The organism is Bombilactobacillus folatiphilus (assembly GCF_023380265.1).
GTDB classification, from domain to species: Bacteria; Bacillota; Bacilli; order Lactobacillales; family Lactobacillaceae; genus Bombilactobacillus; species Bombilactobacillus folatiphilus.
Window position 1 is genome coordinate 1,211,104 of record NZ_CP093366.1, and the last position, 57,671, is coordinate 1,268,774.

The window sequence follows — 57,671 nt, forward strand, 5'->3', positions numbered from 1 at the left end:
TTCACCGGCAGTTTTAAATTATCATTGTCAGATGTTGGAACAGCCATGATCGCCATCGGTGCAGGTAATTTAATTGGCTCATTAACAAGTAGCAAACTGGTGAATAAATTTGGATTAGAACATACATTTTTAGCAGAATTAATTATTCTCATCATTTTATATTTAATTACACCATTTGCCAACAACTTTTGGTCAGCAGAAATTCTTTTAACATTAGTATTTTTAATTAATGGATTTATTTTTCCATTATTTATGACAACCTTACAAAACACCGTACAAAATGCCCGTAGTACAATCTCCTCTTTGTCGAATGCCGCCATGTATCTAGGTGAAACAATTGCGGGAATTGTTGGTGGGATTTTATTCAAAAAGTTCACTGGGTACATTGGCATTGGACCATTTGCAGCTTTCATGATTTTACTGGCGTTATTACTTTACGCACTCAATGGCATGTTTCAAAAACATAATCACGAGGTGACATCATATTCAAGTTAAAAGGTGAAGCTAAATTTTTTAAAGCTGGAAATTCATTTGGCCTTCGTTTAACCAAAAGTGATAAAGAAATTCTGCAAGCCAATCCTAGTGATGAATTCGAAAAAACAATCTCCCCAGATGGTCAGACGATTACCTTCCATAAAAAACAACAAGTAAGTCGTGAAACTAAAAATATGATTGAGCAGCTTTTTAATGAAAATAAAGAATTAGAGGACGAAATGGTCAAAATATCAGCGCTTCTAAAGCTACACAGTCACAAAAAAACGTCATGTAATTGAAAACATGGCGTTTTGTCTTTACTTTACATCTTTTACCAAATACTTTGCATGGGCTGTAACTGTAAATTATTAATCTGAGCAGTACCACCGTTGACAAAGGCACTGATTCCGGTCGTTGTCTGTTGATTAATCAAATCGGGTTGGAAATAAAAGTTCTGTGTAATGGCAGCCGCACCATCATTCACAAAGACTTCCGCCATCGTTTCATCAATATACGACGTAATTTTGACTTGACCATCATCTGCCTTCACTACCGCGTTCATTTGATCACGTGGCGCCCCCATCTGAGGTTCACCCGTGTGGAAACGTTGGACATAAACCTTATTTTGACTAACATCATAACCAATCGTGAACCAATATTTCTGATCAGGCGTTTGCCGCACATTAAAACCGACACTTTGCGGCTTTTTATTCGGGTTCCATTTCAAAGTTGCTGTCAATTTATAGTGTTTGCCAGAAAACGGCAATGTTTGTTGCGTATTCGTTAACTGCAAATTTTGTTGATCTTTGGTCAAAGAATTGGGTTGTGTGATTGTTTGCGTCTGCGCAATAACATTATTTTGAACCTCATAACCATCAGTTGCTTGCGCATTTTGAACCAACTGCAAATTGCGTGGAAAAGTCATATTGCCATTCCACTTGGTCGTTGGACTTTCAGCATTATACGACCAATTATTGGCCCACGCCAGCATAATCGTTTGATCATTGGGTAAATTAGAAAATGGAATCCCGGCATAAAAATCTTCACCATAATCTAAAGTGTGCGGTTGTTGCAAAGTTTGCTCACTGTCCGGATGCCATTGACCCTTAGCATCTAAATCACCAATAAAGTATTGCATGCCTGAACCAGTTGCGTGTGCGCCTTGTTGGACACTCATGAACAAAACCCATTTAGTCGTCGCAGTGCCCTTAACTTTCATCGGTACTAACGATGAACATTCCCAAACACCTAAGCCCACATCATTTTGCCGCTTAATTGTTGAAGCGTAATTCCAATGCAACAAATCCTGACTCCGATAAATCAAAGCCTGCTGTCCTGAAACCACCGTCATGAGATATTGTTGATGCTGCTGGTCGTACACCACATTGGGATCACGGAAATTAGCCGCGTCACCTGCTGGATTGACCGTGATTGGAATAATTGGTTGTGGTTGAGCAGAATTACCATCCGGTGAATACTGCTTAAACGTTTTACCGTGATCCAGACTATAAGCCAGATGCTGCTCTTGAATATCTGACAAGCCAACCCAAGTTCCCCAGCCATTATCCAAATGATCATCAATCCGTTCAGGCAATTGATAACTACTGGTGTAAAAAGCCAACACAGCATTTTTGCCCAAACCGCTCACATTGTTGTGATCGACAATAATCGAACCGCTAAAAATCGCCTTGCTATCAGGCGTGTTGCCCCAATCCGCGGTGGGACTACCAACATAACGCACACGTTGATTAGCCTGCGCCCCAGTTTGATTAGTATAAGTAAAGTCTTCCCAAGCTTGATTTTTCAACATCGGAATCGCCATAGCTTGCTCTTGCCAATGAATCAAATCTTTACTGGTAGCATGTCCCCATGACATATTGCCCCACTGGCTCGCCTTGGGATTATATTGATAGTACATATTATATTCTTGCGTTTGATCATCATAGTACAAACCATTAGGATCATTAATCCAATTTTTCAACGGCGAATAATGAAATTGATTACGATACGGTTCCTGATAATTGCTTGCCGCTTGCAATTGCACACTTGGCGCCATGAACCAAAATAACGCCATGCCCAACATAACGATCATCATCGTTTTTAATTGACTTTTTCTCTCCAACATCGTTACCCATCCTCCAAAATATTGTTAGCGTTTACACAAAACATATTGTAAAGGATTTCGTAAATTAAATAAAAAATAATGGCCTATAAATTTTCTTATTGTAACCAATGCCACGGATCATCGCGCCATCGCTGTAAGGATTCAACCTCATTCTTAGATATATCACCTAATTGTTGGGCTTGCTGCACCAATTGATGATAACTAGTCAACGTTTTTAATGGCATCTGCGCGGCAGCAAAATTTTGCCGACTATCTGGCAATTCATAACTAAAAATAGCCGCCACTCCCAGAACTGTGGCACCTGTTTGCTGGACTGCTTTCACCGCTTTTAAGACACTGCCGCCTGTTGAAATCAAATCATCAATTAACACAACTTGATCGCTGGAATTAATCTGCCCCTCAATTTGTTGGCCTGTACCGTGATCTTTGGGCTTAGAACGCACATAACTCATCGGCAAATTCAAACGATCTGCTGCCAAAGCCGCATGCGCAATCCCGGCTGTGGCTACGCCTGCAATCACTGTCGCTTGAGGAAAATTCTGCTGAATCAAACTAGCCAAACCTTGAGCAATATGTTCACGAACCTTTGGATACGCAATCGTTTTACGATTATCAGTATAAATCGGTGCCTGCATGTCACTGGCCCAAGTAAATGGATGTTGGGGACTAAAAGTCACTGCTTGAATCTTTAATAAATCTTGAGCAATTTGGATCGCCATTTCAGTCATTTTACCGCTTCCCATTCTTGTAAAATTTGGTGATACGCTGCCACGGGCGCATCTGCTTGAGTAATCGAACGTCCCACCACTATAGCCTGACTACCTAATTGACGCGCTTTTTTTGGTGTAGCGACTCGCTTTTGGTCATCAATTACCTCATTACTCAAGCGGATTCCCGGATTAACACACCAAAAATCAGCGCTCGTTGCTACATGAATGGCGGGATCTTCCCACGCAGAAGCAATCACACCATCTGCCCCACTTTTTTGCGCTAATTTGGCTAAATGCGTGACGGACGCTGGCAAACTCACTGCTATTTGTTGTTCTGTTTGCATTTGAGCTTGTGACGTTGAAGTCAACTGCGTCACTGCTAGCAATTTAGTCGGTGCTTGACGGACCTCTTGATTGCCACGTTGCAGACCGCGTTTGGCACTTTGAATCATTGCTTGACCACCTTGCGCGTGCACTGTCACCATCTCAACGCCTTGACGCCCTAACTGATACATCGCCTGTTCCACTGTGTGTGGGATATCATATAGTTTCAAATCCAAAAAAATTTTAATCTTACGGCGCTGTAATTCTTGGATAATCCGCGGTCCCTCAAAATAAAATAATTCCATGCCCACTTTGACAAACAAATTGGGCTCTTGAATAAATTGATCCAAAAATGTCAAAGTCGTTTGTGCATTCGCAAAATCTAGCGCAATAATGACCGGACTCATCTTCCACCTCCAACAAAAAAAGCCGCTTAGCAGTCTGCTAAACGGCGCAATGATTTCGTTTTTCCATTACTTTTTAGTTTCGCAGAACTAAATTAAAGTTGTTGGAAGTAAGGCTACTCTTAAATTAAACTGGTGTCAAATTAGATTAGGGGTTGCTATTAATTGGCATTTGTGCCAGAATGGCAAGCAATGTAACAGAACCCTTAATAAATAAAGAATGCCCGTGAGCATTCATTTTGGAGGAATTATTTATGCAACAACCAGTATCACACCAACCGTTAACGACGAACCAAAAGTGGACAATTGCTTCTACTTCCGCAGGCTTTGCTTTGGAGAATATGGACGTCATGTTTTTATCATTTGCCCTCTCTTCAATTATTGCGCAACTGCATATCAATGGTTCCCAAGCCGGCTTAATTTCGTCAATTACCAATTTAGGTATGTTAGCAGGTGGTGCTTTTTTCGGCTTAATTGCGGACAAATTTGGTCGTGTGCGAACTTTTTCCTACACTATTTTTATTTTTGCCTTAGCAACCGCGGGCATGTATTTCGTTCAGAATCTAACGTGGATCTATATTTTGCGCTTTATTACCGGCATTGGTGCTGGTGGTGAATATGGTGTGGGAATTACCTTAATTGCGGAAAATTTTGCCCATCGTAAAATTGGCAAAATGACTTCTATTGCCGCTATTGGTGGGCAAATCGGTTCCATTTTAGCTGCCATTGGGGCCTCGCTGATTATTCCTGCTTGGGGTTGGCGCACTTTATTCATCTGTGGTGTCATTCCGGTGCTTTTGACTTACTTTATTCGGCGCCATTTGCACGAAAGTGCTGAATTTTTGGCAGCCCAACACAATCAAGCCGCTGTTCAAAAGCAAGGTCATATCAGTGAACTCTTTAAAACGCCGCGTCTCACCTACCAAACCCTAGCGTTGGCCTTTATGGTGGTCGTCCAAATTGCTGGTTACTTCGGTTTGATGAACTGGTTGCCCTCTATTATGCAAAGAAAACTTGGACTTAGTGTATCAGGTTCTTCGGTGTGGATGATTGCTACGATTATTGGCATGAGTATTGGGATGCTGACTTTTGGCAGTATTTTAGATTACTTTGGACCGCGCAAAGCTTTCGGCATGTTTTTAATCGCTAGTGCTATTTCGGTTTTTGGTATCACTTTAGCGTTCAATGAAGCCACTTTACTAATCGCGGGCGCCATTTTGGGCTTCTTTTCTAACGGAATGTTCGGCGGTTACGGCGCCATCATTAGCCGCTTGTACCCGACCGAAATCCGCTCTACGGCCAACAATGTGATTGTCAACGTCGGACGAGCAATCGGTGGTTTTTCTTCTGTCGTCATTGGTTTTTTGATGGATCACTACACTTTGATTGTTGTCATGACTTTTCTGGCCATTTTATACCTACTAAGTTTTCTAGTCATGCTAACAATTCCAGCCTTAAAACACTTGGGAATCGTGAATGGTGATCGTTAATTTTACGGCGCATTTTTGATCGTATATTTCAACGTGGCCGTATATTGCGTCGGTTTAATCGTATTCAAGGAAGACGGCACGGGCACCAACATTTTAATCAAGGAATTTCCGGCGCTATCATCAAAATTAAAAGTTTTACTGGTATAACTATCGACCGGCTGTTGATACAAAATTGTATCTTGGCCCGGTTGCAACTGGATTGGCGTGGCAGAATCGCGTTCTCGTAAATCTAGTTGTGCTTGTTGCAAACCCACAGCGTTTTGCCCATCTTGAAAAACACTCAACCCCATCAAAATTTGATACGGTACATAATAATCATTGAATTCCGGATGCGCACTGCGCTGATCGTCGACTACGACTTGGTTATCACCGCTTTGATTGGTCAACGTTTTGCTTTCTGGAAAAATCAAATTGATTCGCCCAAAATTGAGATTCGGCAAATGGTCAAAACGCAAATAGTTATACTGGCTATCCAAACCCAGATTTTTTTGGAGCGTGCCATTGGCGGCTACTTTAAAAGTATCGGTCAAACAATAATCCACACCATCGACGGTTTCTTCTTGATTCAATAACAGCGCCGAATCCAAGCCAGCACCGTTTTTTGTCGGCATTTTACCTTTAATCGCTGATTTGGCAATTGCCACCGTGTAGGTTCCCGGCAACAAATTCTTAAATGCATATTTGCCGTCGGCATCAGTTTTTGCGGACGTGACATATAACTTCTTACCATTAATATCCGACACCAATCCACACGACAAAGAATTGTTGGTGGCGTCGCGCTACACCACGATGCAAATTGCTACCTTAATTGCCACTTTGATCGCTGGCGGACTGATTTCACTTTTTCAAGCTCATAATACAATTTACATCGTCTTAATCGTGATTTCTAGTTTATTGATGTTCAGTTTAATCGTCAATCATTCAATTCCGCAAGGTCGAATTCAGCCAAAAAAGAATCATTTATTTAATGCATTGCCCCAAAATAAACTGCTGGGCATTAGTTTATTTATTATTGTTCTTATTTTGGGCTTAACGAATGCGTTAATTGATCCCATTTTGCCTGCCATTTTGCGCGCCAATGGTTTGCCTGTTGGTCAAACCAGTTTTTGGACGACATTTTTTAGCCTCTTAACCGTCATGGGCTCACTCATTTTTCAACAGGTGCCTCTCCACAATTCTGCGGCTAAATTCTTTTTGAGCAACGAGTTAATTGTCGGGCTATTGATGGTTTTGGTCAGTTGGACTGGTCATTCTCAGATTGGGCTGTTATTATTCTCCTTTGCCATCATGTCCATTGGCATTGCTGGATTCTTTATTTTTAAGGAAATTATGGAATATGACATGTTTCCTAAAAATGAAAGCTTTATCTATCTGGGGATTGAGCAATCTGGTTTTTTAGTCGGCGATGCACTCGGAGCTCCGTTAGGAACCACGCTGTTTCAGCACGGTGGCACGCAAATTTTATTATTATTGTTCGGCATCTTATCCTTTATTTGTGGTTTATCCTACTATCTGCTTTATAAAAAAATGCAAACAAAGATTGTTAACAGCTAATCCTTATTTGCATTTTGCACTAATCAAGCTTTTGCTTGCTGTTGTGCGAATAAAATTTGATCATATTTTTTGATAAAAGGCCAATAAACGACTGCTGACAATAAAATAATGACCAATTGCCAAAGAGCTGTCCGCCACCCGCCAATCAAAAAGCCGGAGACAATCGGCGGCGTCGTCCACGGTACCATCACGCCCGAAAATAACGGCAAAATCCCGACTTGCATCAGCAAATAACTCGCAATCCCCACAAACATTGGAAAAATCAGGAACGGCACTAATAAATAGAGATTCATCACAATGGGTGTCCCAAAAATAATTGGTTCATTAATATTGAAGATATTTGGCAACAAGGACAATTTGCCTAATTCTTTGAGTGAAGTTGATTTCGCAAAAAAAGTCATATAAATTACTAAGCCAAAGACAATCCCCGCACCGGTCATACAAAGATAATTATCCCAAAACTGTTGCGTAAAAATATGTCCGCCGTTATTAACCGTTAATTTTTTACCAGCATCCAATAACGCTTGATTGGCTGACATATTCGATTGCAAAATCGGGGTCAAAATAGCGCCACAGATGGCACCACCATGCACACCACACCACCACAACAAAGACATTACCAAGGACATAATAATTACGCCGCCTAACGAGTCCGTGACGTGTTGCAATGGAGTTTGAATTGCGGCATAAATGAGTTCGGCAAAACTGGTTCGTGCTAAAAATTTAAAGATGGCATAAATCACACCTGCACTAACAATCACGGCCCCACTAGGAATCAATGACATAAATGAATTGGCAACTGCGGGTGGCACACCTTCGGGTAATTTAATCCGCCAATCTTTTTTGACACAAAAACTGTAAATAAAACCACCTGCTAAACCAATAATAATGGCACAAATCATCCCTTGACCCGCGGTCCAAGTTTTAGAAATAATATTGGGGATTTGTTCACCACTTTTAGCCTTAACACTGGATGGAAGCAACATAATAAACGCGCCTAACGACGCTAAACTACCCGAAAAAGCTGAAGTTATTTGTTCATTTTTGATATACGTATATGCAATGCCCACCACGGCAAAGATGGCCATTAATGAAAACGAAGATTGATAAATCTGATTAAACACATCACTCCAACCGCTGTGCGTAATCCACTTTGCGATCACCGGAACGGGCAAATTAGCTAACAGCAAGAACAACGACCCAATAATTAAAAACGGTAACACAAACATCATGCCATCTTTTAATGCACGAATAACTTTCGTATTTGTGAATTTCATGACGTTAGGAACTAATTTTTGATTAACAAACGTTTTCATCTTTCTACCTCACTTTGTCTGCTAAACATTCCCCATTGGTTGCGATCACCTTTTGGTACCATGCAAAAGATTTTTTACGATAAATGCCCGCTTTTCCTTGTTGAACTTCTGGTAAATTCACATAAATAAGGCCATAACGCTTTGCCATTTCTCCGGTAGACGCACTCACAATATCAATTGCTGCCCAAGGCGTATATCCGAGAACTTGCACACCATCCAACTCAATTGCTTTGAGCATTTGCACTACATGTGCTTGCAAATATTGAATTCGATAATCATCATTCACTTGATTATTTTCTAACTTGTCATAAGCTCCTAAACCATTTTCCACAATAAATAACGGTTTTTGATAACGCTCATATGCAACATTCAAAATATAGCGTAATCCTACCGGATCAATGGCCCAACCCCAATCACTTTTGGAAACATGAGGATTTGGTTTTTCCTTAAAATCAGTTTTCGAATCAAACTCAGCAACAGAAGATTTGTAGTAACTAAAACCGATATAATCAACGCAACCCCGGTGCAAAGTTGCCAAATCATCGGCAGTAATATCTAATTGTAAATGATGACGTTTCCATAATTGTTTAACATAATCCGGATAAGCTCCTCGAACTTGGACATCACTAAAGAAAAAACGCCGATCCATCGCCTTAACACTGGCCATCTGATCTAATGGTTGACTACTAGCTGGATAAATCGGACCAAAATGTAACATACAACCAACTTGATTATCTGCAGAAATTTTTTTGGCCGCCTGTACCGCCAATGCACTAGCGACAAACTGATAATGACTAATCTGATACATCGTTTGCTCAACATTTTCGTCTTCTTGATACAAAACCCCTGCCCCTGTCCAAGCATTAAACGGGTCATCGGTATCAATCAGATTATTGATTTCATTAAAAGTCATCCAATATTTAACCTTGCTCTGATATCTTTGAAAACACGTTGTGGCAAATTTTAGAAAAAAATCAATCATTTTTCGATTACGCCAACCACCATAATGTTTGGCCAAATAAAACGGCATTTCAAAGTGTGACAAAGTCACGACCGGTTCCATTTGATATTTCCAGCACTCCGCAAATACTCGATCATAAAAAGCCAAGCCTGCTTCATTAGGTTTATCCTCATCACCATGCGGAAAAATCCGCGACCAGGCAATACTTAAGCGAAAACATTTGAAGCCCATTTCAGCCATCAATTTAATTTCTTCTTGATAATGATGATAAAAATCAATTCCCAAATGATTCGGATATTCTTGATGATGCAGCACATCATCCGTAATTTGACGTGGTTGATTGACACTGCCTTTAGTCATCACATCAGCCACACTGATACCTTTGCCATCAACATTCCAAGCACCTTCATATTGATTAGCGGCAACCGCACCACCCCATAAAAAATTTTTATCTAACATTTTCTAATCACTCTTTTCTTGATCAACAGTTTGAGAAATTTTCATAATTTGTTGGTAATTGTCCACCATTTTTAATGACATCAAGACATCAAATAAATATTGGAGTGAAGAAACATACACAATATTACTTAATTTAATAGTATTTTTAGTTGTCATAATCACAATTGTTTCATCACATAAACGACAGATATCACGTTTGACAGAATCACAAACTACTACCAATTTATAATTTTCTTGTGCTAGTTGCTCACCAATATGATACATATGCACATTATTACCTGTATGCGTCAAAATAAACGCCAGTGGTTGATTTGATTGGTGCGCAAAAGTCTTGGCATGCATTAAGTTCAAGGCGTCGTAAGCTTGAGCATCAACACCAATTTCTTGAAAATTTAAACAAAATATTTGTGCCAAAGGGTAATTCAAGCCATCACCATAGATTTCAACACGTTGTGCCTCATTAATTAATCGTGCCACACGCTCCAAGGTTTCCGGATTAAATAATTGCTTCGTATAATTCAAGGATTGTCGATGAAAATTTTCTACATGATTTAAAATCGTTCTTGGTGTTTCATCTCCTCGAAATGGTTGAATATTCAAATCCTGGTCCAGTTCCAACATGGTAGGTAATTCCATCGCCAACTTATATTTAAATTCCGTGTAACCACTGACGCCAGCTTTTTGACATAGTCGGACAATAGTTGAAGGACTGACAAAACTGGCTTTGGCCAATTCCTTTACTGTCATTCCCAGCACTCTTTGAGGATTGTTGTGGATAAATTGCAGGACTGCTTGTTCTTGACCTGTCAATGTAACATTTTCCAATAATTTATTGATAATCATAATCTTTCCTTTCGGCCGTCAGGATTGATTCTCGTCCAATGAACACCGCAATTATATATTGAAATCGCTTTTATTTTCAATCGAATTTAACTTTTTGACATAACGTTCCGTAAAAAGTCCTCTTTATGATTATTTCGTGGTAAATTACTCCAAAAATATACAAGATCTTATAACCTAAATCGGCTATGCTTATTAAAAAATGCAAAATAAAAAGCCTATTAAATAGGCTTTTTATGCTAAAATATATAATCAGTAAAGCAAAAATTAAAAACAGCTGCTGTCTTAGCCTTGCCGGGCTGATAGCTGTTTTGAAAGAAATTTAAATTCGAATAGCTGTTGTCTTAGCAACTTTACTCAAGGGTTAGTGTTAGCGCACTGACCTTTTTTCATTGTCATGAAAACACAGATTATTGTTTTGTGCATCTTTCATAATCAAAGTTGACTTTAACATAATTGCTAATTGCATTCACAAAGTAGCACGCCTATAATTTGAACAATCAATTAAAACTTTGAATGGAGTGATTTTATGATCGGTTGTAGCAGTTTTACCATGACCACTAAAGATCAAAAGCATTTTTTATCACGAACAATGGATTTCATGATGGAGATGGCCCAACAAGTAGTGTTTGTCCCCAAGAATAAGACTTTCGCCGCAGCGTACAGCGATCCCCAAACGGTCACCACTAAGCACGCCTTTTTAGGAATGGGCGATCTGCAAAATGACGTGCCAATTACGTTTGATGGTGTGAACGATGAAGGCTTAATGGGGGCAACGCTTTATTTTCCTGGCTATTGTAGCTATCAAGATGCCGCAACAGATCATACTTGGGCAGTTTCGCCAGACAAAGTTATTTCTGTTGTGCTGGGTGAAGCAACGACTTTGGCAGACGTCAAAAAATTGTTTCAGGAACAAATTACGATTGTTAATGATGCCAATCCTACATTAAATGCTGTTTCACCACTGCATTATATTTTTTCTGACAGTACTGGCGCTAGTTTAATTGTCGAACCTCAAGCGGACGGTATGCACATTATTGATAATTCGGTGGGTGTGATGACTAACAGTCCTGATTATCATTGGCACGAAACGAATTTGCGCAATTATCTCGCCGTAACTCCCAAGCAACATGATGATGTGGAGTTTCTCGGTAAGACTTTGAAGCCTTTTAGCCAAGGATCGGGTACTTTCGGTTTGCCCGGTGATTACACCCCGGTTAGTCGTTTTGTGCGGACTGCTTTCATGAAAAACAATGTGGAGCCTGCCGAAGACGAGAACGCTGGTGTAACTTTAGCTCATCACGTTTTAGAACCTGTCAGCATTCCTCGCGGCATCGTGGTGACACCTGATAAAACGTTTGATTACACTTGTTACAGTGCTTACATTTGTGCAGAATCGCGCAGTTACTACTATTCAACTTATGTTAATCAACGTATCAATTGCGTGCGTTTAACACCAGAATTGATGCAAGAAACGGATTATCGTTTGTTCAAAGTCCAACCAGATGAGGATATTAATTACCTCAATTAATTGATAATTTACAAAAAAGACCTGCAAATTTTCCAAAAGAAAACTTGTAGGTCTTATTTATTTTTGCGCCAATGATTAGAAATTACGTTAAAACATCCAAAAGCTACAATAAGCACTACAATACACAAAGCAAACAGCCAATGATAATTTAATTGACTAATTACTACTGCACCAAAAATCGGTCCGAGTGCTTTCCCAGCTGCTGTAAACATCTGAACTTGGCTTTGAAAATAACCACTCATTTGCGGCGGAGTTTTGGCCGCCACCCAACTAGAGATGCCGGGATACAACAGAATTTCGCCCAAGGTCAAAATTCCCATCGCAACAAAATAACCAATATATTGACGATTGCCCAACAAAAAGACAAACGAACCAATAAAGAGTATCAAACCAACGTTTAACCGCGCTCGCAAATGCGTCATCAAAAAGTGATCAAAATGCGTTATAAACGGCTGGTAAATGACAATCACAATTGCGTTAAAGGTCCAAAGTAAACTATAATCTTTGACCTGATAGCCTTGACTCACCATAAAAGTTGACAGATTACTTTGCCATTGTGTATAAACCAGCCAAGCACATAATACGGCAATTAAAGCACCCAAGATCTTTAATTCATAACCCCGCGGACGTGTTGAAGCTTTTGCGTTTTGATTTTTAGCAGTCGAAATCTGAATTCGATAAAAACGATAAACCACAAATAAAAAGACAATTTGCGTCAACACCGCGACAGCAAACACCACCTGAATTCCCAATGGCAAAATATAGCCGACCACCGCCGTGCCAATCACAATGCCCAAATTTAACATAAAATAAGTAGCGTTAAAGACATAACTGGCTGGCCGCTTCGTCACATGTGTCGCGAATGAATTCTCACAAGTAGCACTAATCCCATTCGCAAAACCGGCCAAAGTAATTAAAACAGCGTAACTAGGCCAACCATGCCACAAAATCAACCCGCCTAAGGCTACAACGCTCATACTAACGCCTAACAACATCGTATAATACGGATCCCAATGGTCAAATAAGCGACCACCAACCAGATTACCCAACATTGTCGCAATTTGATTAATACATAACACAATGGCCGCCGTTACTAAACTTTGATGAAGCGTTTCGTGCATATAAATCGTATTCAATGGCCAAATAAAGCTCATCGCAATACTCGTTACTAAAGTTCCCAATAGCAACCATTTCAAGTCAATGGTTTGTGCTCGTTTCATAAATTCTCCTATTAATCTAAAATTGGTTGTTGTGCTAGTAAAGTTTGATACTTTGGTAATAACTCAACACCTAACCCCCATGCATCCGGCACCAATAATTGGCCGTGTGCAAAAGTTAGGCTTTCCGTATAATCCTGATCATAATAACGGGCATTGGCCGATAAATCACCCGGGAAATTAAAATTAGACAAACTAGCTAAGGCCAAATTAGCAGCTCGACCGATGCCACCTTCTAACATACCGCCACACCACATCAAAAAATGCTGCTGTTGTTGCGCTTGAAGTAACTGTAACACGGGGGTTAGACCACCTAAGACTGCCAATTTGACACTGACAATTTGACATTGCTCTAATTGCATCGCATCTAAGGCCATTTTTACATCCACAATCGGTTCATCAAAGCACAAGGGCGTTTGCATTTCGGATTGTAATTGCCAACTTTGGCCCCAAGCTACCGGTGAAAATGGATCTTCAATGAAAGTTAAATGCAAACGGTCAATTTCTGGGGCTAACGTTGGTGTCATCGTCAAACTACCATTTGCATCTAAAGTCAAATTAAAATCAGGCAACTGCTGGCGTAATTGCGCAATCCGCTGCAAATCTTGATTGCCATTCACTTTTATTTTAATCCGCGAATAACCGGCAATTTGCGCTTTTCGAACCGCTTGTACTGTTTGAGGTAAATCGTGCAGCCCCACACTAACCCCCACCGGAACTTGCTGGCGTCCAGTAATCCCACTAACTTCGGCTAATAAAGCTGCCAAACTCTGATGCAACCTTTTTGCCGTCAAATCCCACACCGCCATATCAATAGCAGCTTTAGCAAAATGATTAGCTTTGACTGCTTGCATCATTTGCCAAAGCTGACGCGGGTCAGAATATTCTTGTTCTTTAATTAAGGGCCACAAAAAATTTTGTAAAATGTAACAGGAAGTTACTTGCGTTTCGGCCGTGTAAAATGGTGTCGCAAAAGCTTCAATTTCTCCATAACCCCAATTGCCCAGTTCATCACCCAGTGCTACTAAAGTCACTGGCCGTTGACGCATCGTTTCATGTGCCGAAGCAAAAGGTTGTTTTAAGGATAAATTGATCGGCAATAATTTTAGTTTCTTAATTTGCATGGACTAACCGCTCCAAAATCATCTGATAAATCTGCGGCTGCTCTAAATGAACATTGTGCCCAGCGTTGGCCACGACTAAGCGTTGAACAATCGGCAATTGGTGCGCCATTTGAGCTGTTAAACGTTGAAATTTCACATCTTTTTGTCCAGCAATTAAAGTAACTGGTACTCGCAAATTTTGCAGACGTGGCCAAAAATTCGGCATCGTGCCCGTGCCCATTCCCTCTAAACTTGCGGCTAACGCTAACGGATCTTGAGCTAAACGTTGCTGTCGAATTCGAACTTGCAACTGTGTAGGTAACTGTTTTTGTGATTCGAACAACGGTAATTGTTCCCAAGCATCCACGAATTGAACTAACGGTTCAGTCCGCAATTTTTGTGCCAATAAAGCATCATGTTGCTGTCGCTGTTGGCGTTGCTGTGGTGTTTTCAACCCAGCGGTACTACTTTCCAAAATTAAATTTTCGATGTGCTCTGGATACATCAAGGCATAACCCAAAGCTAAGCGTCCGCCCATTGAATAACCAACTAAATTAATGGCTTGTGTTCCGACTAGTGTTTGCAACAATGCTGCTAACTGTGCTATTTGCTGTGCCATTTGATACGGGGCTGCAGAAGCCACTTTATTGGTCTGACCATGTCCTAATAAATCGACAGTCCAACATGTGCCTGGCAGTTTTTCACTAATTTGGGCAAAATCGTGCCCACTGCCCATAAAACCATGCCAAAAGACCCAATGCGGTTGGCCCTGACCACTTTTTTGTACAAAAAAGGTGTGTTTTCCAATCTTAACTTGCATGTATCATTTTCTCCAAAAATTGCGTCACCGCTTGCTTAATTTGTGCATCAATCTGCGTTAATGTTGACCGCTGGGTGGCCACTTCAATTAAAGTCAAACCAGAATGTTCTTGTCGCAATAATTGCGCCAATTGAACTTGATCTTGCGCCAAATAATATTGCCCACCAAATAATTGCGCTACATCTTGCACTTTATAATGCAGGGGTGTGCCGAATACTTTTTCAAATTGCGTCGGTTCTTGGGCTTGTGGCAAAAATGAAAAAATGCCACCACCTTGGTTATTTTGCACAATAATTGTTAACTGTAACTGTTCTTGGCGTGCTAACATCAAGCCCGTCAAATCATGGAAAAAAGCTAAATCGCCAACATACAAATAAGAATTTTGACTGCGTTGGCTAGCCATCCCTAACGCTGTCGAATTAATCCCATCAATTCCGTTAGCACCACGATTTGCTAACACTAATTGCGGCGTTTTTGGGTGAAAATAATCATCAACTTCCCGAATTGGCATCGAATTGCTGACAAATAAAGCCGCATCGCTCGGTAAATTCTGACCTAAAGTCCATGCCACTTGCGGTTCGGTAAGTGTGGCTGATAGCTCCACGACTTGCTCTAAAACTTGCTTGAGCGCTTGATCTAATTTTGACCAGTGCTGCAGCCACTTCACATCTGCCGCTCCCACAGACAAATAAGGCAAAACCTGTGCTGGTGTCAACGCCACTGCAACCCTTGTATTCAAGGTATGATCTAACTGCGCCCGGTCGGCATCTAAATAAACGATAGGAATTGTAGTTTGTGCTAACCATTGACTCAACGCCGCCGAAACCGGAGTTGCTCCCAGCCGCAAAATCACCTCAGGTTGTAATTGTTGCTCCCACAGATCGGCCATTTGAAAGAGCCAATCTTCCGTCGTCAAAACACTGGGATAACCACGCAACGAACTCAATGGATCCGCTAATAATGGCCAGTTCATCTTTTGCGCAAATTGTTGAATAACTTGCGCATTTTTGGCATTGGGTCCAGCAATAATCAAACCTTTTTTACCAGAAAGCAACGTTTCTAACTTGGTTAACAATGTTTGATCTGCTCTTTGACCTTCCCATTGTTGGGCTACTACCATGGATTTCAGCGTCAAATCACCATCTGTAGCTGGCAATAAAGGCTTGCGCAACGGCAAATTGAGCTGTACAGGACCCTTGGGACTTTGCAGCGCCGTGTGTACCGCTTTTTGCGCGATATAACCAAAATATTTTTGGGTCGCTACTGGTAAATCAGGACGCGGTGTCGGCAACTGATATGAAGCTTTCACTTGCTGTCCATAAAAATTAGCCTGCGTTAAAGTTTGCGGAGCGCCCACTTGCTGCAATTCTTGCGGTCGATCAGTGGTCAAAACGATTAAGGGAATATTGCTGGCATAAGCTTCACAAATAGCGGGATAATAATTAGCCGCTGCCGTGCCCGATGTACAAACTAACAACACAGCGTGCTGACTTGTTTTGGCTATTCCTAAACCCATAAACGCCGCGGAACGTTCATCAACATCTATGTGCAAATTGAGTTGCTGCTGATCTGCTAATTTTCCCAATAAAATAGCCACTGGCGTCGATCTTGAACCCGGTGACAAAACCACATCTTTGATGCCTGTTTGTAATAAAGTTGCCAATAAAGGGGTTAATTGTTGTGTTAAATAGGACTGACCTAAAGTCATGAACATTACTTCCTTATTATTAAAAATTAGTGCGTTAAAGCTTGATATAACGATTGGAGTTTTGCGCCAGTTTCCCTAAATTCAGTTACAGGATCAGAATCAGCTACGATACCGGCACCCGCAAAAAAACTTAATTGTTGCTGCTGCACAAGTGCACTACGAATCCCCACTGCAAATTCACCCGTTTGTTGCGCTGACAAATAGCCAATGGGAGCACCAAACAAACCGCGCGCTTGCGTTTCTACTTTTCGAATCCAAGCAACGGCTTGGGCCTGTGGGAAGCCACCCAATGCCGGTGTGGGATGTAAACGTTCGATAATTGTTAATGGTCGAACTAATCCTCTTCCCGTGATGGGTGTCCACAAATGCTGCAAATTAGCAGTCGCTAAAATTTGCGGTTGACTGGGGGCTTGCACTTGTAAGTTGGCCTGCTGCAACACGCTTTTAATGCCTTGAACTACTATATCATGCTCTTGGCGATTTTTAACGTCTTGCAGTAATTGTTTGGCTAGTTGTTTGGCTTTTACAGCGTCCAAATCATTTGCCGTTGTCCCCGCGACTGCTCCCGTTTGCACCAAATTTGGTAAAAATTTGGCCAAGCGTTCCGGTGTGATACTGATAAATTGGACATCTCGTGTCTGCAACAAAATATGGTAGCCAGGTTGCGTCAAACTCAAATGCAGCCAAACGGCCACCCAGTTAACCTGTGCTGTCTGCTGTGCCATTGCTGTACGTGCCAACACAACTTTTTGAAAGTGTTGTTGTTGAATGGCAGCCACTGTTTGAGCCACGCTATCTTGCCATTGCGCAGTTTTTTGTTCTTGATAATTACCTAATTCTAACGTTTGTGGCTGCAACTCTGCTAATTGCAGAATTTGCGCCATCATTGGCTCAAGAGCGCTATCATCTGCAGCGATCAACGTGACTTGCCATTGATCTTCCGTTTCAACAAAACTAACTTGCGGAATATACGCAATTCCCTGTTGAAAAGTCCCCCATTGCCCATTACGCGCATCTTCGGAGTCAAACAAAAAGCTCCCTACTAATTTCACATCTTGCCAAGTGCTAGATGCAGTTAATTGGAAACTTGCTTGCGCTTGTCGTAACAAATCTTGCGCTACTGCAAATGAAGCAATTGTTCCTGGTTCAACTTGCAAAACTTGACCGGCGGTGAGTAATTGTTGCGTCTGTGCGGCATTTTCCCACAAGAAAAGATCCTCTTGAATACTCAACCATTGCAAAATTTGCGAACGTTTGATTGCTGGAGGTAATTTTTGTGTATAAACTGTTAATTGTGTCATCATTTTCTCTTTCGTCTACTTATCTTATTGAAAAAGTTGAAAGTCTTTACACAACTTCAACTTTCTTTTTTAGATCGCTGAATTAATTCTTGCGCAATTTTCCTTAACGTCGGTTCAAATAACGAATCATCATTAACTTGATTAAAATCAAGCCGATCTTGCCACCACTGATTCCGAATCAATTCCACTTGGGATAAAATTTGGCACCCTTGTGGCGTCAACGAAATAATATTGTGCGCGTGATTTTGATCTGACACTTGTTGTGTCACATAGGACATTGCTTTCAAATGCCGGATTTCCCGCGTGATTTGTCCCTTACTAATTAATAAAGTTTTCGCAATAAAATTCTGATTTTGCGGACCTGTTTTACATAACAAGACCAAAATATAAGCGCTGGTCGCATTCAAATGTAATTTTTGATAGGACGCATGCGTCTCGTGTAAAAACGCACGGTGAATTACCGAAAAATATTGGGCTAAATCCCCTGGATAAAAATTATCCGTCATCATCATTACCTACCTTTTCAATTAGTTTAACAGATTTTTAATTCTTCTTTTACGATTTTAGCTGCTAACGCCCGTGTCATCAAATTTGCGTCACTTTTTTTGAATATTTATTCACTAATTTATGTGAACAAATTCCTAAAATGTAATTGACAAACTATTCACATAGTATTATGGTTGCTTTGTGAACGTTCACTACTTAACTTTTCAATACAAAGGAGATGACCCAAGTGATTTCTACGTTAATCAGCGCATTACTGCCAGTAGTTGTCACTTTAATGCTTGGCTATTTTGCAGGCTTTCGGCAAGATTTTAATGGTGACAGCGCCGCCGAAATTAATAAATTAGTCATGAATTATACCTTACCGTTGAGTTTATTCGGCGGAATTATTGCAACTAATGGTCAAATTTTGTTAAAAAATATTCAAGTTGCTTTATGGATTTTCATTGGTATGGTTGGCGGATATGTAATTGTTCTATTAGTTTTACTTTACTTATTCAAAAACAAACTTTCCATTGCTGCTTTGAGGACTTTAGCAATTACAGGACCCGCGATTCCTTTCGTCGGACCAACTGTTCTGGGAGCCCTTTTTCCAGCAAAAAGTGCTTTATTAGTCTCAATCGGTGGCTTAGTCATGAATATTATTCAAGTCCCGTTGACGGTTATTTTATTATCCAGTCAATCCAAACAAAAAATTAGCCTTGGTACCAATTTAAAAAATGCGTTCAAAAAACCGGTGGTTTGGGCACCCATTTTAGCCTTTATCTTGGTTATCTGTGGCCTAACTATTTCCCCTGACTGGGAACGTTGTTTCTCCGTGTTGGGTCAAGCAACTGGCGGCTTAGCACTCTTTTCTTCAGGAATCGTCCTCTTTGAAAAGAAGCCCAAATTGTCACTCCCCGTCTGGGCCAATACTCTAACCAAAATTATCATCATTCCACTAGTGATGTACGCTCTTATGAAAGTTTGTCACGTGGCACCACAAACTTTACGCGAATCGTTGGTCTCCTTAGGCATTCCAACCGCCGCCATTTGCACGATTTTTGCCAATCAATATCAACTCGCCGAACGTGAAATGGCTTCAACTTTGTTCTTAAGTACTGTTTTGTCAGTTTTCACCTTAGGTTTCATCATTGTTTTCTTAGGCATCTAAATTTAATAAAGGAGAGTAAGACTTATGAATATTGCTCAACAAATTGTTCAGATTTTAGAAGATCGGGGTGTGAAATATGTTTTTGGTATTCCCGGTGAAGAAAATATTCGCATCGTGGACGCCATTCACGACTCAGACAAAATTCAATTCATTTTAGTTCGTCACGAACAAGGTGCTTCATTCATGGCTGACGTATACGGTCGCTTGACCGGCCAACCTGGTGTTGCCACCGCCACTTTAGGACCGGGAGCAATTAATTTGCTTTTAGGAGTAGCTGATGCTAAAACTAATTCCACACCACTGATCGCTATTACCGCGCAAGGCGGCTTGAACCGAATTTATAAAGAATCCCATCAAGTCATTGATTTACGCGCGATGTTTCAACCGGTAACCAAGTGGTCCGAAAATGTTTATGCAGCTAACGCAACACCCGAAATTGTCAATAAAGCGTTCAATCAAGCCGTTAATGGGCGTCCCGGTCCCGTTTATTTAGGCATTCCGCAAGATATTGAACCAATGCCAGCTGTCCCTGCCATTGCTAAAACAGCTTCCACACCGGCTAACTTGACCGTGCCCCAAACACCTGATTTACAACGCGCAGCGCAAATTATTAAAAAGGCTCAGCATCCTATCGCATTAATCGGTATGGGTGTGATCCGCGATCACGCTAGCGAAGAAGTTAATAACTTCATCAAACAAACCAATTTGCCGGCAGCAACGACCTTCATGGGTAAAGGCGCCATTGATGATCGCTTACCATCATCTTTAGGGGTGATCGGTTTTATGCGGCATGATTATGAAAACTTTGCATACGATCAAGCTGATGTTATTTTGACCATTGGTTATGAGTTATCTGAGTTTGACCCGAATCGAATCAATCCCGATGGTGATAAACAAATTATCCACCTCAATGATTTTCAAGAAGACACAGATGCTCATTATACTGTGAGTCAAAACTTAATTGGTAATTTGCAAGCAACGGTGCCGCTATTACAAGAACAGTTATCTGATTTTCAAGCTCAAGACCTCAAACCAGCAATCAAAGACGCTGTGCAAGCTGAATTAACCACGGGCCAACAAGAAAGTCAAGTTCCATTAACCCCCCAACAAATTGTCACGGCCACACGCGAAGCCGTCGATGATCAAGGAATTGTTTTGGTGGATACGGGTGCATTGAAAATGTGGATGGCACGCTTATATCAGACGTATACGCCCAATTCGGCATTGATTGATAACGGCTTATCCACAATGTCTTGGACTTTACCCGGAGCTATCGGTGCCAAGTTGGCATGTCCTGATAAAAATATTTTGGCAGTGATGGGCGATGGTAGTTTCATGATGAATTCCCAAGAATTAGAAACCGCCGTTCGTTATCATGTGCCGATGACCAATCTGGTGTGGGTCGATCAAGCTTACGGTTTGATTAAATGGAAGATGGATATGGAAATGGAGCATCATTCTGAAGTTGATTTTCACAATCCTGATTTGATTAGTTATGCCAAATCATTTGGTGCTAACGCTCATATGGTTCAAAGTCGTGCTGATTTAGTTCAAACTTTGAAAACGAGTCTCACCAATCAACAAGTGAACGTCATTATTTGCCCGGTTGATTATTCCGAAAATATGAAATTAATCAACAAACTAGGTAAAGTCACGATTTCATTATAATTACAGAAAGCAGGTTTTTCCCTATGAACGAATTTAGTATCCGTCCCACCATTACGAGTGTGGCCGATTTACCGACTTTATTTAAAGAGTTGAACGTTGGCACCCATGATTTATTGTTAACAAATAAATATATCATCGAACCGCATTTAGATTTAGATAATTTACCGCTAGATGTGATTTATTTGGAAAATTATATTCAAGGCGAACCAACTGACCAAGCAGCCGATCAATTACTGGCACAAGTCAATCAAAAAGATTACGACCGCATTTTGGCAATCGGTGGCGGTTCCGTGATTGATAACGCTAAATTGTTAGTTTATGGATCTGGCGTTAATATGCAAAAAATTGCTGAACAAGGCGCTCAATTACCCAAGAAACGGCAATTAGTGATTGTCCCTACGACTACGGGAACGGGGAGTGAAGTCACGAATGTTGCTGTCTTCAACTTCTTAGCCAAACAAACCAAAGTTGGTTTGGCTTATCCACAAATGTACGCGGACCAAGTTTATTTGGTACCCCAATTAGCTACCACAATGCCTTATAAAGTCTTTGCCACCAGTTCAATCGACGCTTTGGTGCACGCAATTGAATCATTCTTATCACCTAAAGCAACAAGCTTCAGCAAAATTTTTTCTGTGCAAGCTATGAAAACCATTATCCAAGGTTATAACCAAATTATCGTTCATCAACAAGTTGGTCATACACCCAAAGGTCAATTGTTGTTAGATTTTTTGGAGGCTAGTACCATGGCGGGCGTCGCTTTTGGTAATGCTGGCTGCGGTCCCGTCCATGCCTTAGCTTACCCGATTGGCGCCACTTATCATATTGCCCACGGCCAATCCAATTATTTAGTCTTCAGCGGTACTTTCAAAAAGTATCAAGCCTTAGGTGCTGATTTAACCGATTTAGAAAATATCTTGGCCACCGTTTTACCCGTTGCGCCGCAACAAGCACTAGATGAATTAGAAAAACTCATTGATCATATTTTGCCTAATCAAAGTTTGAGCCAAATCGGCATGACCGAGCAAACTTGCCAAGACTTTGCGCAATCAGTTATGGAAAATCAGCAACGTTTGATGGTTAATTCACCAATCACTTTGAGCGAAAAGGATGTTGCCGATATTTATCAAAATTTGTTGTAAATCAGTTTACAGATTATTCAAAAAGACCAAAATGTCCACAATAGACAAGTTTGGTCTTTTTTGTTACGCATTTTTTAATGTCGATAAGTGTGATACGTACTTTTTCAAAAATACTTTTATCTTCCCACTGACAATATCTTGCACTTCATAATTAAACTCACAATAATATTTTTCACTGCCAACCAGCTAGAATAGCCTTGATACCCATTAAAAATTGTTCATCAAAACTAAATTGAGTTGTGGATTCTTGAAATGGTTGCATAAATTTTTGCAATACAACAGATTTAGATTGAAAATAATCAGGTGCCGCAAGGTCAAGATTCGAATTTTTATCATCAATATCTTCCCCCCACACAAACCCAATGGTATAAAATATCAACGAATTAATTAAGAAAACCGTTGTAGGCTGGATTTCAAGACCAACCTTAACAAAATTAGTCAAGATTTTATCAACCAAAACAAATTCTTTATCAGTCACAATCGGTCTTGTTGAAATTAAGGGCAAAACATTTGGATGTTGTGCTAAAACCTGACGCAAATGTAACAACAAGTTGGTCAACTGCTTCTGCCAGGCCAATTTTTCATCTAGCTTAAAACTCAAAACTTCTTGCCAAATTCCTTCAACTAAATTATCAAACAGAACTTTTTGATTCGGAAAATAGCGATAAACTGCCATTGCTGACACACCTAACTCAGTACCCAGTTTACGCATTGTGAATTTTTCTAACCCCACTTGATCAATCAAATCCAATGCCACTTGTAAAATATACGAATTGCTTAACGTTTCTTTAGTTGGTCTTGAAATCACTTTCATAATTCCTTTCATCATTTATTGAATCCAATGAAAAAAATATACCGTAAATATGCGCCGTTAGCAAAATAAAATCTTACTCTTGCAATCTAATTTGCGAACATAAGAGAACAATAATCGCCGCTAACCAATAAGTTTTTTGTTCTTGTCATTTTAATTTGTCATCCTCTTTTTCTGTGCCGCTACTGCAATGACTGTAAACGCAATTGTATAGCATAAGATCATTACGATTCCTAATGAAATATCTTTGCTTCCATCCAAATATTTACCAAACTGAGCCAAATAATGCTGGGGCAGCCAATATTGAATCACTGCTTGAATTGAGCCTTTTTTGACTGGAAAAAAGGCGCCGGAAAGCAATGTTGTCAGTGCAATCAACATGGTTCCAATCCCCAGTGTTCCTTCATTATTAGCCGTCAAAGTTGCCAGCATTAAGCCAAATGACGCAGAAACAAGTGAACTCAGTACCACTCCGCCAAACAATGCAGGTGACAACTTGATATTAAATAACGGCAAAACAATTGCGACACTTAAGCTTCCAATAATTAATAAAACTAAAAAGTTAAATAAGAGATTTTGGATAATATATGAGCCCGTCCCCGTTCCACTCAGAAAAATTCGCTTATCTAGCCCATTTCGATCATCAAAATAAAATTTCGTCAAAATGATTGCCAACATCATCATGCTTAGTGTCAAAACACTAAATAAAATTTTAAATGTCTGCTTAGACGTTTTTACACTTCCAGAAAATTTCTTATGGTTCAAAGATGCAGTCAGCTGCCTACTCAAGTCCGTCTTGCGAATCGTTGTGACATGATATTGATCATTATTTTTCGTAATATAAGCATCATACTTCCCTGTCAGTAAGTTCTGATAATAATGATCATCTTTAACCACCTTTTTAAATGTCATTTTTTTGGAATTCAAGTTTCCCCTCAATAATTCTGTGGCACTTGGACGAACGCCGATTTCGGCTTTTGGCGTTTTCATCGTCACAAAATATGCAGATGCAATCGTCATGACAAGCAAAACAAGCAGCGTTAGGATGACATAGCTTTTCTTATGCCAAAAGCTTGAAAAATTATTTTTTAAAATTAACATTTGCTACTCCTTAAACTTTTCTGGTCTATACAATAGATGAATAATCAGTAAAAAGACTATCGAACAAGCTAACAAAATGGCGATTGTACTAGTTACCTGACCCAAATTATGATCGTAGATCACTCCAAAAAAACTATTGGTAACTTTAGAAACAGGAGACAAGTTAGAAATTTGTGCTGCCTTTTTTCCAAAAATCGTCATCGGAAAAAATAATCCTGAGAGAACAGCAAAGACATTAATCAAGATATTCAATAGTTTAGTTGCTAAATCTTCGCTTTTAATTAAGACGCAAAATGCGCCACCTAAAGTAATCGAAAAAGTAACAAGAACTAAGTCCAGCAGCAAAACGTAGCTAATCTGCTTCCCACCAAAATTAACTAGTCCGGTAGCGTTAAACAAAATTAAGTAAATTGCCAAAATTAAATAAGACAAACTAATCGCTACTAACAATTTAGCCAAGTAAACTTTACTGCGGGCAATTGGCGTATAAATAATACGCTGATTCGCTAATTTAACATGACTGCCAAACAACATTTCCGGCAAAATAATTGTTGTCGCTAAAGATAGGTAAATTATCATTGTGACACCATAATAATCGTAAGAAGTCAATATGTCGCCGCTAAACATTCCACTGCAGACAAAACCCATTAGGATGATTAGCAGTGGTGGATACACAATTAAATAAGACATAATTGGCTTATTCTTTAGCAAGGTTCGTAAATCTTGCTTCATGATCGTTAACATTCCATTTCTCCTTTTTAGTCGCGCAGACTTTTACCAGTCAGTGACAAAAAAACATCTTCTAAGTTATGTTTACCAGTTTTAGGTCCAGTATAATCTCGTAAAATATTATGCAAAGTGTCATTAAGCAAAATTTTGCCGCCATCCATAATAATGATGCGATCACAAATTTGCTCTACTTCTTCCATATAATGCGTCGTATAAATAATTGTCGCACCCTGATCGCGCATTCCTTTAATAGACGTCAAAATATGATTGCGTGATTGCGGATCAATTCCCACCGTCGGCTCATCAAAAATAATCAAATCTGGCTCATGAGCAATAGCACAAGCAATGTTTAAGCGTCGCTTCATCCCACCCGAAAAACTGCTTGGTAGATCATCCTTACGTTCGAGTAAACCCACTTTTGTTAATGCGTTTCTTACTTTCTGATCAATCAAATTTCGTTTAACTCCATATAAAGCTGCAAAAAATTTTACATTTTTATAAGCAGATAAATCTTCATAAATTGCAATGTCCTGCGGGACCACTCCTAGCTTGCATTTAATTTGTTTGCCGCTAAGATGACTATCGTCAAAATATTTAATCGTACCTGAATCGGCTTTAAGCAAAGTAGCAATAATACTGATCGTCGTACTCTTTCCTGCCCCATTAGGCCCAAGAAAGCCTAAAATCTCACCCTTTTTAACGTCAAAACTTAAATCAGTTAATGCTTTTTTACCAGTTTTGTAAGTTTTAGATAAGTCAGTTACCTGTAAAACATCCATTTTGGTTCTCCTTTTAGTTTACTTTGTAAGTACAGATTACATTGTAAACTAAAGCGAAAAATTGTCAACTACTTAGATTGAGCACAAAAAAGACGCTACTTTTAATTAAGTAACGTCCTAATATTTTTAAATTGAATGTTATTTGGATTAATTATAGAAGCTGTGATGTTAATAATTGTGATACATACTCTTTTAAAGATGCTTTAATTTCTTCTGAATTTGCCAAATGGTCAACAATTTGTGTCTTTCCGGAGGCAATATCAAGTACTTCATAATCTGCATTCACAAAAAATTGTAATTGCATTCGATTAACAAAATCTGGAAACTGACTTAACCATATCGGCGTCGTCCCAGTGATATAAGCAGACTCCATCGGTGTTTTTTGTCCAGCAAAATAACACTTAAGATCAAACAAAAAATAATCAATCCGATCTTTATATTTCGAATACCATAACGTATTAATTGTTGAATTTTTATGACGAGGCCAAACAAAATGCCAGTTCAAATTGCCCCGAATCACCTCATAATTAGTCATCAAAATTTTAAAGTTCGAATTGTAATTTCAAAGTTGCTTCCAGCCACATACCGCATCAGCGCCTAACTTATTTTTTAAGCCATCAACTTCATCAAGTAAATAATATTTACGAACCGGGAGGTTAAACTTCTCACCTAAAGCTTGATAAAGCCGATAGATCAGACTTATCACCATCAACACAAAGCGTTCCGACAATGTCTTCAATAAATAATGGATCATTTTGCTGTAAATATTGATAAAAATCACTCTGGTAAAATGCACACAAGCGCGTCAAATTATCTTGATAACCTTGTATTTGTTGCATTAGCATTGAACCCCTTTCTTGTGAGCAATCTAACTGATCATCTCTGTCCCTCTTTTTTCATAAAGTATCACTTCAGTAAAGGATCGTAGGACACAACGCTTTTTAACTCAGCTAAACTGGCTAACTTTAGCAAACAAAAAATTGGTGATTTGTTGTTAAGTTTTTCGTAAAGTGGCTATTACATCATAAAATCTGTGATCATCTAACTACACTCATATTCTTCTACTTAATCGTATAAGAAACCTGATCTGCAATATCACAAATTTCATAAATTTTAGTAATAATCGCTAAAATGACTGCAGCCGAAAAGTTAGTTTCAATTTCTGCTCCATTTTCCAATTTTTCCGGATTTCTATTAGACTTAAATAACATACTACTAATTTGATTATTTTCCTGAATGCGATCGAAATTCAAACTATCTTTATTCCAAATATCGTTCAAAAAAGTTACTAACATCTGGCGCCAATTTTTCACCGAGTACTCATTTCCACTAATGGTAATCTGCACAGGCTTTTTACCAGTTACATCGACTGTTTGATCAATTGGATACTCACCGGTAATATCAATTTCAACAACTTCTTTGATGTCCGGCATTGAGAAAATTGTAATTAGTTCTTCAGTGAGCTTCTTCGTACGATCAGCAATAGCTTCCTTGTTCCAATGATGATAAGTTTTTGCCACTTTTCGGGTAAGAGAAACGTTCGAATCCTTGTAGTACTCCCTTTTTTCGTCATACGTCTTATTGCCCATTTCTTGGTTGTACTTAATAATCGTTAAGTTGCCAATTGTACCACCATATTGTCTCTTAACCTTATCAGCATTGACCACTTGCAAACGCCATTCAGCATTTAAACGTTGCGGCATAATATACTCTATCTGTGCGTCGTCAAAAGCATAAGCTTAGCGCCTGTCTTTTCAACTTTTCCATCTTTAACCAAATTCATTAATGATTGCATCTTATTTCTCCTCTCTCATCTTATCAATTGCTGTATGCACATCTTGTTCTTTAGTAGCAACAACGTAGTGTACTTCATTAGATTCAGTAATTTCAGCAAGCTTATCAAAATACTTTTGCTGTGTTTCGGTAATATCTTTATCATCTATCCGCATATTTTCTGCCTTAGCTTCTACCATCAAATAGCGTACCTCACCGTCAGCTCCCTTAACTTTAAAAATAAAGTCTGGTGTAGTAGTACCTCCTTGATAACGGGGAATTCTAATTGCATTTTTAGGTAATTTTCCATATGCGATTACATCCTGATAATCTTGCTTAAGAATATCTAACTCAGGATGCACACTATCATAATTAACCGGCGGACGGTCATATAAATATCTTTTATCAGCAAATACACTATCGGAAGAATTAACGCCAATACTATTGGCAGCAACAGCATCTACAAATTCATCAGTTATTGGATCATAAACTGAAGTAGGAGCCGTAAAGTCTAATGAAACATACTTATAATTATTCTTAACCTGATTATTAATCCTAGTTGTAATTTCACTAATTAAATTACCTAAAGTCTTTTCGTTGATGTAATCAGTATTATTATCTAAACGTGCCATTGCAGCAATCATCTGCTCATGCAAAAATGAAATAGATAAATCTGTCTCAAGAGCCAAATTCTTTAAGAATTTTCCATACGGCATTCGATGTGATTTAACATCATAATCAGGATTAGTTTTACTATCCCTAATAATAGCCTCTTTATTAACTACCACCTCACTTTTATTCATTTGCATTTTATACAAAACAAAGTGCTTACGATCATGATCGCTAAAAACATATTTAGCGACTGTTTCCGCTGCCCGATTAAGCGCGGGTGCGTCCTCAATCATAATCATTTTACGTTTAGATAATTCAAGCCAAATTTTTTTGAACTCGCCCCAATTTGTTTTTTTTCAATTTGACAGTTACTGGAGTAGTCCGCTTATTTTGATCACGAACTTTATCAGCTCCAACTTTAATCTTATTCTTTAATTCAGGATAAAGTTCAAGAAAAGCATCATAACCCGATAATGTTTGATCATTAAGCTCTACAGAATCACGAAAATCATTCGAACGCGTTATTACCCCATGTTGATCCAGATCGTTTAACAAAGCATCTTCAGTAAAGCTAGGGTCATCTTTTTGCCTTAATTTCACCGTTTCGTTAATCATTTCATCAGTCAATTTCTTATGATCTAACTTTATCTCTGCTTGCGAATTAATTTCGCCTACCAATTTCTGAGCAAAATCCTTTTCATCATAGCCAATTAAAAACGACAATCGACTAGGAAACTCTGTTTGAGACAAACGATGACCAAATTCATCAACGGGTAAGCGCAAGCCGCGACCAACTTCTTGAATTTTACTAATTTCTGAGCCAGAAGTTCGCAATTTTGCAATAACAAAGACATTGGGATTATCCCAACCTTCACGCAATGTCCATTTAGAAAATAGAAAACGCCTAGTGATCCAATTACCAGCTTTATCCTTAAAACTTAGTAATTTTTCTTTGTTGACTAAAATGTCATCTACTTCAGCTTGAATCGCTTCATCCCCACTACCACGATCCTCACTAAAGTAGCCAGCATACACGCTTTGTTCATCAGCCTGTAAATCATGTAAAGTTGCCTTCAAAAAGCTCAAGTATTCACGTTCACGATCATTAATAGACATTTCATACTTTTTAATTAGGGTAGTCAACTTCTTAGTCAATAACTTTTCAAAGTGTTCAGCTAGCCAGCCCTTATGGCCATCATTTCCACGAAAGCTTCTGATATCATCAATGAAGAACAAAGACAAAGTCTTAACTTTTGGTGCTGTGTAGCTACTATCATGCCGCATAAAATTAGCTTCTTCAGCCTTAAAATGGCAATCGATTGCCTGAGCAATAATCTCATCTTGATAACTTTCGGAGAATGTTCCTGGGATTAATTCCATTCCTGGTTTAGCTTCCAAGCCATTAGAAAAAGTTTTCCCACCATCTGCGTTATAAATAATATCACCAGAAAAATCTTCATCAATACTAGATAAACTTTGTCCCTTTTCCAGTTCATATTCTTTGCTACTACCGTGCTTGGTCAAAGTTAATTTTTTAGCTACTGCTGACTTAATCTTATAACGATTATTGGCTTGTTCCTCTGTTATTTCTGGATAATAAATATCAACCCCTTTAACTAGCCCTTGATTGAAGCTATCTATCGCATTCAGATTATACTGCGGCTTTCCTCGATAGTAATCAGTCTTTATAATTTTATTTTTACCTTTACCACTAGTTATCTGAGGAAAAGTTGCACCATAACGGACAATTAATTGAGGCTTCATCTCTTCAATTGACTTATAAGTAACCTTATCGCGTGAAAAGCGATGTGGTTCATCAATAATAATTACTGGACGTGTTGCCGCAATGGCTTTAATCGGATTCGTTTCACCACCAAGTAAAGTTTGGTCATAATCGCTCTTATGCATTCCTGAATTTTTACTCAACATGCCGGAGTTAATCAACAATACTTGGATTTGATTAACATTTTGCCTAGTAGCTTCAATGAATTCACTTAATTGAGCTGGAAAATTTTTACGTCCAGATTTTCGAGCTCGAAAATCACCTGCATTAATTTCATTTAACTGAATAGTTACATTCTCATAGCCAGGAATACCTGAAAAATACTGTCTTGCATAATCACTGGTAATAAAATTCTTGGTACCTTCCTTGATACTTGGTGTAGGAACAACAATAACAAATTTAAAAATACCCTGCTTATGCATTTCATACATCATTTGGGTATAGACAAAGGTCTTACCAGTTCCCGTTTCCATTTTAATATCAATGTAATCTCGTTCGTTATAAGCACCTTTAATAATCGGATTAGCATAAATATAATTGGCATCAGGGTCTTGACTATACTCATCAACACCTGCAAATTCTTTATCAATTGCTTTAACGGCAGCAACTTGATGGGGCAAACGTTCTAATTGGATTTTCATTCTAGTACCTCTTATATAAAGTAACTGCTGGATCTAAATTCTTCAATCCATTGTCTATTTCACGTAAATCTGCCACATTAAAAGAATACCCAAATAAGATAACTGTTGTGACATGTAATTCATGATTACCTATTTTATTCAATAAATCTTTAGTTGCGGCGCTATTCCACCCATCATGGATTAAATATAAACGATTATCAACTAGGCGTGCTGTATAATCAGCTAATTTAATTGGTTGAATTTCCACATCTAATGAATAACCATCCTTAAGTAAATAAGTCGTTAAAATGGTTTGTTCACCGGTTGTGCTACTGGGAACGCCTAATTTTTCACTTGAAAATGAATCCAGCATATCTGTGAACAATTCTGTTGTCTTAGGATCAAAGTCTTCAATACTTTCTAACGTTGGCTTAGTTGGTTTGACTACACGGTAATGTTTAAAACTTCCATCAAAATCTGCGGGTAAAGTTAAACCATGATCTTCACGAATTTTGCTTTCAGCACGACGAATGCGTTCACGACTTATTTCATCAATTGATCTAAACCCAGCATCATAGGCAGCTTTACCACCTTTAGTTGGTTCTTCTTTACCATTTTTGTTAACGTGGTAAGTTTTTTCAGGTAGTTGCACCATAATAAACTTACGATGGCCGCCATCTTCAGCATTAAGCTGCATAACAGCATCAGCAGTGGTTGCAGAACCAGCAAAAAAGTCTAAGACTATAGAATTTGTGTTACCAAGCATTTTTAATAATTGATATATAAGTCTAACCGGCTTTTTACCATTAGAAAATTGAACTCCCCCTTCCTTAGATATATTACCCATATCAATATAAAAGCCTTTCCACCAATTTCCACGTATTTTTCTTAGACCTTCACTATGTTCATAATCATCCGCTATCCCCCAAGAATCTTTCAATCTTAGTAGCTGCTTTATATTACCGTTAGAATCCTTAGTTAGTAAATATCGTCTACCTGCATGAATTTCTGCAATCCAAAATCCAGTATTCAAATTAGAATTAGATTTTGAATTACCTACTTTATCAGAGCGAACAATGTTTGCGAGATGAGAGCGAACAATGTTTGCGAGATGAGAGCGAACAAACATTACAAAATCATCACTTTTTTCATAAGCTTCTGCCAAAGTTAATGGCTTTTTATTATTCATGTCTTTAGGAAAATGAAAATTATAAACCTCACTTAACTGACAAATTTCTCCATTATCTTTAGCATACAGAGAATAGTGTTCGTCGTATTTTGCTCTATGATCATAAATTGGTACTTTAGCTATATTTCTTCTTCCATTTTTCGTATAACATAATACATACTCCGCATTTTTAACAATATTACCCATTTGTGCAGCTTTAACTTTCATTCCCTGTGTAGTACTCATTTGACAATGGATAGTAGCTGCTAAATTATCTTCTCCAAACAACTCATTCATAAGCAATGACAAATTTGCTTGCTCATTATCATCAATCGAAATAAAAATAACTCCATCATCTGACAACAATTTTTTAGCCAATGCCAATCTTGGATACATAAACGTTAGCCAAGCTGAATGACTAGACTTACCTTGAATCGATTTTAATCGCTCAACTTCTTCATCATCTAAGCCAAACATTTCTTTTAACTTGTCATCTGAATATTCAAAGTTATCAGGATACACAAAATCACCGTTACCCGTGTTGTATGGTGGATCAATATATATCACATCAATCTTACCAGCATAAGCTGTTTGCAAATGCCGTAAAACTTCTAAATTATCACCAGTGAAAAATAAATTTTTACTGTCTTTACCTTCACCCTGATTTTGCTTCTCATCAGGTACAATCACTGTTGATGGCAATTCACCAACTTGTCGTCTAGCATAATCCTTACCAATGAAATTGAGTTGATAGCCATCTTTTAATTCATCAATATTATTTTGCTTTAACTCACCACGCAATTTATCTAAGTCAAACTCATCATCCTTAGTAAAATATTCCGGCAAGACTGCTTTTAAATGTTGCAATGCCGCCGAATTGGGTTTTACATTATCGTTATACTTTTCATTATACGTTTTCATACTTTACCTTCTATTTAGTCTAATGACTAAAATCAATTTCAGTTTAATTTTTATATTAATTATACTCCAACCTTAAGTTATTAATTCGTCATCTTAAAAAAGCTAATACTATTAATACCACACAACCATAATACCTACCCACAGTGCACAACTAGCTCTAAAGACAACAATAGAATAAAACTTCTGGCAGTTGATAACAGGTTAATTTTATTAAGATTAATGGCATGTTACAAGTTCTATTCAAGTAAAATATAAAATTTTAAATAGAAATTCAAAACGAAGATTGTATAAACCAGTTTACGATAAACATAGGTTTATTTATACTTCAGAAGACGCAATTAACCTTCGATACGATACTAGCAACAAATATAAGAGAAGGTCTAAAATACCAAATCCACCACCATCCGTTTCGATAAAGATATTTTAAATCTAATTCATAAACAGGCTGATCTTGATGGTCAAACCTCAACTGAGTTCATGCGTAACGCTGTTTTAGAAAAGCTGGAAGATAGTCTTGATTACCAAGATGCGGTCACAAATATCCGCGAATCTAATGGACAAAATGTATCTAGAGAATGCGTTAAAAAACAGCTGGGCCTATAATAATGAAATATACTTGGTCGTTCAATCAAAAAGCCCTTAAAAATTTTCAAAGGGACCTTGATAAACCTGTGCAGCGACACATTATCAATTGGCTCGATAAACATATTGAGGGATCTGATAATCCTCGTATCTGGGGAAAAGCTTTAGAAGGTGAACTGGGAACTCTATGGCTACATCGCGTTGGAAGTTATCGAATTATCGCTGATATTCAAGATAAAATTTTCACGGTCATTGTCGTCAAAGCAGGTAAAAGAAATGATGTTTACAAACGAAAAAGATGAAGGATTACTAAAACATTATATCAATTTCTCCAAGGCCAGATTCCGATGTTATGTCGAAGTCTGGTCTTTTAGTTTATACCGAATTCGTTCACTTCTTTATTTCCTTGATGAGATGCTTAATTAAATCAACCTTAGCTGACATTCTGGACGAATAGGGCCATCGGTCTATCATGTTTGGCTTTGACACCTAAATCTCAAGTCTGATAAGAACGTTTTGGTTTAAACTTAAGACTTATCTTTTTGTTTTGTACCACAATGCTCAACTAGGTATCAAGACATTTAAAAAGTCTTGCAAATAAATAAATAATCATTAAAAAACTAAAGCTCTCGAATTTTTAAATTCAAGAGCTTTAGTTTTTAAATACTCATAAGTGGCAACCTTATTCTCTGATATCTTTTTCTTCTGTTGCCTTTTTAAACGTAATCCCCGTATCAAGAGCTGCAAAATGTTTTTTACCAGCTGCAATTTTTTCAGACTCACGCGGACGTAATTCATCAAAATTAATATTGCCTTTTGTCTCGACAATAAAGTATAAATGCTGTTCACCAGCTTTTTCATATAAAATCGCCCAGTCAGGATTGTATGAACCTAAAGGAGTACGAATTTTAAACCAGTCAGGTAATTTCATGTAAAACCGAACACCATCATCTTTTTCAGCATCTTCAGCAAACCTTTTCTCCACATCAGAGTCAGTCACAATATAATCAGTCAATGTTTTATGCTTTGCAAGATCCACTTTAAAATCATGATTTTTATAAGCATTCAGCACTTCAGATGTAAATAATTTTTGATCGAATTGGTCACCGTTTTTATAATACACAATTCCATCTACAATAAATTTATTTTTGACAGAATTAATTATATTAGTAGCCTGATCCATGTACGATAACGGATTATTTTTAAAACTATCTAAATTATCAACTTGCGTCAAAATTTTGACAATAGTTCGTCTAGTTAAGTTAGTCGAACTTTGCAAGTGAGTAACAATATCTGGCAATTGATAAGCTACTTGATACTTCAACTGATCTGCTCCTTCACTTACTTCACTAGTTTCTATACCAGCATTACCAATATCAAGTGTACCCTTTGAGTACGACAATGTTGCCCTAGTTGTTTGAATTGAATTAAGACCTTCTGAACTATTAACCACCTTATGAATAAACTTATCAGAGTTAAAATCAACTTTATAATTTGTCTTATATTTAATACGATCCCATAACTCTTGAAAGTCAGAAGATAAGGCTTCTGGTTCAACAGTAACAGGTATTTTATCTGTAGCATTTTTAATATCGATTTTTTTGATATTATTTTGAGCAGCTGCTAAAATTTTGTCCGCAATTGGTTGAAATTCTTCTGAAAGGTTGATTTGTTGGTCATTAATCGCTTTTTTTAAGCTACCAGTTGCTCTACCCTGCTTCGTAATATAATCTTTTTGCTTTAACTCGGTAAGTAATTGCTCTGCTTTAAGTTCACCGAGTACTTCTTCTTCATCAGTTACTGGGTCATATTTTAGCGGAATTATAGAGAAGGTGTCCGCAGTAAATATTCCAAAAGTTACACCATCTTCTTCATATTCACTTTGCAGCCCTTTAGCAAAATCTTCGTAGCTCTCATTTGCCATCACGGTTAAAGTATTCACGTCAAAACCAGGTACACGCTCGCCATCTTCATTGACAGCAATTCGCAGTCCGCGACCAATTTTCTGTCTTTTGGTAATTTCATCTTTATTTTCAATTAAAGTAGCTATTTGAAAGACATTTGGATTATCCCAGCCTTCTTTTAACGCCGAGTGTGAAAAAATAAAACGAATTTTATTGGCCTTAGCTGTATGATGTTTAGGATCATACATAGTCAAAAGTCCTTCTTTATCTTGCATAATGGTTTCGTAAGTCGACTCGTCAGCCTTACTTTCACCCTTAGTGCTGTTCTTTAATTTTCCTTTGCCATCTTTTGAAAAGTAACCATCATGCACTTCAGCAGTAGGAACATCATAATCATTTAATTCTCTATACCTTGGTAGTGAAATTAAATGATTATACTCCTCTTGAAAAATTTTAGCATACCGACCAGGAACGGCATTACCGTCCTTATCGTAGGTGCGATAATTTTCAACCTTATCTAAAAAGATTAGGCTCAATACTTTAATTCTTTTGCAAGCTTTTTTAAAAGTTAATTCCTTTTCCAAGTGCTCTTCAATTGTCTTAGCAATTTGCATCTGCTTAATTTGCTCGTCTTCTAATGTGGCTGATGACAAAGTTATCTTGTCTGGTGTACCTGAAAAGTACACCGCTTCTGCACCAGGCGTCCCGTCAATATCTTCAACCGAACCCATATTGTCGTATGCTTCTAGTTTGGTCTTATTGAACAGATTGTCACCGCGTTTTAAAGTAATATCAGTCTTCTTAGCACCCACTTTAGTTTTTTTATAAACCTCAACTTTAGCTGAAATACCATTTTTACCTGTTTTGACACTTTTTAGTTTTAAATGATCACGATTGCCATTTTCATCAACTTCAAGACTAGAAACTTCAATTTGTTTAACTAGTTGCTGGTTATAAGCATCAACGGCATTCAAGCGGTAAATTGTTGGATAGGATTTATCACGGTGAGTCGCTGAATAACGAAAACCAATTGCTGGATTAAGTTTGTTAATAGCATCTTTAGCAGTCGGTGTATTATCAACTGATTGCGGCTCATCAATGATCAAAATAGGTCTAGTTTCGGCCACCATATCAATTGGCTTTACGCCAGATAATTGGTCATTTTCATTATTCATTACATTACTATTCTTATTAAAGGCTTGAATAGTAGTAACCATGATATCGATCGAATTAGCAGATGCAAATGTCCGTATGCGATTTAATTTGCTGCTGTCAAATACAAATAAATCATAAACGACTGCATCATATTGCTTACGGAAATATTCTTTAGTAATGTTAAAAGTCTTTAACACACCTTCGCGAATAGCCACACTAGGAACAACAATGACAAACTTTTTGAAACCATACTTTTTATTCAATTCCAGAATGGTTTTTAAATAAACAAAAGTTTTCCCAGTTCCAGTTTCCATTTCAATATTAAATTGTGGAAAATGCTCATTCTTACCATATAAATTCTTACTAGGAGCAATATTGTTTTTTAACTGAACTTGGTTAACATTATGCAGCATTGTTTCATCATCAATTATAATGTGATTACCAATTCCAATGCCATCTTCTGACAAAAAATCAATTTCAGGGGACGTATCCGACACAGTAAAATTCAATTCTTTAACGAATTGCCCATTTAACACATTCACCGCTGCATTGACAGCTTGCGTTTGATAGTCTAACGTATCAAATTTTATTTTCACAGCTCTATACCCTATCCTTATTAAATACTCAATATATCATCATACTGAATACCACTAGCATTGAGAATCTCAATTGTATTCAATTTCTCACTATCTTTGCTAAACCCAGTATCTTGTAAAACCACTGATACATCTTCCAATTTTTCTTTTTTAATAATTTCTATAATTCTATCTGCCACTTGGACATTAATATTTGCGCCTAAAACGATAAACAAAGCACCATAGGCAATCTTATAAATGTCTGCTTGAGCTAAACTCTCTTTTTCGATTGGCAAAGTTAATTCAAGTCCTTGCTTTAACATAATTTCATAGACTAAATCAGCCGTACTAGAATCATCTGTTAGATTATTTTCGCCCAACTTTAATTGCTCAGCCAATTTGTCTGGATTCGTATCCCACTTGCGAATATTAGATTTATCTAATTCAAACACTTTAAAGCCAGTGTCTAATTTATCAGCAAATAATGGATTTTCATTAATTATCTTATCACCAGCGCGTCGAATCCGTTCTTCAGCAATATCTGGAATGGTACGATAGCCATCTTTATAAGCATCAGACTTCTTGTCTAGTTGTTCTGGCAACTGCACCATAATAAACTTACGATGCCCGCCATCTTCAGCATTAAGCTGCATAACAGCATCAGCAGTGGTTGCAGAACCAGCGAAAAAGTCTAAAATAATAGAGTCTTTATCAGAACCATACTTCATTATCCTTTTAATGAAATAAATTGGTTTAGGACTATCAAACACACTCTCACCGTCAAATAACTCATCTCTTAAATATTTTGTAGCCTGCTGATTCATATAAGCATTATCGACAGCGAATAATGAATTAACTGTACCATATTTACTCTTCAATTCATTTACATAACTTTTAACAATAAAGCCACGTTTATTTTTTTCTAACGTTTTACTAAAAACTAATTTTCCACTATCAATCCACGCATCCATCGTTTTCTTTGAAAAAGCCCAGTAGCGACCCTTAGGCGGTAAATCAATTTTTCCTGTATATGGATTTTTAATTTCAAAATATGTTCCATCAGAACCACTTCGAGCACTGGGATTTTCAGATTTCCATGGACCATTAGGATCATTATCAGAATTTTTATAATCTTCGAGATTCTTTTTATCACCACGCAAAGCCATTAAATCGCAATTTTTAGCGTATATATATAAGCTCTCATTTTGCTGATTAAATCCATTTTGAGGATCATTAGCGGCAGATCTAGTTTTTCTAATAATCTTACCTATAAAATTATTTTCACCATATAGTTCATTAAATATCAACTTTAAATTTTCATCTTCATTTTCATCTATCGAGACAAAAATTACGCCATCATCAGTCAATAAGTTACGCGCCAACTTCAATCTTGGATACATCATATTCAACCAATTAGTATGGTAGCGACCATTTGTTTCTGCATTAGTTTTTACTTTATTATTATCATCGTCTACTTGACCTGTTTGTTCCAGATAACTTCCCATTGAATCATGAAAATTATCCTTATAAACAAAATCCTTGCCCGTATTATACGGTGGATCAATATAAATTAACTTCACTTTATTAGAATAAGATTTTTGTAAAATTTTTAGAACTTCAAGATTATCGCCTTCAATATATAGATTCTTCGTCTTATCCCAGTTTCTAGACTTTTCTTTATTAGGTTTCAACGTCGCCGTTGTTGGCTGCTGGGTTAACTTCATCGACTGCATTTTACCATGCCAAGTAAAATTGTAGCGTTCTGGATTTTCTTCAACTTGATCACCTAAAATTTGCTTTAGCTTATCAAGATCAATCTTACCGTCACTAGCTACTTCTGGCACGTCCTGCACCAGTCGCCTAATTAAATCAGTCCGTAAATCAAGTGATTCTTCAGATACACTATTTAGTGTCTGTCTGTCTGTCTGTCTGTCTGTCTGTCTGTCTGTCTGTCTGTCTGTCTGTCTGTCTGTCTGTCTGTCTGTCATCAGTATCGTTTCCTTCTGTTTCTTGTCAAATTATATTGATAAAATATTCTTATAATCTACACCATTGGCATTTAAAGTTTCAATCATATTAAGCTTATCATTATCACTTAAAAACCCAGTATCCTGTAAAACCACTGATACATCTTCCAAATCTTCTGCTTTAATTACTTCTATAATTCTATCAGCCACTTCCGTAGTAATATTCGTACCCAGGACGATAAACAAAGCACCATAGGCAATTTTATAAATATCTGTCTGTCCCAAAGTTTCCTTTTCGATTGGTAAAGTTAACTCAAGGCCCTGTTTCAACATGATTTCGTAGACTAAATCATCGGTACCAGAACTGCCAATTAGATTATTTTCGCCTAGTTGCAACTGCTCAGCCAATTTATCTGGATCAGTATTCCACTTGCGAATATTAGATTTGTCCAGTTCAAACACTTTAAAGCCAGTATCCAACTTATCCGCAAATAATGGATTCTCACTAATTATCTTATAACCAGCACGCCGAATCCGTTCTTCAGCTATATCAGGTATAGTACAATAACCGTCTTTATAAGCTTCAGACTTCTCATCTAACTGTTCTGGCAATTGCACCATGATAAACTTACGATTACCATCATCTTCTACATTTTGCTGCATAACAGCATGTGCCGTAGTCGCAGAACCTGAAAAAAAATCCAAAATAAGGGAATCAGATTCTGTGTAAAGTTGAATTGCTCTTTGTACTAACTTGATTGGCTTAGGATACGTAAAATATTTCTTACCACCCATTAATTCCTACAATTCTTGCGTTGCCGCTTGACTGTGTCCCACATCTTCATACTTCCAAATAGTCATTGGCGTTACACCAGTTTTACGTAATTCTGATTTAAACCGTTTCATACTAGGAACAGCATCACCATTTTTTCCAAACCAAATTCGGTTGTCGGCGAGTCTGTCACGAAATGCATTTTGCGACAGACTCCAGCTTCTTCCCGCTGGAGGCTCCACTACTCTCCCTGAGGGAGTCGTGACAGGGTAAATATTTGCTTCAATGGCGGGTCCAACAGACAAGTTATCTGCTTTCCAAACACCACGAGGATCATTGTCGGGATTTTGATAGCGATCATCGGCTGCACTGGTTCTAGGAATGCCATTAGTTTCAATCAAGCTCATATCGCGTCCATATATCAGTATATAATCATGACTAACTGAAAAATTCTTTTTCAAATTAATTGGTGCATAAGCACGTTCCCAAATTACTTGTGCTAAAAAATTATTCTCACCAAAGATTTCATCTGCCATCTTTTTCAAATTGGCTTGTTCAGTGTCATCAATAGAGATAAAAATTACACCATCATCAGTTAACAAATTTCGCGCTAATTTCAATCTTGGATACATCATATTCAGCCAGTCAGTATGATAGCGACCACTGGATTCTGGATTAGTCTTTAATTTATTATTATCCCCATCTAATTGACCTGTCTGCTCCAAATAATTTTCCATCGAATCATGAAAATTATCCTTATAAACAAAATCCTTGCCCGTATTATACGGTGGATCAATATATATCAGCTTAACTTTATTAGAATAAGACTTTTGCAAAATTTTCAAAACTTCAAGATTATCGCCTTCAATATATAGATTCTTCGTCTTATCCGAGTTTCTAGACTTTTCTTTATTAGGTTTGAGAGTTGCCGTAGTTGGTTTTTGCGCTAACTTCATTGAGTCTATCTTGCCATTCCAAGTAAAGTTATAACGTTCCGGATTGTCGTCAACTTGATCACCCAAAATATCCTTCAACTTATCCAGATCAATTTTTCCATCACTGGCAACTTCTGGTACATCTTGCACCAGTCGCTTAATTAAATCTGCTCGTAAATCAAGTGATTCTTTGGAAACACTATTTAATGTCTGTCTGTTGTCTGTCATCAGTATCGTCTCCCTCTTTTTCTTGTCAAGCTAGATTGCTAAAGTTATGATTTATTTTCAATTAATTCATTTAATTGATCTTTCAGCTTCTTCAATTCCATTTGCATTTCAACTTTACGGTTTAACTGTGTTTCGCGCTTTATTTTATTTCGCAATGCTGTGATTTGCTTTTCAAGTATTCTGACCTGATCCAGTAATTCACTATTATACCCTGTCATAACATTTATATCAGCATGATAATCAACTTTAACGTATTGATTTACAATCTTGTCCCGTAAACTATCATAGAGCACCTTCATATTTTGCTGCGGCAAATCAGCTAATGATAATGAATTCAATACCTGCTCGGCTTTTTCTAATTGATAACACGGTGATTCATAAACACTTAGTAATTTCAAGTAACCCTTTGCCAATTTCTCAAAACGACCCAAATAGATAACAAAAACTTGATCTTGCTCTAGTAAAACAACAATTGGATAAGGCACCACACTAGCTAACAAACGATAGATTGCTTCGCCTTCATTATCGTATTTCGACTTAACATAAAAGAACCACAATTCTTGGTACAATTCTTCATTAGACTCATAGCTAGGAATATTGGTGTTATCAGTTTTAAAATCGGCTAACATGTAGATACTTTGAACCATATCAACTAAGAATTGCTTATCTTTAGCCTTTTTTAGCTGCGGAGTAATTTTTACCTTAGGAAAATTACGATTAATTACTGTTGCTTGTGGCAAATCCCACCACTTAATAATATCTTTTGTTTCCATAGCAGCCTACTTAATAATCAAAAATGAGATTAATTCAACCTCATCCAAGTTATCAATTAAATTAGTCTGCACATTGGTACCACCTGGCGTAAACATTGATTCGATTCCGACTTCTTCCTGCTTACCTCTAATGGCATCAATCGCCGCACGTAAAACCTCTGAATATTGTGACATGTCACGTCCATTATCGGTTTCTTGGTTAAATTCATTAACCAAATCTTGATTAACCTCAGTTTTATTAAGTGTAATTTTTTTAAACAAATCAAGTACACGCTTAGTATGAACGTGATCAATTTGTACACTACCATCCATCCCAAGAAAAATTACAATATAAGGTAAAATACTATTTTTTTGCATTGCTACATCATCAATGCGTTCTTTTAAAGTTAAAATTACTCCCGGCTTTACCTCCGGCATCCCTCGATGATCAACAACCGCGTACATCCCCAATGGTGCATCATTTAATTGCTTTTCATACTTCTTAAGTGCTGCCTGTAAATCAGCTTCAAAATCGTTAAAAGACATATCAGTAATCGAAATTGCACCGTTAACGTCTTCTAAATCAACAACTTCCTGTTGCAATTGCTGCAGCTGATTTTTACGATATTGCAAATCATTCATCTCACGTTTTTTGCCTTTATCGTCTTCTTTCTGATTAAGCATATCCTCTTCACCAGTTGCTGAGACATTTAGTAAAACCATTCGTCCCTTTACGCGTTCTTCTAAATTTAGATAAGTATCCAAATCAACATTAGGCCAGAAATTTACCAATTGAATACAATCATTTTCTGAACCAATTCGATCAATTCGCCCAAAACGCTGCACTACTCTGACTGGATTCCAATGAATATCATAATTAATCAAATAATCAGCATCTTGCAGGTTTTGACCTTCAGATATTGTATCAGTCGCAATTAATAAATCAATTTCGCTTGTCTGATCTGGTTCGACCTGATCTCTCCCTTTTGATTTTGGCGAAAAATTAAGCAAAATATCATCCATATTACTAGTACTAATATTAGGCATTGTAGTCTTATTATGACTAACACCTCCTGTAACCAAAGCTGTATTTAAGCCGTATTCTGCTTTAATTAGCGAAGCCAAATTCTCATATAGATAATTAGCCGTATCTGCAAAAGCAGTAAAAATTATTACCTTTTTATTTCCTTGATTAATTGGATGCTTGTACTTTTCACGTAAAACTTCTTCTAGCTTCTGCAGCTTAGCATCTCTCTCAGGTGTAATTGCTTGTGCGTCTTGCCGTAACCGCTTTAATACATTCAAGTCCTCATTTAAAGCCTGCTTCCACCTAATTTGATCCATATCACCAAGCAGGATTTTGGTTTTAGTCCCAACAGTCTGATCATCGAATCTAGCTTCAATATCTTCATCATCTAATTCGCTAATACTTACTAACTGCACCTTATCTTGCTTATTCTCATTAATTTTAGCCAGTGTATTCTCAACTTTTTTAACCATTCGATTAATTGTTAAACCAAAAGAATTAATTGAACTCTCAAGCCGTTTAAGTAGATTAGCTCTAATAAGCTTAGCTAAAGCTTGTTCCCGATCAACTTGCTTAAAAGAAGATTTTCCTTCTTTAACGGTTGTATCATAGAGCTGCTCATAATATTTCTTTTTATCAAGCTTTACGTACTGTAAGGGTTGATACATCGCCATATTTAAATTGCCAATTTTATCATATACAAGCTTAAGATCTGGGAAAGCATTTTTTAAATCAATATCTGGCTTAATTGTTTTAGGTTTTAGTCTTTTAGGAAAAGATCCTAATTCATTTGTATCATAATATTTTTCAATATGCTTACGTGAACGAGCAATTGTCAGCATATCAAGCAGCCTGAAATAATCAGGATTTACTTTATCTAAAAATCTTTGTGTTGTTCGCTGGTCTTCATCCAAATCCATCCATTCATTAAAGGATGTTTGCGCCCGCTTTAACACATTATCAATATCTTTAATATCATATTTAGCTAAAGCATTAGTATCACCTTCAGTAATAAACCCAATTTGATTTTTCAAATCTGCCATCCGATTATTAATCGGTGTAGCTGAAAGCATCAGAACTTTAGTTTTTCTACCATCTTTGATAACGTTATCCATCAAGCGCTCATATCTTGATTTAGTTGGACGGTTAACACTGGTATTGTTATTGCGAAAGTTATGTGATTCATCAATTACAATTAAGTCAAAATCTGACCAAGCAAAAGTTTTTAAATCAATATCGCCGCTTTTACCTTTATAGCGCGACAAATCAGTATGGTTAAGCACAGCATAATTAAAACCATCTTCGCGCAAAATATTACGCTTATCCGGTAATGTATATAAAAGCCAATTTTCACGTAAACGCTTAGGTGCCAAAACTAAGACTTTTTTACGCTGTAATTCGTAATATTTGATTACAGCTAAAGCTGAAAATGTTTTACCCAATCCGACTGAATCAGCCAAAATAGCACCATTATATTTCTCGATTTTCCTAATCAGACCCAATACGCCGTCTTTTTGAAATTGATATAACTCATTCCAAATTACAGAGTCTTGTAAAGACGAATTTTCTGACACCAATTCTTGTTCATCAAGTTCGCCCAACTTATTATGAAAAATATGATATAGTGACACCAAATACAGCCAATATGGCGGATTTTCTTGATAGATAGTCTTTACTTTTTGCAAAACCTTTTCAGTAACATCAACCGATCTATCTGAATCATTCCAAATTGAGTCAAAACTATGCTTTAACCCAGTCAAAGTTTTAGGATCACCAGAAATCCATGTTATTGGCGTTATATTGTCCGATTTTACTATGCCTAAACCATCAGCAGTAAATTTAAACATCCCTGGTACTGCAACATTCTTTTCAGTAGCTTGAGTATTTTCAATCAGAAGTTCATTTAACACATTTTCTTTTTTACTTAATTGGTGAACTTGCATTTTAGACTTAATTAGCTTTGCTATTTCACGAGCAATAAAAGCCGAATTCATCTGGTTACGTAATTTTATTTCATAACTGTTCCCAGAAATATTATTTTCTTCTTGAGCAATTTCATATCTTTTAAGAAATCCTGTTTCATCTTTTTCAAAAAATGATTTTGTCAATAACACATGTAAGCCTTTAGAACGCTTAATTTCTTTTTGCAATGCATTAAATGCAAAAACTGAAAAGGCATCTGTTTGAATACTAACTTCAGAATTTTTATCAATATAAGTACTTAAATAATTCTTAAGCGTGTTATCTCCCTTATTATCAATTAATTCAATTTTCATTGCTTACCTCTATCGCCATGATATATACGCCACTATATTCGTCGTATTAATTATAGCATTGCACCAAAAAATAATTTCACTTACCTTTAAATATATGAAAGAAAGTACAAAAAAGACTTTCTAAATTTAGAAAGTCAGAAACAAATTAATGTTCTTGCCAGTTATTTGGAAAACCCATCAAGTTCAAAATATCTTCAAAACTAATTACTTCAAATTTGGTATTGTACGATATAAAAATTTTAACTAAAGCTGATTTTAATTCTTGAAAATCTTTTTTTCTTAGCACAAATTTTATCATCAAGTAAACTGTAAACAAATTATACTTTTTAGGAAAAACATATTTTGGATTGCTATTTTCATAAAACTGAGTAATAAATCCTCTATTTCTTGGTCTTTGCACTACCATTGTGTATAAAATTTCTTCATGTGCGCATGTATTACGAAAATAATTAACTGTTTGTACTATTCCTTCGATATCAGTTGATCTAAGAGCTATTTCTTCATTATTAGGATAATTTCTTTCCCATTGCTTATTAAAATCACAAGCAATTATATTTTTTAAACTATCATCCATTGGAGAATAGAAATGACTAATATTTCCTAAACTTAAATAATTTACCAAAACCCAAAGTGGTACTTCACCATGGTTGTCAATATAATGCTTAATTGATGATCTTTTTTTATCAGAATATCTAGAAATAGTACTTGATAACATACTAATTGTTTTAAAAACATTTACTGTATTTTCTGGTCTATCAGAAAAATTAGTAAAATCCAAATAAGCGTTTCTTTGCCTTTTGTATTTCTCAGAAAATCGATATGAAACTCTACTTTTCAAATGTCAAAAAATATTTTAAAAATATAATGCGAATCTCTCGATCAAATTTATATAATGAATATAATTCTTCAAGCTTAGTTCCAACTTTAAATCTTTCTAGCTGGCTTCACTTCTATTAGTACTTCTTACTACAAAAGGGGTTTTGTATCCATTTACAACATCATAATAATTTGATTCTTCTAAAAATCTCATAGTCTTAGAAGTATTACCAACATCTAATCCTCTGTCTCTTGAAATTTTCAGTTGCTGACGATAAGTTTTAAAAGGTTTCACTATTTTTGCTCCTAAAAAAAGAGCCCAGCGCCTCATAGGCTACTGAGCATGATCCATATAAGTAATATTATCAAAGCAAGCAATATGTCAATTGTTTTATCTAAATTCTTTATATTTTTATACTTCAATTATTCTTCTCTAACCAGTCACCCACACTAACACCATCTATCGTTTTCCATAGTAGTTTACCATTAGCAGAAGTACCTAAGACTAGTTCCGCTGCTGCTGACACACTTTTCACTGTGATCGACTTTTGTAATATCCATTGTTCATCAACTTGTATTTGTGAACGTAATTTAGCGATATTCTGTGGCATTGATGTCTGTACTTTTGCTCTAATTTGTGAGCCCGGCAATAATGTAAAAGTTTTATCTTGATGCAACAGTCCCCTAGTATTAACTATTTTATTTTTCAAATATAGCTCAAGGTCTTTTTGGGGCATTTCTTGTGGAACCGCAGGCTGAACTACCTTGCCCGTTTGCGCATTTTTAAATTGCTTAAGAGTACTTCCTGTTGTAGTCACCCAATAAAGCTGTCCATCTACTGGATAACCCAAAATAAAATCCGCTGCTGCTGAAGAACTGCTGACATTTAATGTTTGCTGCAGTATGTTATTCTTAATCTGACCATTGCTCTGCAACTGCTGCCGTAATTCAGTAATTTTTTTTGACAAAGAAGCTGAAATTTGAGGCCTAATTTGAGCACCAGCAAGAATCGTAAATGTCCCATTTTTATTTTGATTACATTGTGCTTTAAGCGTCTGACTCTTAAATTGTAAAATATTAGGTGAATTTGTATTAAATGATTCAGTCAACTCACTTTTACCTTTGAAAGGGTCATGTCCCATGACTGGCACTAATAATTCAATATTATCAAGGACAGCTTCCATAGCATCTTCATTTGCCTGACTTAAGCTAGATTTTCGTGGTTCATTACGATTTTTCAATTGGTAAGTACCAATACTTTTTATAATGTTATATAATCGATTTTCTAGATATTTTATTTTAGCCTTATCCAGCGTACCTCTTCTATTAGCCACAAAAACAATAGCATTTTGCCAAAGATAGCCATCATTATCTGGTAAATGTTGCCCTAGTCGCATCAATACGTTCTCTGATTCGCCTACATAAACAAAATTCTTTCCATTTTCTTCACCAAACAATAGATACACTCCTGGCGTATTGATATTGGTCAAACTTTGACTGTGTACAACTAAATCATTTGGCAATTTATAAGCAGTAACATTCCAATTAGCTAGCATCACTTCACAACGGCCATTGGCATCTCCATCCATTAAATAAATCTCAATGCTTTTCCCGTGACGTTCCATCTATTCCCTCATCCTATATATTTATATCATTTCTGTATCAATAATTTGTCCTATTCAAAATAATATCTGCCTTAATGTTGGTAAATTAATTATTATTCGGCAATGACAAAATTGATACTACTCATAACAAAGTCACACTACAAATTTTAAGTGTATTTTTCAAGAAAGCGACATCAAACTAATTTGCCATTCAGAGATAAAGAATCATATTATAAATATTAAACCTATAAATTTAACTTAGCAATAAAGTAATTTTTTAATAGATATCAACAACCAAAATCATCGTTTTATTCCCCTTCAAACACTTCCAAAGTTTTATCCACCACTTCTGCCCCAATTGATTGATACAATTTTTTATCGCCAATTATATAAAATTCTTTTTTCGCACGGGTAGCCGCCACATTCATCAGATTTGGTTCTGAAACAGCCCAACTAGCCGCACCGGTTTCTTCAGTGCTGGCACCTAGCACAAGATAGACAACCGCGGCTTCTTTTCCTTGAAAAGTATGAACGGTGCCGACATTAGCTTTATTAAAATTAATTTTTCCTAGATATTTCTTCAACTGCTCGACGACGTTCCTAAAATGTTTGCTTGATGTACCTAAGCAAAGGAATCAGCACCAAATACTTAAAATGAACAAATAAAAAAGCACAATCCATCATTAAACGGACTGTGCTTTTCCAAAATTATTTCAATGAATTAACTCTAAACTAGTCACACTTTCCACATGCTTGGTCATCGGAAACATATCCACAGGTGTTGTGTGTAACGCTTGATAATCAGCACGCAATAAATTCAAATCACGTGCCAGCGTTGCGGGATTACAGCTGATATAAACAATTTTTTGTGGTCGCAATGCTTGAATACTGCTAATCAAACTCGCATCCAGTCCTTTGCGGGGCGGATCCACCACTAAAACATCAATTTGGCGCTGTTCTTGCGCCCATTTAGCCAACACATCTTCCGTCTTACCTACAACAAATTGCGCGTTATCAATCCCGTTAATTGCAGCGTTCACTTGCGCGTCTTGAACAGCTTGCTTCACAACTTCAACACCAATCACTTCTTGAGCATGATCGGCCATACTTAAGCCAATCGTTCCAATTCCTGAATAAGCATCCACTACGGTTTCTTGACCCGTCAATTCTGCCGCATCAATCGCCAATTGATATAACTTTTGAGTTTGCTCATGGTTAACTTGGAAAAATGATTGCGGTGAAATTCGGAATTGCTTACCTAAAATCTCATCAGTAATATATTCTTGTCCTGCTACCAATTCAAATTTTGATCCTAAAATCACGTTCGTTTTTTTCGCATTCACATTCAAATACAGTGAAGTGACTTCAGAATTGGCCTGAATTGCTGCCAATAATTGTGGTAAATGCTTCATTTTCGTCGATGTGATAACCAGCACCACCATCATTTCGCCCGTTGCTGTTGCCCGGCGCACCATGATATGTCGCACATCACCACGATTGCGATTTTCATCATAACCTTGAATTTGCAATTGCCGCAATAAATCCCGAATTCGATTAATTTCCGCATCAATCTTGGGATCTTGAATCAGATAATCCTCCAATGGCACCAAATCGTGCGACCGACTCCGAAAAAAACCAGTTGTTGCTTGACCTTTAACCGTCCGCACAGGAATCTGTGCCTTGTTGCGGTAAGCTAACGGATGCTCTGCTCCCACTGTTGGGTGAACCTCAATATCCAAATGTTGCTTTTCAAAATTATTTACAACTTGTTGCCGTTTAAACGCCAATTGTCGCTCATAACGCCAATGAATCAAGGGCGCAATTCCTGTTTGAATATATTTAGGATCATAATCTGTAACACGATCAGGTGAATCCTGCAAAATTTTTTTCGTTTTCGCAAAACCAAAATTGCGACCAACTTTCGTGATAATTGCTTCGACTTGTTCTTGTGGCAAAGCATTTTCGACAAATAATGGATAGCCATCAACCTTGGCGACGCCCAAACCTTCATATGATAAGTCAATAATATCTAATGTGACAATTTGATTCTTCGTTAATTTCGTTGTTTGCATAATTTTTCCTTAATTTCAATAAAAAAGTTGCGCCACAAGTCCAAAAACTCCATCAACCTGCGAGGCAACTTTCAGCTATTTTTACTCGTTTAATGAATTGACGCCATTGACGAATTGTTCCTCAGCCTGCTTTTCATCAGCAGTTTCCGTATTAATCGACCGATCAGGAATCGCATCAATATCCGCAAACATTTGTAGATGATGCCGCAAAACCTTGATTTCGACCGGTGCATCGCCACCGTATTCGCCATCCAAATTAATCATAATCCGATTATCGTCGTTGGGCTTCACAAACAAGTGCTTAGTTTTCGTATAAATAATCTTGGGATCATCTACATGCTTGCCGCCATTCAATGCTTTGGCAATCAATACCAACATTTCGGCAATATTGGCCCCCTTAACAATCAGCAGCGAAATCTTGCCATCACCTAACTCTGAATCCGGCGCCACTTGTTCAAATCCGCCCACTGAATTGGTTAATCCCGACAAAAACAGCGTCACATCACCATCATAAACACCATCGTCATATTCCAAATGCATATTCATCGGCTTAATTCGTGGCAACATCTCTGCTCCCTTAACCAAATATGCCAAATAACCCAAAACTGATTTATATTCCGAAGGCACTTCATAAGTGAGTTCGGAAATCGAACCGCCACCGGCAATATTCATAAAATAATGTTCACCAGCTTGCCCAATATCCATCGGCAACAATTGTTTTTTTAAAATCACTCGTGCGGCTGCCACTGGATCATTCCGTGGAATTTTCAAAGCCCGTGCATAGTCATTAGTCGTGCCACCTGGAATAATCGCCATTTGTGGTCTTTTATCTAGTGGCGCTAACCCATTGACCACTTCGTTCAAAGTGCCATCACCGCCGGCAGCCACGACCAAATCAAAGCCCGCTAGTGCTGCTCTTTGAGCTTCATTTTGTGCGGAATTAGGCTCCGGCGTGGTTCGAAAGGCGCTGGCTTCATAACCAGCTTCCTCCAGCACATCTAAAATATCCGCTACACTTTTTAAAATTGTTTCGTTTCCCGATGTTGGATTATAAATCAACCGAGCTTTCATTTATTACCCTCTCAACGTTTTTGGATTTCGTCGTTTAGTATTTGGTTAACCATCTTCGGATTGGCTTTGCCACGAGTTTGCTTCATGATTTGCCCAACCAAAAAGCCAATTGCGCGATCTTTACCATTCTTAAAATCAACAATGGATTGTTCATTATCATCCAAAATTTGATTGATAATCGGTCCTAATACGTTCGGATCAGATTCTTGCATCATGCCTTTTTCTTGGACCCAAGCCTTCGGTTCGGTGCCGTTTTCAATCGTTTCCGCAAACACTTTTTTGGCAATTTTCGAAGAAATCGTACCATCCTTGACCAAATTAATCATCGTTGCCAAATTTTGTGGTGTCAATTTGGTTTGAGTCAAATCTAAGTCATTTTCATTCAGATACGCATTCACGTTCACCATCAACCAGTTAGAAACTTGTTTAGCATCGGCACCATATTGCACCGTTTCGTCGAAGAAATCAGACATTTCCTTAGTATCCGTTAAAACGCCGGCATCATATTCCGGAATGCCTAACTCATCAATATAGCGTTGGCGACGCTTGTCTGGCATCTCTGGAATACTTTGACGAATCTGCTCAATCCACTCACCTGTAATATGATAATCTGGCAAATCGGGCTCTGGAAAATAACGATAATCATCAGCGCCCTCTTTGACCCGCATTAAAATTGTGGAAGCGGTCGGTTCATCATAACGCCGCGTTTCCTGGGCAATGGTTCCACCAGAACGAATAATTTCCGCCTGCCGCTCGGTTTCAAAAGCTAAACCATTGAGCACATGGCGAAAAGAGTTCAAGTTCTTCAGTTCGACTTTTTGCCCCAATTTATTAGACCCAATAGGACTCAATGAAATATTGGTGTCCACACGCATGGATCCTTCTTCCATTTTGACGTCAGAAGCACCCGTAAATTGCACAATCTGCCGTAATTTTTCTAAATAAGCATATGCCTCTTCAGGCGAAGCAATATCCGGTTTGGATACAATTTCAATTAACGGCGTGCCTTGGCGATTTAAGTCAACATACGAATAGCCATTATCCGCATGCGTATTTTTGCCGGCATCTTCTTCAACATGCATTTCTTCGATACCAATTTTTTTCTTTTGACCGTTAACTTCAATCTCAACCCAGCCATCATGTCCCAAAGGACGTTCTTTCTGCGTGATTTGATAAGCCTTGGGGTTATCTGGATAAAAATAATTTTTCCGATCAAAATGTGTATGATGTTCCACTTCAGCATTCAACGCCAACGCTACCATCACACCCAAACGGTAAGCTTCTTTATTAACTGTCGGCAAAGTTCCCGGCATTCCAAAATCAATTTCATTGGTCATTGTATTTGGCGCAGCCCCGTAAGAAACAGGTGCTGGACTGAACATTTTGGACTTAGTTTTCAATTCAACGTGGACTTCTAAACCGATCGTGGTTTCAAAATTCATTAATTATTGCCTCCCATCTGCGGACGTTGTTGCAAGAAGCCCGTTTCATCTTCTAAAACTTGTGCAGCATTAAAAATTGTTTGCTCCGCAAACGGCTTAGCAATTAACTGCAAACCGACTGGCATACCGTCAGCTAAGCCAACTGGCACCGAAGCCGCCGGCAAACCAGCCAAGTTAGCAGGAATTGTCAAAATATCATTCATATACATTACAACTGGATCTTCAATGCGTGTACCCAAATCAAAGGCCGTTGTCGGCGAAGTCGGACCTACGACCAAATCATAATCTTCAAACACTTTATTAAAATCATCAATAATCAAAGTCCGTACTTGCGCTGCTTTGTTGAAATAAGCATCAAAGTAACCGGCTGATAAAGCGAAACTCCCCAGCATAATCCGCCGTTTGACTTCATCACCAAAACCTTCACTACGCGACTTGACATAGACATCTTCCAAATTATGCACATCTTTTGCACGCACGCCATAACGAATCCCGTCGTAACGCTGCAAGTTAGATGAAGCTTCACTCGAAGCAATAATGTAATAAACTTGCACTGCATATTGGGCATGTGGTAATTGCACGGTATCAACCGTAGAACCATTTTGTTCCAAAACTTGAATGGCGCGTTCCACTTGTTCTTTCACGCCAGCATCCACGCCAGAACCCATGAATTCTTCCGGTACCGCTACTTTCAGCCCGCGAACATCACCTTGAACTTGCCAATTTGGAACTTCTTTGGCTGAACTCGTATTATCATGTTTGTCATAGCCACTAATCGCTTGAAGAATCTCGGCGGCATCCCTGACATGCCGTGATAAAACTCCAACTTGATCTAAACTTGAGCTAAAAGCAATCACCCCATAGCGTGATACCCGACCATAAGTTGGTTTTATGCCAAAAATACCGTTAAAAGAAGCTGGTTGGCGCACAGAACCACCAGTATCCGTTCCTAGAGCCGCTAAAACCTGCCCCGAAGCCACAGCTGACGCTGAACCACCTGACGAGCCACCGGGAACTTTATTCGTATTCCACGGATTTTTGACAGCACCGAAATATGAAGTTTCGTTGGAAGAACCCATCGCGAATTCATCCATATTGGTTTTACCGATATTCACTAATCCAGCTGCTTGCGCCTTTTTAGTCACCGTTGCATCATAAACGGGCATATAGTTAGATAAAATTTTACTAGCAGCGGTCGTTTTAAGACCCCTCGTCAAAATATTATCTTTGATTGCCAACGGAATCCCCATTAATTTTTGATCTGCACCGACCTCAACTTCAATAGCTTGACCAGCAGCTTCATTAAGAGTGATAAAAGCATTGAATTGAGGATTCATGGCTTTGATTTGGGTTAATGTAGCTTGCGCTAATTCGGTGGTACTGAGTTCCTTATCCACTAATTTTTGATGGAGTGAAGTAATTGTTTCATCAAAATAATTCACGCTATTTGTCCTCCTGCTTTAACATTGATGGTACCTTGATGAAACCATTTTCTTGTTCAGGCACATTTTCGAGCAAAGTCCCACGTCCGGGACCTTCCTTGGGCTCATCAGGACGAAAAGTACTCTCTTGTCGCGCAATATGCGTTGTCGGGGGCACCCCTTGGGTCTCAACTTTGGCCAACTCATCTTCCATTTGAATAATTTCATCTAATTGCACAGTAAAATGTTCCAAATCAGCATCATTAAATTCCAATTTAGATAAGCCTGCAACATGGCGCACTAATTCTTTATCAAGCATCGAAACATCTCCTTAAATTATTTGATTGAGAGAACTAACTATTGAGAAAAGTTAATAAGAAGTTAACACATGACTACTAAACTGCTTACTATTATAATCTTTTGTTATCAGTGCCTGCAAATCCTGAACCGTTTGAATATGGACTTCAATCATCGGTTGTTGCGGCAGATAGCGGTTGGCTGCGTCTTGCACAAATTGGGTAAAACTATTAATTTGCGCCACACCATAAAACTGCGTATTAATCGTGATCACTAAGCCTTGCAATTTTTTATCTTGATAGTGGGCTTGAGCCGTCACGCCACTCAAGTCTGGAAAATAATTTTGCACATGATTCTTAAAATTAGCGAAACTATCGGAATCACTTTCATTCACTGGCTTTTCATTATTAATCACTGGCCAAACTTGATTTTCCTGATTAATGGCTTTCCAATCACTAACTTGTTTTTGCTTAGCTTGACTCACACCATATTGGAAAAAACTGCCTCCGATTAATGAATCGTTGACATTTTGACGATACAAGCCCACCGTAATCGGAATTTTTTTCAGATTTGGCTGCTTACGCAAACGCGCCACAATTTTATCAGCCATTTGCTTGCCAATACTTAAGCGTTGCTCTGGTGAAATTTTGGTTTCAAATTGCGCACCATACTTCTCTTTGGTGTAATAATCCACATCATTCATCGCCAAGCCAATTGTCATCCCAGATAAGGTATAATTCTTACCATTTTGTGTATAAAAATCTTGTTCTAACAATTGCTGCAAATAGATTGGCTTACGCTTATCTGGATCCGTCGAGCCATTATCTTCAGGATTTAAACCTGCCGGATTCTTATCAGATTTGCGATCCAACCACTTTTGAGCCGTTGACGCCGAAATAAACTTACCTTCTTGCAAATAATAACGATCCGTTGAAAATTCTTTTTTAGAAATATCCATCAAACCGTGCTCAAAGGCCGCTGCATTACTATTATTATCACTATCGCTATCTGCACTCAATCCGGAAATTGCACTCGTGTGATATTTACCATTTTCCAGCAATGTACTGTATTGATCACTTTTGGAAGTATTCGTTGTCGTCACTTTACTGCTTTTTTCATTACTTTTACTCGACAATGACGAATTATTTAAATTACCGCAACCAGCTAGTAACAAAGTACTAAATAATAAAGTCATTACTTTTGCCAAATTTTTCATTTTAAACTCCTATAATTGCTTGAGTTGTTCTCGTAGTTGCGCTTCATCCCAAATTTGGATTCCTAATTGCCGGGCTTTAGTTAACTTGCTGCCTGCCTTGGCGCCCGCAATCAACAAATCCGTCTTTTTAGAAACTGAACCTGTCACCTTAGCGCCCAAATCTTCCAAAATTCGCGTTAATTCCGGACGCGTATAATATTGCAAACTACCAGTCAGAACAATTGTTTGATTCCGAACCGGACTATCAACCAGCTCAGAAGATGCTGTCGATTGATAATTCAAATTAACCTTTAGTGTTGCCAGTTCGGCAATTAATTTTTGCACATCTGGATTCTGAAAGTAAACTGCCACGCTATCCGCAATTGTTTCACCCAAGGTCTTGATTTCTGCAATTTGTTCCTTGGAAGCTTGCATTAGCCGCTGCATCGTTTCAAAATGTTGCGCTAATAATAAAGCCGCTTTGGCACCAACATGCCTAATCCCCAAACCGTAAAGTAAACGTTCTAGGGAATTGGCCCGTGACTTGTCAATTGCGGTCAACAAATTATTAATCGACTTCTCTTTAAAATTAGGAATCTGCATCAAATCTTGAGCTGTTAAACGGTACAAATCAGCCACATCGCGCACCAATTGGTGCTGCCACAATTGTTGAACAATCTTAGGCCCCAAACCAGTAATATCCATCGCATTGCGCGAAGCAAAATGATTCAAACCTTCTTGAACTTGTGCAGGGCACATGGGATTAATACAACGCAACGCCACTTCTTCTTCTAAGTGAACTAACTTAGCACCACAAGACGGACATTGACTGGGAATGGTGTATTTTTGACTGTCTGGCGGACGCTTAGCTAGCACGACCTGGGAAACTTCTGGAATAATATCTCCCGCTTTGTGCAACAAAACTGTATCGTGCAAGCGAATATCTTTTTCTTTAATCAAATCTGAATTATGCAAAGTAGCTCGTGCCACCGTCGTTCCTGCTAATTTAACCGGATCCATTACCGCTGTGGGCGTCACAACCCCGGTCCGGCCGACTGTCCAGACGATCTCCTTAATTTTCGTTTGGGCTTCTTCGGGCGGAAATTTATAGGCAATTTCCCAGCGTGGCACCTTGACTGTGTTGCCTAATTGCTGCTGTAAAGCCAAATCATTAACTTTTAACACAATCCCATCAATCCCGTAAGGCAAATCGTTACGTAACGTTTGATACTTTTCAATAAATTCCTGGAGACCTTCCAAGTCATGACTGACAAAGTAATCAACATTCGTATGAAAGCCCCAAGCCTGCATTTTTTCTAACGCCTGTGCTTGTGTCGTAACTCCCAAAACTGCTGGTTCCACAACGGTATAAATAAACGTGCTTAAATCCCGTGCTTGCGTCACATGTGCATTTAACTGGCGCAAACTACCGGCTGCCGCATTTCGCGGATTGGCAAACACATTTTCACCGTCTTGTTCACGTTGATTATTGAGCTTTTGAAAGGATTCCTTCGGCATAAAACATTCGCCCCGGACTTCTAAATCGACTTTCTGGGGCAAATCCACAGGAATATTCTTGATTGTCCGCACATTTTTTGTCACGTCCTCACCAATTTGCCCATCACCACGCGTTGAACCTTGTTGCAGATGACCTTGTTGATAAACCAGCGACAACGCCAAACCATCAATTTTTAACTCCACACAGTAATCTACTGCGTGACCAACAGCCTTTTTGATCCGCTGATTAAATTCTTCCAACTCCTGCCAAGAAAAAACATCACCCATTGATAACATTGGAATCTCATGGGACACCTTAGAAAACTCGGGCAACACTTGTCCCCCAACCAACTGACTGGGAGAATTCGGCGTTACCAATTGTGGGAATTGTTTTTCTAAAGCTAATAGACGCTCATAACGCTGATCATAGACATGATCTTCTACCAACGGCGCATCATTTGTATAATAAGCAGTTCGCTCTTGATTTAATTGTGAACGTAATTGCTGTAATTCCTGTTGCGCTGATTGTTGATCCATGACCAAACTCCTAAACTTTTTTAATCGGGGCAAATTCTGCCAACAATCGCTTCACACCTATCGGTTCTGTAAAAGCAATATCTAATTCAGCAGCTTCGCCTTGTCCATTCACTTTGACAACCGTCCCAACGCCCCATTTTTTATGCGCAACTTGTTGACCGACTTGCCAAGCAACATCACCGGCATCACTTTTATTACTTACCTGAGGCGCAACTGGTTTTTGTTGAGGCTTACGGATCCGCCGCAATGAGCGCTTTTGATCAAATGGATAACTCGTTGAACTTTGTGCTGCGACCGTCGACGTCTTTTGATCTAATAACTCACTATCAATCTCATCTACAAAACGCGATTGAGGATTGCTCTGGGAACGACCATACAACATGCGCGACCAAGCACTAGTCAAATACAACTTTTCTTGTGCTCGTGTAATGCCGACATATGCCAA

45 protein-coding genes and 4 pseudogenes (2 of these 49 only partly in view) are annotated in these 57,671 nt (G+C 38.0%); 9 read left to right on the forward strand and 40 right to left on the reverse strand.

All coding sequences use genetic code 11. The features are described 5' to 3' along the window. Positions 1–495, forward strand: the 3' end of a protein-coding gene (locus MOO45_RS06175; RefSeq protein WP_249514054.1) for an MFS transporter. Its footprint begins 681 nt before the window's first position; 495 of the gene's 1,176 nt are visible here — the last part of the coding sequence; its start codon lies beyond the left edge, outside the window; its stop codon occupies positions 493–495. 313 nt (positions 496–808) lie between these two features. Here the strand turns inward: MOO45_RS06175 and MOO45_RS06180 are convergent. The 3 genes and pseudogenes from MOO45_RS06180 to pyrF all read right to left on the reverse strand — a co-directional run. Continuing rightward, a pseudogene (locus tag MOO45_RS06180) lies at positions 809–2,494 on the reverse strand (glycoside hydrolase family 32 protein); the annotation flags it as partial. A 200-nt stretch (positions 2,495–2,694) separates the two neighbouring features. Then, positions 2,695–3,327 carry an orotate phosphoribosyltransferase gene (gene pyrE, locus MOO45_RS06185; RefSeq protein ID WP_249514056.1) on the reverse strand — a complete coding sequence of 211 codons (633 nt, stop codon included), beginning with the start codon at positions 3,325–3,327 and terminating at the stop codon, positions 2,695–2,697. After that, a complete protein-coding gene (pyrF, locus tag MOO45_RS06190; RefSeq protein ID WP_249514057.1) occupies positions 3,324–4,040 on the reverse strand; it encodes an orotidine-5'-phosphate decarboxylase in 717 nt (238 codons plus the stop codon). Before pyrF ends, pyrE begins: the two co-directional genes overlap by 4 nt. Before the next feature lie 251 nt (positions 4,041–4,291). On the opposite strand from pyrF, the gene MOO45_RS06195 reads away from it, so the two are divergent. Next, positions 4,292–5,527 carry an MFS transporter gene (locus tag MOO45_RS06195; RefSeq protein ID WP_249514058.1) on the forward strand — a complete coding sequence of 412 codons (1,236 nt, stop codon included), beginning with the start codon at positions 4,292–4,294 and terminating at the stop codon, positions 5,525–5,527. 2 nt (positions 5,528–5,529) lie between these two features. Here the strand turns inward: MOO45_RS06195 and MOO45_RS06200 are convergent, their stop codons facing one another. Continuing rightward, positions 5,530–6,270, reverse strand: a complete 741-nt coding sequence (locus tag MOO45_RS06200) for an SdrD B-like domain-containing protein (protein ID WP_249514059.1) — start codon at positions 6,268–6,270, stop codon at positions 5,530–5,532. Positions 6,271–6,295: 25 nt separating this feature from the next. Here MOO45_RS06200 and MOO45_RS06205 point away from each other — a divergent pair, with 25 nt between their 5' ends. Further along, positions 6,296–7,081 (forward strand): MFS transporter, encoded by a 786-nt coding sequence (locus tag MOO45_RS06205; protein ID WP_249514060.1) that lies wholly within the window; start codon positions 6,296–6,298, stop codon positions 7,079–7,081. A gap of 23 nt (positions 7,082–7,104) precedes the next feature. Here the strand turns inward: MOO45_RS06205 and MOO45_RS06210 are convergent, their stop codons facing one another. The 3 genes from MOO45_RS06210 to MOO45_RS06220 are packed head-to-tail and all read right to left on the reverse strand — an operon-like array spanning position 7,105 to position 10,660. Then, positions 7,105–8,397: a PTS sugar transporter subunit IIC gene (locus MOO45_RS06210; protein ID WP_249514061.1), complete on the reverse strand. Its 1,293-nt coding sequence runs from the start codon at positions 8,395–8,397 to the stop codon at positions 7,105–7,107. A gap of 4 nt (positions 8,398–8,401) precedes the next feature. After that, entirely contained in the window at positions 8,402–9,817 is a 1,416-nt protein-coding gene (locus MOO45_RS06215) for a 6-phospho-beta-glucosidase (protein ID WP_249514062.1), read from the reverse strand. Positions 9,818–9,820: 3 nt separating this feature from the next. Beyond that, positions 9,821–10,660, reverse strand: coding sequence for a MurR/RpiR family transcriptional regulator (locus MOO45_RS06220; protein WP_249514063.1), 840 nt, complete (start codon positions 10,658–10,660; stop codon positions 9,821–9,823). Between the two features lie 550 nt (positions 10,661–11,210). Here MOO45_RS06220 and MOO45_RS06225 point away from each other — a divergent pair. Continuing rightward, positions 11,211–12,188: a choloylglycine hydrolase family protein gene (locus tag MOO45_RS06225; protein ID WP_249514064.1), complete on the forward strand. Its 978-nt coding sequence runs from the start codon at positions 11,211–11,213 to the stop codon at positions 12,186–12,188. A gap of 53 nt (positions 12,189–12,241) precedes the next feature. Here the strand turns inward: MOO45_RS06225 and MOO45_RS06230 are convergent, their stop codons facing one another. The 6 genes from MOO45_RS06230 to MOO45_RS06255 are packed head-to-tail and all read right to left on the reverse strand — an operon-like array spanning position 12,242 to position 18,849. Next, positions 12,242–13,408, reverse strand: coding sequence for an MDR family MFS transporter (locus tag MOO45_RS06230; protein WP_249514065.1), 1,167 nt, complete (start codon positions 13,406–13,408; stop codon positions 12,242–12,244). An 11-nt stretch (positions 13,409–13,419) separates the two neighbouring features. Continuing rightward, complete coding sequence (menC, locus tag MOO45_RS06235) at positions 13,420–14,529, reverse strand: o-succinylbenzoate synthase (RefSeq protein ID WP_249514066.1); 1,110 nt, start codon at positions 14,527–14,529, stop codon at positions 13,420–13,422. Further along, positions 14,519–15,328 carry a 2-succinyl-6-hydroxy-2,4-cyclohexadiene-1-carboxylate synthase gene (gene menH, locus MOO45_RS06240; RefSeq protein WP_249514067.1) on the reverse strand — a complete coding sequence of 270 codons (810 nt, stop codon included), beginning with the start codon at positions 15,326–15,328 and terminating at the stop codon, positions 14,519–14,521. Before menH ends, menC begins: the two co-directional genes overlap by 11 nt. Then, a complete protein-coding gene (gene menD, locus MOO45_RS06245) occupies positions 15,318–17,036 on the reverse strand; it encodes a 2-succinyl-5-enolpyruvyl-6-hydroxy-3-cyclohexene-1-carboxylic-acid synthase (protein ID WP_249514068.1) in 1,719 nt (572 codons plus the stop codon). Before menD ends, menH begins: the two co-directional genes overlap by 11 nt. A gap of 26 nt (positions 17,037–17,062) precedes the next feature. Next, positions 17,063–18,337, reverse strand: coding sequence for an isochorismate synthase (locus MOO45_RS06250; RefSeq protein WP_249514069.1), 1,275 nt, complete (start codon positions 18,335–18,337; stop codon positions 17,063–17,065). Between the two features lie 56 nt (positions 18,338–18,393). After that, on the reverse strand, positions 18,394–18,849 hold the full coding sequence (locus MOO45_RS06255) for a MarR family winged helix-turn-helix transcriptional regulator (protein WP_249514070.1): 456 nt from the start codon (positions 18,847–18,849) through the stop codon (positions 18,394–18,396). A gap of 212 nt (positions 18,850–19,061) precedes the next feature. Between MOO45_RS06255 and MOO45_RS06260 the strand changes: the two genes are divergently transcribed. The 3 genes from MOO45_RS06260 to MOO45_RS06270 are packed head-to-tail and all read left to right on the forward strand — an operon-like array spanning position 19,062 to position 22,804. After that, entirely contained in the window at positions 19,062–19,994 is a 933-nt protein-coding gene (locus MOO45_RS06260) for an AEC family transporter (RefSeq protein ID WP_249514071.1), read from the forward strand. A gap of 24 nt (positions 19,995–20,018) precedes the next feature. Next, positions 20,019–21,662, forward strand: a complete 1,644-nt coding sequence (locus MOO45_RS06265; RefSeq protein ID WP_249514072.1) for an acetolactate synthase large subunit — start codon at positions 20,019–20,021, stop codon at positions 21,660–21,662. 23 nt (positions 21,663–21,685) lie between these two features. Next, the gene (locus MOO45_RS06270; RefSeq protein WP_249514073.1) at positions 21,686–22,804 is read left to right on the forward strand and encodes an iron-containing alcohol dehydrogenase; all 1,119 of its coding nucleotides are present in this window, start codon (positions 21,686–21,688) and stop codon (positions 22,802–22,804) included. Between the two features lie 172 nt (positions 22,805–22,976). On the opposite strand, the gene MOO45_RS06275 is transcribed toward MOO45_RS06270, so the two are convergent. The 9 genes and pseudogenes from MOO45_RS06275 to MOO45_RS06315 all read right to left on the reverse strand — a co-directional run bounded on the left by MOO45_RS06275 (position 22,977) and on the right by MOO45_RS06315 (position 33,101). After that, positions 22,977–23,633, reverse strand: a complete 657-nt coding sequence (locus MOO45_RS06275) for a TetR/AcrR family transcriptional regulator (protein WP_249514074.1) — start codon at positions 23,631–23,633, stop codon at positions 22,977–22,979. A gap of 135 nt (positions 23,634–23,768) precedes the next feature. Further along, positions 23,769–24,716, reverse strand: a complete 948-nt coding sequence (locus MOO45_RS06280) for an ABC transporter permease (protein ID WP_249514075.1) — start codon at positions 24,714–24,716, stop codon at positions 23,769–23,771. Between the two features lie 3 nt (positions 24,717–24,719). Beyond that, positions 24,720–25,460 (reverse strand): ABC transporter permease, encoded by a 741-nt coding sequence (locus MOO45_RS06285; protein ID WP_249514076.1) that lies wholly within the window; start codon positions 25,458–25,460, stop codon positions 24,720–24,722. A gap of 83 nt (positions 25,461–25,543) precedes the next feature. Next, positions 25,544–26,224: pseudogene (locus tag MOO45_RS06290) on the reverse strand (ABC transporter ATP-binding protein); the annotation flags it as partial. Positions 26,225–26,375: 151 nt separating this feature from the next. Then, positions 26,376–26,729 (reverse strand): hypothetical protein, encoded by a 354-nt coding sequence (locus tag MOO45_RS06295; RefSeq protein ID WP_249514078.1) that lies wholly within the window; start codon positions 26,727–26,729, stop codon positions 26,376–26,378. A 160-nt stretch (positions 26,730–26,889) separates the two neighbouring features. Continuing rightward, on the reverse strand, positions 26,890–27,063 hold the full coding sequence (locus MOO45_RS06300; protein ID WP_249514079.1) for a hypothetical protein: 174 nt from the start codon (positions 27,061–27,063) through the stop codon (positions 26,890–26,892). A gap of 222 nt (positions 27,064–27,285) precedes the next feature. Then, a complete protein-coding gene (locus tag MOO45_RS06305; protein WP_249514080.1) occupies positions 27,286–27,927 on the reverse strand; it encodes an HNH endonuclease family protein in 642 nt (213 codons plus the stop codon). Positions 27,928–28,020: 93 nt separating this feature from the next. Beyond that, positions 28,021–31,033: pseudogene (locus MOO45_RS06310) on the reverse strand (type III restriction-modification system endonuclease). 1 nt (position 31,034) lies between these two features. Beyond that, the gene (locus MOO45_RS06315; protein WP_249514081.1) at positions 31,035–33,101 is read right to left on the reverse strand and encodes a site-specific DNA-methyltransferase; all 2,067 of its coding nucleotides are present in this window, start codon (positions 33,099–33,101) and stop codon (positions 31,035–31,037) included. 432 nt (positions 33,102–33,533) lie between these two features. On the opposite strand from MOO45_RS06315, the gene MOO45_RS06320 reads away from it, so the two are divergent. Together MOO45_RS06320 and MOO45_RS06325 are read left to right on the forward strand one after the other, a co-directional pair. After that, a complete protein-coding gene (locus MOO45_RS06320; protein WP_249515181.1) occupies positions 33,534–33,704 on the forward strand; it encodes a DUF6290 family protein in 171 nt (56 codons plus the stop codon). 2 nt (positions 33,705–33,706) lie between these two features. Further along, positions 33,707–33,985 carry a type II toxin-antitoxin system RelE family toxin gene (locus MOO45_RS06325; RefSeq protein WP_249514082.1) on the forward strand — a complete coding sequence of 93 codons (279 nt, stop codon included), beginning with the start codon at positions 33,707–33,709 and terminating at the stop codon, positions 33,983–33,985. A 380-nt stretch (positions 33,986–34,365) separates the two neighbouring features. Here the strand turns inward: MOO45_RS06325 and MOO45_RS06330 are convergent, their stop codons facing one another. The 18 genes and pseudogenes from MOO45_RS06330 to pcrA all read right to left on the reverse strand — a co-directional run. Next, a complete protein-coding gene (locus MOO45_RS06330; RefSeq protein ID WP_249514083.1) occupies positions 34,366–37,338 on the reverse strand; it encodes a restriction endonuclease in 2,973 nt (990 codons plus the stop codon). A gap of 20 nt (positions 37,339–37,358) precedes the next feature. Beyond that, a complete protein-coding gene (locus MOO45_RS06335; protein WP_249514084.1) occupies positions 37,359–39,305 on the reverse strand; it encodes a site-specific DNA-methyltransferase in 1,947 nt (648 codons plus the stop codon). Positions 39,306–39,335: 30 nt separating this feature from the next. Next, entirely contained in the window at positions 39,336–40,079 is a 744-nt protein-coding gene (locus MOO45_RS08150; protein ID WP_317619027.1) for a DNA methyltransferase, read from the reverse strand. A gap of 6 nt (positions 40,080–40,085) precedes the next feature. After that, positions 40,086–41,219, reverse strand: a complete 1,134-nt coding sequence (locus MOO45_RS08155; protein ID WP_317619028.1) for a site-specific DNA-methyltransferase — start codon at positions 41,217–41,219, stop codon at positions 40,086–40,088. A gap of 44 nt (positions 41,220–41,263) precedes the next feature. Continuing rightward, positions 41,264–41,992 (reverse strand): DUF4391 domain-containing protein, encoded by a 729-nt coding sequence (locus tag MOO45_RS06345; protein ID WP_249514085.1) that lies wholly within the window; start codon positions 41,990–41,992, stop codon positions 41,264–41,266. A gap of 6 nt (positions 41,993–41,998) precedes the next feature. After that, a complete protein-coding gene (locus MOO45_RS06350) occupies positions 41,999–45,274 on the reverse strand; it encodes a helicase-related protein (RefSeq protein WP_249514086.1) in 3,276 nt (1,091 codons plus the stop codon). A 145-nt stretch (positions 45,275–45,419) separates the two neighbouring features. After that, positions 45,420–46,149 (reverse strand): annotated as a pseudogene (locus MOO45_RS06355) (Abi family protein); the annotation flags it as partial. A 59-nt stretch (positions 46,150–46,208) separates the two neighbouring features. Beyond that, a complete protein-coding gene (locus MOO45_RS06360; RefSeq protein ID WP_249514087.1) occupies positions 46,209–46,385 on the reverse strand; it encodes a hypothetical protein in 177 nt (58 codons plus the stop codon). Between the two features lie 124 nt (positions 46,386–46,509). Further along, entirely contained in the window at positions 46,510–47,715 is a 1,206-nt protein-coding gene (locus MOO45_RS06365; protein ID WP_249514088.1) for a GIY-YIG nuclease family protein, read from the reverse strand. A 287-nt stretch (positions 47,716–48,002) separates the two neighbouring features. Continuing rightward, positions 48,003–48,278, reverse strand: a complete 276-nt coding sequence (locus tag MOO45_RS06370) for an AAA domain-containing protein (protein ID WP_249514089.1) — start codon at positions 48,276–48,278, stop codon at positions 48,003–48,005. Between the two features lie 129 nt (positions 48,279–48,407). Next, positions 48,408–49,766, reverse strand: a complete 1,359-nt coding sequence (gene rlmD / locus MOO45_RS06375) for a 23S rRNA (uracil(1939)-C(5))-methyltransferase RlmD (RefSeq protein ID WP_249514090.1) — start codon at positions 49,764–49,766, stop codon at positions 48,408–48,410. Positions 49,767–49,847: 81 nt separating this feature from the next. After that, positions 49,848–50,837 (reverse strand): diacylglycerol kinase family lipid kinase, encoded by a 990-nt coding sequence (locus tag MOO45_RS06380; protein ID WP_249514091.1) that lies wholly within the window; start codon positions 50,835–50,837, stop codon positions 49,848–49,850. A gap of 11 nt (positions 50,838–50,848) precedes the next feature. Then, on the reverse strand, positions 50,849–52,279 hold the full coding sequence (gene gatB, locus MOO45_RS06385; RefSeq protein WP_249514092.1) for an Asp-tRNA(Asn)/Glu-tRNA(Gln) amidotransferase subunit GatB: 1,431 nt from the start codon (positions 52,277–52,279) through the stop codon (positions 50,849–50,851). Then, the gene (gene gatA, locus MOO45_RS06390) at positions 52,279–53,721 is read right to left on the reverse strand and encodes an Asp-tRNA(Asn)/Glu-tRNA(Gln) amidotransferase subunit GatA (RefSeq protein ID WP_249514093.1); all 1,443 of its coding nucleotides are present in this window, start codon (positions 53,719–53,721) and stop codon (positions 52,279–52,281) included. Before gatA ends, gatB begins: the two co-directional genes overlap by 1 nt. Position 53,722: 1 nt before the next feature. Continuing rightward, the gene (gene gatC, locus MOO45_RS06395) at positions 53,723–54,019 is read right to left on the reverse strand and encodes an Asp-tRNA(Asn)/Glu-tRNA(Gln) amidotransferase subunit GatC (RefSeq protein ID WP_249514094.1); all 297 of its coding nucleotides are present in this window, start codon (positions 54,017–54,019) and stop codon (positions 53,723–53,725) included. Positions 54,020–54,070: 51 nt separating this feature from the next. After that, a complete protein-coding gene (locus tag MOO45_RS06400) occupies positions 54,071–55,213 on the reverse strand; it encodes a CamS family sex pheromone protein (RefSeq protein WP_249514095.1) in 1,143 nt (380 codons plus the stop codon). 9 nt (positions 55,214–55,222) lie between these two features. Next, positions 55,223–57,226: an NAD-dependent DNA ligase LigA gene (gene ligA, locus MOO45_RS06405; RefSeq protein WP_249514096.1), complete on the reverse strand. Its 2,004-nt coding sequence runs from the start codon at positions 57,224–57,226 to the stop codon at positions 55,223–55,225. Positions 57,227–57,236: 10 nt separating this feature from the next. Continuing rightward, positions 57,237–57,671 carry the 3' end of a DNA helicase PcrA gene (gene pcrA, locus MOO45_RS06410; protein WP_249514097.1) on the reverse strand. 1,803 nt of this gene lie beyond the right edge of the window, so the window shows 435 of its 2,238 coding nt (coding positions 1,804–2,238); the start codon falls outside the window, past its right edge; its stop codon occupies positions 57,237–57,239.

What these genes read in the sequence shown, in the direction of transcription:
- MOO45_RS06350 (WP_249514086.1), bottom strand. Translation starts at nt 45,274, where the DNA reads ATGAAAATTGAATTAATTGATAATAAGGGAGATAACACGCTTAAGAAT.
- gatC (WP_249514094.1), bottom strand. Translation starts at nt 54,019, where the DNA reads ATGCTTGATAAAGAATTAGTGCGCCATGTTGCAGGCTTATCTAAATTG.
- MOO45_RS06255 (WP_249514070.1), bottom strand. Translation starts at nt 18,849, where the DNA reads ATGATGATGACGGATAATTTTTATCCAGGGGATTTAGCCCAATATTTT.
- pyrE (WP_249514056.1), bottom strand. Translation starts at nt 3,327, where the DNA reads ATGACTGAAATGGCGATCCAAATTGCTCAAGATTTATTAAAGATTCAA.
- MOO45_RS06380 (WP_249514091.1), bottom strand. Translation starts at nt 50,837, where the DNA reads ATGAAAGCTCGGTTGATTTATAATCCAACATCGGGAAACGAAACAATT.
- MOO45_RS06260 (WP_249514071.1), top strand. Translation starts at nt 19,062, where the DNA reads ATGACCCAAGTGATTTCTACGTTAATCAGCGCATTACTGCCAGTAGTT.
- MOO45_RS06275 (WP_249514074.1), bottom strand. Translation starts at nt 23,633, where the DNA reads ATGATGAAAGGAATTATGAAAGTGATTTCAAGACCAACTAAAGAAACG.
- menH (WP_249514067.1), bottom strand. Translation starts at nt 15,328, where the DNA reads ATGCAAGTTAAGATTGGAAAACACACCTTTTTTGTACAAAAAAGTGGT.
- menC (WP_249514066.1), bottom strand. Translation starts at nt 14,529, where the DNA reads ATGCAAATTAAGAAACTAAAATTATTGCCGATCAATTTATCCTTAAAA.
- gatB (WP_249514092.1), bottom strand. Translation starts at nt 52,279, where the DNA reads ATGAATTTTGAAACCACGATCGGTTTAGAAGTCCACGTTGAATTGAAA.
- MOO45_RS06270 (WP_249514073.1), top strand. Translation starts at nt 21,686, where the DNA reads ATGAACGAATTTAGTATCCGTCCCACCATTACGAGTGTGGCCGATTTA.
- menD (WP_249514068.1), bottom strand. Translation starts at nt 17,036, where the DNA reads ATGACTTTAGGTCAGTCCTATTTAACACAACAATTAACCCCTTTATTG.
- MOO45_RS06210 (WP_249514061.1), bottom strand. Translation starts at nt 8,397, where the DNA reads ATGAAAACGTTTGTTAATCAAAAATTAGTTCCTAACGTCATGAAATTC.
- MOO45_RS06215 (WP_249514062.1), bottom strand. Translation starts at nt 9,817, where the DNA reads ATGTTAGATAAAAATTTTTTATGGGGTGGTGCGGTTGCCGCTAATCAA.
- MOO45_RS06400 (WP_249514095.1), bottom strand. Translation starts at nt 55,213, where the DNA reads ATGAAAAATTTGGCAAAAGTAATGACTTTATTATTTAGTACTTTGTTA.
- MOO45_RS06225 (WP_249514064.1), top strand. Translation starts at nt 11,211, where the DNA reads ATGACCACTAAAGATCAAAAGCATTTTTTATCACGAACAATGGATTTC.
- pyrF (WP_249514057.1), bottom strand. Translation starts at nt 4,040, where the DNA reads ATGAGTCCGGTCATTATTGCGCTAGATTTTGCGAATGCACAAACGACT.
- MOO45_RS06325 (WP_249514082.1), top strand. Translation starts at nt 33,707, where the DNA reads ATGAAATATACTTGGTCGTTCAATCAAAAAGCCCTTAAAAATTTTCAA.
- MOO45_RS06305 (WP_249514080.1), bottom strand. Translation starts at nt 27,927, where the DNA reads ATGCCGCAACGTTTAAATGCTGAATGGCGTTTGCAAGTGGTCAATGCT.
- MOO45_RS06345 (WP_249514085.1), bottom strand. Translation starts at nt 41,992, where the DNA reads ATGGAAACAAAAGATATTATTAAGTGGTGGGATTTGCCACAAGCAACA.
- MOO45_RS06335 (WP_249514084.1), bottom strand. Translation starts at nt 39,305, where the DNA reads ATGACAGACAGACAGACAGACAGACAGACAGACAGACAGACAGACAGA.
- MOO45_RS06230 (WP_249514065.1), bottom strand. Translation starts at nt 13,408, where the DNA reads ATGAAACGAGCACAAACCATTGACTTGAAATGGTTGCTATTGGGAACT.
- MOO45_RS06285 (WP_249514076.1), bottom strand. Translation starts at nt 25,460, where the DNA reads ATGTTAACGATCATGAAGCAAGATTTACGAACCTTGCTAAAGAATAAG.
- MOO45_RS06195 (WP_249514058.1), top strand. Translation starts at nt 4,292, where the DNA reads ATGCAACAACCAGTATCACACCAACCGTTAACGACGAACCAAAAGTGG.
- MOO45_RS06250 (WP_249514069.1), bottom strand. Translation starts at nt 18,337, where the DNA reads ATGACACAATTAACAGTTTATACACAAAAATTACCTCCAGCAATCAAA.
- MOO45_RS08150 (WP_317619027.1), bottom strand. Translation starts at nt 40,079, where the DNA reads ATGGGTGGTAAGAAATATTTTACGTATCCTAAGCCAATCAAGTTAGTA.
- MOO45_RS06315 (WP_249514081.1), bottom strand. Translation starts at nt 33,101, where the DNA reads ATGAAAACGTATAATGAAAAGTATAACGATAATGTAAAACCCAATTCG.
- MOO45_RS06365 (WP_249514088.1), bottom strand. Translation starts at nt 47,715, where the DNA reads ATGGAACGTCACGGGAAAAGCATTGAGATTTATTTAATGGATGGAGAT.
- ligA (WP_249514096.1), bottom strand. Translation starts at nt 57,226, where the DNA reads ATGGATCAACAATCAGCGCAACAGGAATTACAGCAATTACGTTCACAA.
- MOO45_RS06220 (WP_249514063.1), bottom strand. Translation starts at nt 10,660, where the DNA reads ATGATTATCAATAAATTATTGGAAAATGTTACATTGACAGGTCAAGAA.
- MOO45_RS08155 (WP_317619028.1), bottom strand. Translation starts at nt 41,219, where the DNA reads ATGACAGACAACAGACAGACATTAAATAGTGTTTCCAAAGAATCACTT.
- MOO45_RS06265 (WP_249514072.1), top strand. Translation starts at nt 20,019, where the DNA reads ATGAATATTGCTCAACAAATTGTTCAGATTTTAGAAGATCGGGGTGTG.
- MOO45_RS06280 (WP_249514075.1), bottom strand. Translation starts at nt 24,716, where the DNA reads ATGTTAATTTTAAAAAATAATTTTTCAAGCTTTTGGCATAAGAAAAGC.
- rlmD (WP_249514090.1), bottom strand. Translation starts at nt 49,766, where the DNA reads ATGCAAACAACGAAATTAACGAAGAATCAAATTGTCACATTAGATATT.
- MOO45_RS06300 (WP_249514079.1), bottom strand. Translation starts at nt 27,063, where the DNA reads ATGCAACAAATACAAGGTTATCAAGATAATTTGACGCGCTTGTGTGCA.